Origin of the sequence: Bacillus sp. R45, from assembly GCF_021729365.1 — a bacterium.
Taxonomy (GTDB): Bacteria; Bacillota; Bacilli; order Bacillales; family Bacillaceae; genus Bacillus; species Bacillus velezensis.
Map to the genome: position 1 here is coordinate 3,754,938 of NZ_CP091421.1, position 57,391 is coordinate 3,812,328.

Below are 57,391 nucleotides of genomic sequence, written 5' to 3' on the forward strand. Positions count from 1 at the left end.
TTTGTTATAGGCGATTACTTTAAATCCGTATGTTTTCCGGTTTGCGTCTCCGCCGGCATTTTTATAAACGGGGCCCGGGTTGATCGGCAATTCCGCGCCTTTTTTGTCTTTCAGGTGAAGCGCATATTTTCCGGCGCTGATTTCCGCCTTTGTCGGCCAGATGTTTTGATCTTTTGTGGACCAGGATGTTTTATTTCCGAGGTCAAGCGTTTCAAAGCCTTTGCCGTTAAAGACTTGCATTTTATACCCGGCTGCGCCTGATACGGCTTTCCAGGAAAGATCAAACCATCCTGTTGCGTTGTTGTTATTAAAGCCTTTCGTGCTTGGCCTTTGAACTCTTCCAATATTCGGAATGACGGGCTTGGCGGCCGCAGACATGGCGCCTTCCCCCTGGTCAAACACCGCACTGACCGCGACCCAGTAATTTTTGCTTGCCGGATAGCTGCCGCCGGAGTTTTTATAGACCGGGGAAGGGTCAAGCGCTAATTCACTTCCGCCTTTTCCGTCTGTATGCAGCTTATATTTACCGGAATCAATTTCCGCTTTTGTCGGCCAGATGTTTTTTCCTTTTGTGCTCCAAGAGGTTGCATTGCCGACAGAAATGGCTTGATATTCTTTCCCGTTATAAAGCCACACTTTATAGCTTTTGGCGCCTTCAGCTTTTTTCCAGCTGATATTGAAAAATCCTGTCGAATCTCCGTTATGATACGCTTTGACTGACGGCGTGTCCGCCTTCGGAATCGTGTATGTCACTTCGATATAAGGTTTTTTATTAGAGTTTGCTGATGACATCAGCTTCTTCCAATATTCTTTTCCGTTGCCGTTTGCGTGAAGCTTAAAGCCGTAATTGGCGCCGCCGCTGTTCCACGACTTGACTGCGGATGTGACATCGAAGCTTGCCCATTGGCCTTTATAGACCTCGGCTTTGCCGATGTTTTTGGAGCCCGGCTTGTTTTTCCACGTGATCTTGGCATTGTCGTAATTGCTGTTTACGGTGTCGAGCCAAAGCCCCGTCGCCTTTGATCCGTAATAGGAGTGGGCTGTGTATGCTTTAAGCGTCGCTTTTGTCACCGTCATGTTTTTGATCGGCTTTAGATTATCAAACTTCATAAATGCGTAGTTCGTTCCGGTTGTGCCGTCATAATAACCTGTTTTCAGCACGTACGCTTTCAATCCGGCGTCCCATTTCTGCGACGCGGCAGAGTAGTTTGTCGTCGGGTACGCACTCATGACAAAGGTATCGGATGACACGGATACTGATGTGGAAGGATCAATAGATACCGGATAAACCCGCTTGGGATCTTTCAGCCATTTTTCATCGGCCGTTACATGCAGCAAGTAGCCTTCGCTGTTTTTTTCAAGCTTGAAGCTGACATCTTCTGACCTGCTGACCTCACCTGACTTCTCGTCGAGATCTGAGTCGGTCATAAAAGGCTTCGGCACTGTGTAGACGACATTGTCTTTGTCATCAGAAAACGCGATCGAGCCGTCTTCCTGTTCTTTAGCCTGAAGGTCGGTTTTGATTTGAAAGGTGAAGGAATTGTAGCCTTCATATTTGTGAAGCACAAGGTCTTCTTTTATGTTTTCGTTAAATGTGTAGGTTTGTAAATCAATAGCAGGAAACACTTGCTGATACGTAAGCTCGTTGCTGTCTTCCTTCACTTTTGCTGAGGCATCTGTCGGAGTGATTGCAGCCTGATCGGGGCCTTTTGCGCCGGTTAATGAGTATGTGAGCTTATGATCATCATGTTCAAATGTAGCGTATAATCCGTTTTTCATTTGCTTCAGAAAATCGGAGTTCAGCACTGTATTTTCCGTCCCGACATCCTTTGAGCCGGTTTTCAATTCAGGGGAAACGTCTTCCCAGTCCGCATTGGCGGTTTCTTTCGTGTGAATGGGGTCTGTGTAGATTTCCTGTTTGTATACACCTTCGCCCTCATAATAAAGTTTTGAATTCTCAGTTCTTTCAGACGTGATCTCACCGTCTTGATTGATATCTTTTTGATCAAACGGCATCTGCTCGGATGCTTTTTCCGCCGGAAGATCTTTTTCCGGGTCTGCTGCCGGAATGGCGGCGGTTTTCGCTTGATCTTGTTTTTCACGCGTTTCTGCCGCAAATACATCGGCAGGCGCAATGGAAATCATAAGCGTTGCCGCAAGAGTGCCGGCCAGCCATTTTTTCCACTTGTTCTTTTTTCCTATTTTCATAGGTTCTCCTCCTTCTTTTGTAATATAGGCTTAACAATAGTAATATTATTGAAATTGTTTATCAATATTTTCCTAGGTATTTAAGGTTATTTTAAGGATTATAGGAATTTTGAACCTTTTATTCATATAAAAAAACCGCCGGCTGCCGGCGGTTTTTCGTATTATGGATAGCGGAGATTTGTATTTTGCGCTCCCGCGTAGGATTGGGCGAAGTTTTTGGCGTCCTGGGCTGAAAGCGTGCCGTAGCTGTAATTTGATCTCGGATTCCAGCCGGTGCGCGGTGATTTCGGGGCTTTGAGCGACGGGAATGAACCGATGTCGGTGAATTGGGCCGTCCCGTAGTCGTCTATCATTCCGCCTTTTTCATTTCCGTTACCGAAATAGTTGGCTTCTGAGAAGACAGTCGCGTTTGTATGAATGGTGAATCCTAAATTAAAATTGGTCACATAGTTGTTTTTCGCGTGAAAATAGCCGTATCTCATCAGGCCCGGTGAACGCACATAGACGTTATTAAAATAGTTGTTGGTGATCGTCATATGCGGATAGCCGATATAATTGCGTCCTTCGTTATCATCATTCGGATAACCGAGAATCAGGCCGTACAGATGGTCTGTGAATTTAGAGTTAGACAGCGTCACAAAATCCGCTTTGGCGCCGACATACAGAAGCTTTCCCAAATCGCTGTGGCTGTTCGGATTGTAGCTGTGGCCTTCAAACCACACGTGGTCAATCCAGTAATTCTGTCCGTTCGCTATGTACATCGGAATATCGTTGTTGCCTGTAATGGCGGCATTATGGCTGATAATGAGATTTTTGAAAATCACATTGTTTGAGCCGGAGCCGGTTGTCAGATAGATGTTGGTCAGCCTGTGGCTGGTATAAGAGCCGACGATGGTTTTATTGGCGCCGACTGTCACAACGGCTTTACCCGGGGAAGAAATATCACTTGTGATGACGATGGTTTTGCGGTCCGTTCCGCCCGCATTGTTTTTCAGATCATTGAGATTGCTGACGTAGACGACGGGGCCGCCCTGGCCTCCCGATACGGCGGATTTTGCTTTTCCGTTATGATCCTTCGCATTGCCAGCGAATCCGGTAAGTCCCTGCATCACATCCGGATAAGCCGCTGCCGCTTCTGCCTGCTTGGATGCGGAACATACGATGGCCAGACAAAGCGCAAAGCCGAGTGCAGCCAAGAAAGCGAGATGACGCGTCTTCTTTTTCATGCCCTTCACTCCTTTAATCTCTTAAATTGTAAACACATGAAGTATTATACAATTACTATCCTCTTTTTCCATGATCTGTTTGTCTGCTTTTTCGTTATGGCTGAAAAGCCCCAAAATAAAAAAAGCAGCCGGTACGGCCGCCTATATACGGGTGCTGTCTGCCTGAGTTTCCGCCGGCACGGCTTTTTGCTTTCGAATCAAGGACAGCGCCATCCCCGCAAAAATCATCACAATCCCCAAAGATTGATAAAGGTCGGGGCGAAATCCCGTAAATACGGTGTCAAGCACAATCGCCACCGCCGGATCAAGAAATACGATGATTGAAATAAACCGGGTGGATAAAAACCGCAAGCTGTCAAAAAAGAGCAAATACACAATTCCCGTATGAATGATACCGGTTGACACAATCATGATCCAGTTCACATGCGACAAATCAGAAAAAGCGCCGAAACGGACGAACGGGAGAAGAATGATAACGCCCAACCCGGTCTGCAAACAGGTGACCGCATATGGGCTGAGACTGTTGATACCTTTCCCGGCCAGTGTCGTAAAGGCGTAAAAAAGGGCGGCCAGCACGGCCCAAATAATACCCGATCCCATCAGCTGAGAAAATGACGTATTTCCGTTGATGCCGGAAATCAGGGCGGTGCCCAGAAAACAAATCACGATGGAAGTGACGGACACAATATGCAGTTTCTCCCGGTATATAAGGCTCCCTAGAAGAAGGACGAGAACCGGAGCCAGATGATAAACGGAAATCGCTATCGTCACTGATGTTTCCTCAAATGATTTAAATAAAAACACCCAGTTCAGCACGAGAAAAAATCCGCAGGCCAATGTCTGCAACACCTCGCGCCGGTTCCATTGTTCGGTGCGGTGCCGTCCGGAACCAAACCAGCAAACGCCCAGAAACAAAGAGGCGCACAGACATCTCACAAAGACCAGTTCAATTGAAGGCACATTCGTATGTTCCGAGAAAAAGCCGATTGATCCGAAAATGACCATGGAAATGACCATTTTGATGACGGCATTTGATGTTTGTTCAGCTTGCATTGATTCGCTTCCCCCATATCATTGACTGTTTATTCAGACAAATACTAACAGCCATTTTACTTGATTCAGAGGAAGATTTCATCCTATTTTTCGAAAGACGGCGGTCTTTTCTCATTAAAAAAAGCCCCGCATCAGCAGGGTCTTCTGTTTAATGAACGATCAGTACAGGACAAGGAGACAATTGTGAGACCTTATGGCTCACGCTTCCGAGCATCATTTCTTTAAATCCGCTGATTCCGCGGCTTCCGACGACAATCAGATTGAAATGCTGTTCTTTCGCTATGTTTAAAATTTGATGCGCAGGTTCGCCTTGGACGTACAGGCTTTCCGCATTTACCCCGCTTTCAGCCGCTTTCTGCTTGGCATCTTCCAGAATGGCCGCTCCTTTTTGCTCGACTTCATGTTTGATGTCTTCAATGAAGTTTTCCGGAACATAGACAATCCCTGTTAAGGCTGATGTGGATACAACGGCTTCACGTCCCGCATAGAGAATGGTGAGTTCAGCCTGCTGTTCTTTCGCCAGATGGATCGCTGCGTCCAAAGCTTTGCTGCTCATGTCTGAACCGTCTACTGCTGCAAGAATTTTTTTAAACATATGAATCCCGCCTTTCTGCTTTTATTGTCCTCCTCTCTTTGCTGAATGTCAATTTTGCCGGCTTTCTCCGGAACATTGCGCTTACAGACTTTCTCCGTTTGTGGCGATGACGTCTTTATACCAATAAAAACTTTTCTTTTTCTTTCTTTCAAACGTGCCTTTTCCGTCATTGCCGCGGTCGACATAGATATAGCCGTAGCGTTTTTTCATTTCTGCCGTTGAGGCGCTGACGAGGTCAATCGGCCCCCACGACGTGTAGCCGATCAGGTCGACGCCGTCTTCAATCGCCTCTCTTGCCTCTATTAAATGATCACGCAGATAAATTGATTCGATAATCATCCTGAATGATTCCGTCCTCCTCAGGCTGATCAACCGCGCCGAGCCCGTTTTCGACGATGAAGAGCGGTTTCTGATAACGGTCGTACAGCGTGTTTAAAGTGATGCGCAAGCCCTTCGGATCAATCTGCCAGCCCCATTCGGAAGATTTCAGGTACGGGTTTTTCACGCCGCCGAGGAGATTTCCCTTAGATTGCGCCAGATCCTCAGGCGCCGTGCTGGCCGTCATCGACATGTAGTAGCTGAAGCCGATGTAATCCACCGTATGTTCTTTCAGGAGCGCCTCGTCCCCTTCCTTCATCTCGATCTTAATTCCGTTTTCTTTAAAGAAGCGCTTCATGTGTGTCAACGCTTACATTGTGATTATTACTTAGTTTTAGCGATTCATTTTGTGTTCTGTATGGTGATAATTGCATAACTTAAAACAGAAACTAGATCAGTGTTTTCACTAATCAAGCATCTAACGGTAATGTGCTTTTTCAATAGAGTTTTTTCTGTTCTGATATACTTTTAAAAATTACTTGTTCACAGCAAAAATATACCGAATTGCTCTTTAAAAGCTACCTTTATCCTTTCTTCATCTTTAATACAAATGATCATATTATTGTTTACTTTCTTCAATTGTGTAACATTGTTCAGTTTCGAATGAAAAACGATGGATTTATCATAAGTCAGACTTACATCGCATTCCATCTTATACACATCTACAAATAGCACCAGTTTAAACCCTTTAGTATCTTTTACAGAATATATTAATTCTCCGGCATCTGGATTATCCGCTATACTTACCGGTTCATTCAAAAACAGCTCTAATAACTAAAGTTCATCATATTTTATAAACAAATCAAGTCAAGGTGTCCCGGCAAAAATAGATTCCAATTCCTTTGCTCTGATGTCTCCTGAAATTTAAAACTCATCTCGAGTAATTTTATTCCAAAAGTAATTTAATATATCTTTTTCACTATGGTTTTGTAAGTTTTACTTATTTTATGAAGGAAGAAAAAACCTCATAACAATATGATACTCTATAGAGCATTAATTACTTTCAAGTAGTTTTTATATTTCAACCTTCTTTAAAATAAAAGAAGATTCTGAGTCCTCCTCACTTCACTCCCCAAACAGCCTCCCCATCACCGCTCAGCACACTAAACGTTACAACTTCTTTCTCTCTCGCTGAGTCCCATTCTTTCAGGAAGACACCGTCATAATGTGTGCCGTTCAGGTTGATTCGGGCTTTGCTGCTGTCCGTTATTGTCCAGATTCCGGTCATTTCCCCGGAAATGGTGCCGTCGTTGTTAAGCCGGATGGTTTTTGGGGTTTTGATCGTAGCTGTAATGTCTTTTCCGTGCTGGATGAGTTTGTAGGCTCCGGATGCGGCGGCTGCCGATATGTGTGTATCCGGTTCTCCCGCGTAGCGGTACGGCGCTGCAACGGGCCATCCGTCTTTGTTCATGTACAGCCGATGCACTCTGACTTCGTGCTCTTCGCCTCTGTTCGGGAAACGGGTGTGGAAAATGAGGTATGATCGTTTCGTTTTCCCGTCGTAAAACACGGAGTTGTGTCCCGGTGAAACGTAGCCCGTGCCTTTTTCAGATTGTGAGGCGAAGCTGTAGCCGCCCATGAGTTTGACCCCGTACGGTTCAATTGCTTTGTCATCGAAGAAACTGCCGTCTTTTCCTTTGGCGTCAAGCATGTTATGGCCTGCGGCGTCATAGTACGGACCGTCCGGATTTTTAGAGCGCGCCACACGCATATTGTAGCCGCCGGCTGTGTCAAGTCCGCCGAATGACAGATACAGATAGTAATATTTCGTTTCCGGATTGTAGCTGATGTACGGGCCTTCGATTCTGCTGTGATTTCCGCCGAGCAGTTTTTTTCCGTAGCCTTGGTTCGGGAGCGGGAAACCGGTTTTCGGATTCATTTCCAGTATAAAAATCCCCCCGGAGTAAGAGCCGTACACCATCCAGAGCTTGCCTTTATGGTCAAAAAACGTTTGCGGATCTACGACGTTCGGGTGAACGTTTGCATGATACGTCGTGCCGTCTTCGCTTTTTCCTTCCATGCCTGATTTCAAAAAGATGCCTTTGTTTTTGTAGGGTCCTTCGATTTTGTCACTCACGGCGACACCGAGAGCGGATCGCGGCGAGTCTCCTTTACAGGCGTTATAGTACATGTAATATTTCCCGTCAGCCAGCTGAGCCACATCCGGCGCCCACAGCGTATCAGACTGGGCCCAGTCGAATGTCTCTTTTAATTCGGAGTAGACGTTCGGGATCAGGGGATTATTGGGATTGACGCTTGAAGACAGTTGCTGCCACTGCATCAGGTTTTTCGACTTGGCGGAAGCCAAATGCGAGCCGAATACATAGTATGTATCGCCTGTTTTGATGACGGACGGATCATGCACGCTGACCTCTGAAAAAACGGGATGCTGGGCTTTTGCCTGCGGCAGAGTGAACCCGATAACTGCTGCTGAGACCAGGCACACACGAAAGAAACTGGTTTTCATTTTCTGAAATCTCCTCGCTCTCTTCTTTTCTTAAAACGCTTTCAAGACAACGCTCCATTTTATGACGCGGATGGCGGAAATATGTGATCAACAGCGCCGGCTTCCCGATGTACCGCTTTAATACAATAGCAATCTGATTTGTGAAAGACTGGAAAAAAAGTTTTGACTTCTGATTCGCAAACACTTAATATAAAAAACAGTTACTAGTTATCAGAATATTTAAGAATTGAGTGAAGCATATATGACCTTACACAAAGACCGCCGCATCGGGCGATTGTCCGTCCTTCTTCTGCTTCATGAGACTGAAGAAAACCAGCAGATCAGCCGGCTGGAACGGGACGGCTGGAAAGTCTGTCTCGGCAGGGTGGGTTCAATGGATGCGCATAAGGTGGTAGCCGCAATTGAAACCGCTTCCAAAAAGAGCGGCGTCATTCAATCTGAGGGTTATCGCGAATCACATGCGCTGTATCATGCCACAATGGAAGCTTTGCACGGAGTGACGCGGGGCGAAATGCTGCTTGGCTCGCTGCTTCGTACCGTGGGCCTGAAGTTTGCCGTCTTGCGGGGAAATCCGTATGAAAGCGAGGCGGAAGGCGATTGGATCGCCGTTTCCCTTTACGGCACGATCGGAGCTCCGATTAAGGGGCTTGAGCACGAAACATTCGGAGTCGGAATTAATCACATATGAATCAGCCCATAGATTTCAGATGATAGGGGGCTATGCGTGAAATATCATTTTCATGGCATAGCTCCTTTTTGTATGGGCGCTTTACCAAAGTAAAGAAAAAGGGGTTGAAATGATGGTAACGTTAGACGGTTCCTCACTGACAACCGCAGATGCCCAGCGTGTGCTGTTTGATTTTGAAGAGGTTCAAGCATCTGCCGAAAGCATGGAACGTGTGAAAAAAAGCAGAGCGGCGGTTGAACGGATCGTTCAAGAAGAGAAGACCATTTACGGGATTACGACGGGGTTCGGCAAGTTCAGCGATGTGCTGATTCAAAAAGAAGACGCCGCGGATCTGCAGCTGAATCTGATTCTTTCTCACGCGTGCGGCGTCGGTGATCCGTTTCCGGAATCTGTATCGCGGGCCATGCTGCTTTTGCGCGCCAATGCCCTGCTGAAAGGCTTTTCCGGCGTGCGGACTGAGCTGATTGATCAACTGCTCGCGTTTCTCAATCATCGCATTCACCCGGTCATCCCGCAGCAAGGGTCACTGGGGGCGAGCGGAGATTTGGCGCCGCTTTCTCATCTCGCACTGGCGCTTATCGGGCAAGGCGAAGTCTTTTACGAAGGGGCCCGGATGCCGGCAGCTCATGCTTTGGAAAAGACAAACCTTCAGCCGGCCGTCCTGACCTCTAAGGAAGGGCTCGCGCTGATCAACGGAACGCAGGCCATGACCGCGATGGGACTGATCGCTTACCTCGAGGCCGAAAAGCTGGCCTATCAGTCGGAACGGATCGCGAGCTTAACGATCGAAGGCCTTCAGGGCATTATCGATGCATTCGACGAGGACATTCATGCCGCCCGCGGATATCAGGAACAGATGGATGTCGCAGAGCGAATCCGCTATTACTTGTCAGACAGCAAGCTGACGACCGTCCAAGGGGAGCTGCGTGTCCAGGACGCCTATTCGATCCGCTGTATCCCTCAAGTCCACGGCGCATCATGGCAGACATTAGCGTATGTAAAAGAAAAATTAGAAATTGAGATGAATGCCGCGACAGATAACCCGCTCATTTTCGAAGACGGCGCCAAAATCATCTCAGGCGGAAACTTTCACGGACAGCCGATCGCCTTTGCCATGGATTTTCTCAAAGTGGCGGCGGCCGAGCTTGCGAATATTTCTGAACGCCGTATTGAACGGCTTGTGAATCCGCAGCTGAATGACCTGCCGCCCTTTCTGAGCCCTCAGCCCGGCTTACAATCCGGAGCGATGATCATGCAATATGCGGCGGCCTCCCTCGTGTCAGAAAATAAAACCCTGGCCCATCCCGCCAGTGTCGATTCCATTCCTTCATCGGCAAACCAGGAGGATCACGTCAGCATGGGAACCATCGCCTCAAGGCACGCCTACCAGATCATCGCGAATACGAGACGGGTGCTTGCCGTTGAAGCCATTTGCGCGCTGCAGGCCGTGGAATACCGGGGTGCGGAACATTGCGCCTCGTACACAAAACAGCTCTATCTCGAAATGAGAAACATCGTGCCGTCCATACAAGAAGACCGCGTGTTTTCTTATGACATCGAACATCTGAGTGACTGGCTGAAGAAGGAGTCTTTTCTGCCGAATGAGCATCACCAAAAACTGATGACCAATGAAGGGGGACTTACAAGATGACTGATGTAAAGAAATCAATCCGCGCCGGCCGCGGCACCGAACTTGAATGCTTAGGATGGGAGCAGGAAGCCGTGCTCCGCATGCTCCGAAACAACCTTGACCCGGAGGTTGCCGAAAAGCCGGAGGATCTGATCGTATACGGCGGCATAGGCAAGGCCGCGCGAAACTGGGATGCTTTTCACGCGATTGAGCGCTCCCTCAAAACATTAAAAGATGATGAAACACTGCTGATTCAATCCGGAAAACCGGTCGGACTGTTCCGCACGCACAGCCGCGCGCCCCGCGTCCTGCTGGCTAATTCGGTCCTCGTGCCGAAATGGGCGGATTGGGAGCATTTCCATGACCTCGAGAAAAAAGGACTGATGATGTACGGGCAAATGACCGCCGGCAGCTGGATTTATATCGGTTCACAAGGTATTTTGCAAGGCACCTATGAAACCTTTGCGGAGCTTGCGAGACAGCATTTCGGCGGCAGTCTGAAAGGAACCCTTACGCTGACGGCCGGACTTGGCGGAATGGGAGGCGCCCAGCCGCTGTCCGTCACGATGAATGATGGCGTCGTCATCGCCGTTGAAGCGGATGAAACACGGATTGATAAACGGATAGAAACAAACTATTGCGACCGGAAAACCGCATCAATTGACGAAGCGCTGCGCTGGGCCGAAACAGCCAGACAAGCCGGAGAACCTTTATCGATCGGCCTTCTCGGCAATGCGGCAGAGGTGCATCATGAGCTTTTGAACCGCGGCGTCCATATTGACATCGTGACCGATCAGACTTCCGCTCACGACCCGCTGATCGGCTATATTCCGGCAGGATACTCACTTGAGGAGACCGACCGCCTGCGCCGGAATCAGCCTGATTTATACGTAAGGCTTTCCAAGCAGAGTATGAAAAAGCATGTGGAAGCCATGCTCGCCTTCAAGAAAAAAGGGGCTATCGTCTTTGATTACGGCAACAACATCCGCCAGGCTGCCAAAGATGAGGGTCTCGCCGATGCTTTTGATTTTCCGGGATTCGTTCCCGCCTACATCCGGCCTTTATTTTGTGAAGGAAAAGGGCCGTTCCGCTGGGCTGCGCTGTCCGGTGACCCTGAAGATATATACCGCACGGACGCTTTATTAAAAGAGCTGTTTCCAGAAAATCAAGCCCTCCACCGCTGGATTGACATGGCGCAGAAAAAAGTCACGTTCCAAGGCCTGCCGTCCCGTATTTGCTGGCTCGGCTACGGTGAACGGGAAAAGATGGGGCTCGCCATCAATGAATTGGTCAGAAACGGCGAGCTGAAAGCCCCGATCGTCATCGGAAGAGACCATTTAGACTGCGGATCTGTCGCCTCTCCGAATCGGGAAACAGAAGCGATGAAAGACGGAAGCGACGCGGTCGGCGATTGGGCGGTGCTGAACGCGCTGATCAACACGGCCTCAGGCGCAAGCTGGGTTTCTTTTCACCACGGCGGGGGCGTCGGCATGGGGTATTCCCTTCACGCGGGAATGGTCGCGGTCGCTGACGGCAGCATCCTTGCGGAACAACGGCTTTCCCGCGTTCTGACAAGCGATCCGGGTATGGGCATCATCCGCCATGCGGACGCAGGTTATGAAAAAGCGGTTCAAGTCGCCGAGGAACAAGACATTATGATACCGATGAAAAAGGAGCGGTAACATGCCGAAACAAATAGATACCATACTCACCAACATCGGCCAGCTGCTGACGATGGAATCCGGCGGCCCCCGATCCGGCGGAAGCATGCAGGATCTTCATGTCACGGAAAATGCCGTCATCGGCGTTCACGACGGGCGCATTGTTTTTGCCGGACATCAAGGAGCGGAGAAAGGATACGAGGCAAGAGACATTATCGACTGCGGGGGACGGCTCGTCACCCCCGGCCTCGTCGATCCCCATACCCATCTTGTATTCGGAGGGTCCCGCGAAAAAGAACTGAATTTAAAAATTCAGGGCATGTCTTATTTGGATATTCTGGCGCACGGCGGCGGTATTTTGTCAACGGTCAAAGACACGAAAGCCGCCTCCGAAGAAGAACTGATTGAAAAAGGGCTTTTTCACCTCGGACGCATGCTGTCATACGGCATCACGACCGCGGAAGTAAAAAGCGGGTACGGACTCGACAAAGACACGGAGCTGAAACAGCTGATCGCGGCGAAAAAACTGGGTGAGCGCCAGCCGGTCGACCTTGTCACGACCTTTATGGGAGCACACGCCATTCCGCCTGAGTACCGGAACAGCCCTGACGAATTTCTGAATCGCATGCTGCAGCTTTTGCCTGACATAAAAGAAAAAGGCCTTGCGCAATTTGCCGATATTTTCACAGAAACAGGCGTCTTTACCGTCAGCCAGTCACGGGACTACCTGAAAAAGGCGGCTGAAGCTGGTTTCGGCCTGAAAATCCATGCTGATGAGATTGACCCGCTCGGCGGCGCGGAATTGGCGGCAGAGCTGCATGCTGTTTCTGCCGATCATTTGGTGGGGGCATCTGATGCAGGCATCGAAAAGCTTGCGGAGTCCGGAACGATCGCCGTCCTGCTGCCGGGCACGACTTTCTATCTCGGAAAACACACTTATGCGAGAGCCCGGGAGATGATTGATGCGGGCGTACGGGTCAGTTTGGCGACTGACTTCAACCCGGGCAGCTCACCGACGGAAAATCTCCAGCTCATTATGTCGATTGCCGCGCTTCATTTAAAAATGACCGCAGAAGAAATCTGGCACGCTGTCACCGTTAACGCTGCGTATGCGATCGGAAAAGGCGAAGAGGCCGGACAAATCAAAGCCGGACGGGCGGCTGACATTGTCATTTGGGAAGCGCCGAATTACATGTATATCCCGTATCATTACGGCGTCAATCATGTCCGCCGTGTCATCAAGAACGGAAAGACGGTCGTTTCAAGGGAGGGAGCCGCTCTTGGATAAGTATCCGTTTCTGCAAAAAGCCGGCTCCCTCTTCAACGACCGCCATGTGACAAGGATCGGCGATGTGACGGAAGCATGGGCGGGACAAACGATCAAAGGGCCGGCTTTGATCGGCGTTCCGCTTTCTAAGTCGTCAATCAGCCATTCCGGCGCCTGCTTTGCCCCCGGTGCGATCCGCCGGGCGCTCGGCGGCATTTCCGCATATTCCGCGGAGCTGCGGGAGCATGTCATTGACCATCTGTACGATATCGGCGATATTCAGATTCACGTCACGGATGTCGTCAAATCTCATGAACACATTTATCGGACCATTTATGACATTCTGACGGACCAGCCTGACTGGGTGCCCGTCATTCTCGGCGGCGACAACTCCATCAGTTATTCCACCATTAAAGCCATTGCGGAAACGAAAGGAACAACGGCCGTCTTTCAATTCGACGCCCACCACGACGTCCGCAACACAGAAGACGGAGGGCCGACAAACGGCACGCCATTCCGCCGTCTGTTAGATGAAAATATCATAAGCGGACAAAACCTGATTCAGCTTGGAATCAGGGAGTTCAGCAACAGCTTGGCATATGAACAATATGTAAAAGAGCGTCAGGCAGACGTGCATACAATGGAGATGATCCGGGAGAAAGGGCTTCTCCGAACGATACAAGACACTTTGCCGGCCGTTCAAAAAAGAGCCGACGCCATTTTTATTTCGGTTGATATGGATGTGCTGGATCAAGCTCATGCGCCCGGCTGTCCTGCGATCGGCCCCGGAGGCCTGTATACCGAGGAACTGCTTCAGGCGGTCCGGTTTTTAGCCCAGGAGGCTGACATCTCGGGTATTGAGATCGTTGAGGTTGATCCGACACTTGATTTTCGCGATATGACAAGCCGGGCAGCCGCACACGTCATTTTACATGCATTGAAGGGATTTAAATTGTCACGTTAAAGTCAAATCCGGCACGCGTGATCTCGGCTGCCGGAAGATTCTCATGCCACGCAAAAAGGGGGAGATCACGATGGATGTTGATCAAGGCGGCAATCAACTAAAGCGCACGATGAAAAGCAGGCACTTATTTATGATTTCATTGGGAGGGGTCATCGGCACGGGGCTGTTTTTGAGCACAGGGTATACATTGAGCCAGGCCGGGCCGGGCGGGACGATCGCCGCTTACCTGATCGGCGGCTTGATGATGTATCTTGTCATGCAGTGTCTCGGAGAATTGTCAGTAGCCATGCCTGTGACCGGTTCATTTCAAACGTATGCGACAACGTTTATCGGGCCGTCCACGGGTTTTATGGTCGGTATCATGTATTGGGTGAATTGGGTGGTGACGGTAGGATCGGAGTTTACAGCTTCCGGTATCCTCATGCAGCGCTGGTTTCCCCACAGCAGCGTCTGGATGTGGAGCGCGATTTTCGCGGCTCTCCTTTTTGCCGCCAATGCATTCTCCGTTAAATTGTTTGCAGAAACAGAGTTTTGGTTTTCCAGCGTCAAAATCGTCACCATCCTTTTATTTATCATCTTAGGCGGCGCCGCGATGTTCGGTTTGATTTCATTGCACGGTTCGGGTGAAGCTCCGATGCTGTCGAATTTCACCTCACACGGCGGACTGTTTCCGAACGGCTTTCTTGCGGTTTTCATCGCAATGATTTCCGTAAGCTTCGCCTTTTCAGGGACGGAGCTGATCGGAATTACAGCGGGTGAAACCGCCAATCCGGCAAAAGATATTCCGCGTTCGATCCGAAATGTCGCCTGGAGAACGGTCATCTTTTTTATCGGCGCCATTTTTGTGCTGTCCGGACTGATCTCCTGGAAGGAAGCCGGTGTGATTGAAAGTCCGTTTGTCGCGGTCTTTTCCCAGATCGGTATCCCATACGCCGCAGATATCATGAACTTCGTGATTTTAACGGCTTTGCTTTCGGTCGCCAACTCCGGACTGTATGCTTCCACCCGGATGCTGTGGTCTCTTGCGAATGAAAACATGATCAGCGCCCGGTTCAAAAAAGTCACGCCGAAAGGCATTCCGCTGAATGCTCTGCTCGCCAGCATGGCCGTTTCCTGCATATCCTTGATCTCAAGCATCGCCGCCCCGGGCACGGTCTACGTGGTGCTCGTGGCAATAGCCGGATTTGCCGGCGTCGTGGTGTGGATGAGCATCGCCCTTTCTCAGCTGTTATTTCGAATACATTATGTGAAAAACGGCGGACGCGTCGCGGATCTGACCTTCCGCACGCCGTTATACCCTCTCGTTCCGATCGCCGCTGTGATCTTATGTTTCGCTTCATGCGTAGGCCTTGCATTTGATCCCAATCAAAGAATCGCCCTCTTCTGCGGAATTCCTTGTATGATCCTGTGCTATCTCATTCGTTTTTTGAGAAAGAAACAGCCGAAACAATCCGTCCGTGACATTCATTTGGATAAAACCATGCCATAAAAAAAGGCACATACTGATGAGGTATGTGCCTTTTTTGTCTTATTCCGTAATCAGCGTATGAATCAGTTTCGGCGCTTCCGCTTTTTCTGAGATGCGGATGTTGTCATAGACTTTGGCGGTCACGTCGTCAACGTTTTCGCGGTTGGCGTAAAGGGTGACGAGCGGCTCGCCTTTTTCGACGTTGTCACCGACTTTTTTGCGGAGCATAATACCGACGGCAAGGTCGATTTCGTCCTCTTTTGTCGCACGTCCCGCGCCTAACAGCATCGCTGCGACGCCGATTTCGTCAGCGACGATTTCTGAAACGACACCCGCTTCTTTTGCCGGAACGTCAATTTTGTACGCCGCCTGCGGAAGTTTGGACGGATCGTCAACGACAGAAGCGTCTCCTCCCTGATTGCTCAGGAACTCTTTGAACTTTTCAAGCGCTTTGCCGTTTTTCATGACTTCCTGAAGCTTCGTTCTCGCTTCTTCCAATGTCTCAGCTTTTTTCGCCAATACGACCATTTGGCTGCCGAGCGTGAGGACGAGTTCGTTTAAGTCTTCAGGGCCTTCCCCTCTTAACGTATCAATGGCTTCTTGCACTTCCAGAGCATTCCCGATCGCAAAACCGAGCGGCTGCGACATGTCAGAAATCACGGCCATCGTCTGGCGGCCGACGTTGTTTCCGATGCGGACCATTGCTTTGGCGAGGTTCACGGCGTCTTCATCCGTTTTCATAAACGCGCCGGCTCCCGTTTTGACGTCAAGCACGATGGCATCTGCTCCGGCGGCGATTTTTTTACTCATAATTGAGCTTGCGATCAGCGGGATGGAATTCACCGTACCCGTTACATCACGCAGCGCATACAGCTTTTTATCGGCAGGGGTCAAGTTCCCGCTTTGTCCGATGACGGCTACCTTGTCGCGGTTCACAAGCTTGATGAATTCATCTTTTGACAATTCCACGTGGAAGCCTTCGATCGCTTCCAGCTTATCAATGGTTCCCCCCGTATGCCCAAGGCCGCGGCCGGACATTTTAGCGACGGGAACGCCGAGCGCCGCGACGAGCGGAGCGAGTACGAGAGTTGTCGTGTCGCCGACCCCGCCCGTAGAGTGCTTGTCGACCTTAATGCCTTCAATGGCGGAGAGATCAATCGTTTCCCCTGAATTGACCATCGCCATTGTCAGATCGGCGCGCTCCTGATCCGTCATATCCTGAAAGTAAATCGCCATAGCCAGCGCGCTTGCCTGGTAATCAGGGATGCTTCCGTCCGTGTATCCTTTTACGAAAAATTGAATTTCTTCTGTTGTCAGTTCTTTTCCATTTTGTTTTTTTACAATAAGATCTACCATTCTCATGATCTATCACCTGTCCTTCATTTATGTTCAGTGAATCAATCCGACGATCGCCGCTGTCAGGAAGCTGACGAGCGTTGCGCCGTACAGCAGCTTCAGCCCGAACCGCGCGACGACGTTTCCTTGTTTTTCATGCAGCCCTTTCACCGCACCGGTAATGATCCCGATAGAGGAGAAATTCGCGAATGAGACAAGGAATACAGATACCACTGCCTGTGTATGCGCGCTGAAATGGAAATCGCCGGATGAGAGCGTCTGCATCGCCACAAATTCATTCGATACCATTTTCGTCGCCATAATGCTTCCGGCGCTCACCGCTTCATTCCACGGAATACCGGTTAAAAACGCAAACGGCGCGAATACATATCCGAGCAGCGCCTGGAATGTAATGCCGAAGACCGCGTTAAAAACGCCGTTGACCAGGGCAATGAGTGCGACAAATCCGATCAGCATCGCCGCTACGACGACGGCGACTCTGAATCCATCCATTATATACTCACCGAGCACTTCAAAAAAGGATTGCTTTTCTTCTTCAGGAACGACGATCAAATCCTCTTCTTTGCTGACGGTGTACGGGTTGATGATAGAAGCGATGATAAATCCGCCGAATAAGTTCAGCACAAGCGCCGTCACGACGTATTCAGGCTTCAGCATCATCATGTAAGAACCGACGATCGACATTGAGACCGTCGACATTGCGGACGCGCAAAGCGTGTATAAGCGCTGTTCAGTAAGATAGCCGAGCTGTTTTTTCAAACTGATAAAGACTTCTGATTGCCCTAAAATCGCGGATGCGACAGCGTTGTAAGATTCGATTTTCCCCATTCCGTTCACCTTGCTTAACGCAAGACCGATATACTTCGTGATGAAGGGAAGGACCTTCCAATGCTGCAGAATTCCGATTAAAGCGGATATAAAGACGATCGGCAGAAGCACGCTCATGAAGAACGTCGTCTGTTTCGCATTCACAAGCCCGCCGAATACAAAGTTAATCCCTTCTGATGCATATTCCAGCAAGTAGTTAAATCCTTTTGCAAAACCGCCGACAAGAAAATTCCCGATACCGGTGTTGAGGAGAATATAACCGAGAATCAGCTGCAGCACGAGCATGACGGCGATCGGCCGGATTCTGATTCTTTTTTTGCCGTTGCTGGCAAGCCAGGCAAGACCTAAAAACACAATGATTCCGATAATTCCGATGAGATACTTCATATGTGTTCTCCTTTTATTTGTATTCGCTTACAATTTTTTATGCATCAACAAAGAAAGAGGATGGCGGAAGCTTTTTGGCTTCCGCAATGCTGATTAATAGTCGCTGCTGCCGCTGTCTCCGCCGCTCACGATAGAGACGCCCGCACTTGCGCCGATCCGGCTCGCGCCCGCAGCGATCATGCTGTCAACATCAGCTTTTGTTCTGATGCCGCCTGATGCTTTGACCCCGATGTCCGGTCCGACTGTTTTTCTCATGAGAGCGATATCTTCAGCCGTTGCCCCGCCTGTAGAAAAACCGGTAGACGTTTTGACGAAATCGGCGCCTGCGGATACCGCCAAGCGGCATGCACGCTCTTTTTCTTCATCTGTCAAAAGGCATGTTTCGATGATCACTTTGACGAGCGCTTTTTTATCAGCTGCTTCAACTACCGCGCGGATATCAGCTTCAACCGCTTCATCATCGCCGTCTTTTAATGCGCCGATATTGATGACCATGTCAACCTCAGTGGCTCCTTTTGAGATGGCATCCTTCGTTTCAAATGCTTTTGTTTCCGATGTCGTTGCGCCGAGAGGAAATCCGATAACGGTGCAAACGTCAACTCCCGTGCCTTTCAGTTCCTCCGCTGCGAGTTTGACCCAAGTCGGGTTCACACAAACGGAAGCGAATTTATATTCTTTTGCTTCTTTTATCAGTTGTAAAATATCCGCTTTTTGTGTATGCGGTTTCAAAGCAGTATGGTCTATTTGACTTGCAATTGACATTGTATGCACTTCCTTTTTCCTAGGATACGTTTAGAATAACCGAATTTTGAACATATGTAAATTGGTAATTGAAATTATGTTCATGAATTGTCACAATTCTTGAATGAGTTTTTTGGCCGTATGCTGATCGGTAATCAAAACGTTGGCGTACTTTCCTTTCAGGGCACCGTGAATGGCTTTGCATTTTCTGCTGCCGCCCGCCACCAGAATCGAACGCTCTTTCATTTTCAAGTCGCTGAGCTCAACTCCGATCGTCCTGCCGTTAATGCTGCTGCTGCAAATCCTGCCTTCCTCGTCAAAAAAGCGCGAACAAATATCGCCGACTCCGCGTGCTTTCAGCAATTGTTTCTCTTCTTCCCGGAAATAGCCGAGTCTGAAAAGCAGCGCCTCATCCCGGACGGTTCCGACCGTAAACAGGGCGATATTGGCTTGTCTGCCCATTTCAATGATCCGCTTAATATGTCTGTCCCGCTCGACCATCTGTTTCACATCGGCGCTGTCAAATATAACCGGCAGCGGCAAATACCTCGGCATGGTCTGAAATGCTTCGGCGAACAGCTGAATCGTTTCTGATGAATACGTATTGACATTGGAATGACTGATGCCGCCTTTCAGCTGCACGACTTCAACGCTCTTTACCTGCTTCGGCTCCATGCGGCTTGCGATCTGGTACATCGTCGTCCCCCAGCTTACGCCGAGTATATCGCCGTCCTTTACGGTTTTATGCATATAGTCTGCGCCATAGCGGCTTAAGTAATGTGTAATGGCCTGGTAATCGTCGCTTGGAGAAAAGACGACGTGCGCCTCAAGCAGCCCGTATTTTTCTTCCAGCTTCGCGCCGAGTTCGTCCAGATCCTCAAACGGGTCCATGACGCGAATTTGCACATACCCTTTTTCCTTTGCGTACTGAAGCAGCCTTGAAACGGTGGGGCGTGACAGATTAAGCCGTTCGGCGATCTGCTGCTGGCTGTAATCTGATTGATAATATAGTTTTGCCGCTTCTATGCTGAGCTGCTGTTTTTCACGATCCATGTCGCGCCTCCCCTCTCCGCTTATCATATCACCAAAACACGCCGTAAAAAAGCACCCTCTGATGGGGTGCCTATTTTTTCAGCACAAGCTCCTGAATCGCATGCGCCACGCCGTGTTCGTTATTTGATTTCGTTTCATAATCAGCAATCTCCCTTACTTCCGGGATGGCATTGGCCATTGCCACGCCGCAGCCGGCCCACTGAATCATGGACATGTCGTTGCCGTTATCGCCGATTGCCATGACGTCTTTCTGTTCAATGCCGAGTTTTTCGGCCAGCAGCTTGACCGCGTTTCCTTTACTGACTTTCGGGTGAAGAATCTCATGGAAGAATGGCGCGCTTTTGACCATTGTGTATGTTTCCCTGAATGATTCCGGAATAGAAGCGATCGCTTTCTCCAGCTTGTCCGGATCGTCAATGAACATGACTTTCGGAATCAGAATATCCTTCGGCACTTCATCGATCGTGCGGAAATGAAGCGGCACTTTCGTAATGTATGATTCGTATACCGTGTATTCACTGATATCCCGGTTCGGCGTGTACAGATTGGCTGTGTCAAAGTAATGCATCGGAGTATCCAGCTGTAAGCTCAGCTCGTAAAGCGACTCCAAATCTTCAAAGCCTAATGACTGCTCGGCCACGACACCGTTTGTATACGTATTTTGGACGAGTGCGCCGTTATAGGCAATCACAAAGTCTCCTTCTTCCTGTAAGTTCAGCTCTTCCAAATACCGACGCACGCCGCCGATCGGCCGGCCCGTGCACAGGACGATATTGACCCCTTCCGCTTTGGCGGCATCAAGCGCCCCGCGGACTTCAGCCGTCACTTCATGATGATCGTTTAATAGTGTTCCGTCCATATCTATTGCGATTAACTTGTACATCCTGCATCTCCTTTGTATCCTTTTCTGCTTATGCTTTCATCATATCGTTTTTTCGTTTCAATGAAAAATCAAACGGACAAGTTTCTCCGCCTTCTCTTCCTATACCGGGCCTGCCTCCGGATGCGGGGCCGTCTTTTCCCCTTGTCAGCTTGTTCGCCGCTGTCATCTGTTTTCTGCTTCAAGAGCATCAGCCCCGCCGCAAAGAAAGGGACGGCCGCTATGTCCAGAAGGGCAAGCTTTATTCCCATCGCTGCGGGAAAGTATGCCCATAATGAACGGCTGTTCCGCCTGATCATGATATAAGAAACGATTTCCAGCAGGATAAACAGAGCGTTCACCCACAAGTAAATGAGCATCGCCGCAAACAGAAACAGCAGGAGCGTATTCCGCAGCGTGCCGGAAAACAGAAGAGCGCGCATCATATCAAAAAATGAAAAAGACTGCATGCTGCCGTTGACGACATTGGGATTATAAATGGTAAAACGCCCGAACTGCTCTACAAGCATAAAAAATAACCATAACAGTGAAAACCATTGAATGATATGTACGATGACACCCGTCAAAACGAGTCTGTCGGCAGCCTTATTTCTCATGTGCATCCTCCCCGCCGGTTTTTATTCTTGTCATTGTTTTTGTTTCTCCGTATATCTTCCAAATGAGCGTATCGTTTTTTCCTCTTTTCAACGTGCTTTTGACGGGGTGCGGATGTCCGAGGTATTCAATCTCGATCGTTCCGTCCGTGTTTTGTGAGACCACCTTGTAAACATCTGAGGGCATGGGAACCTCGCCGCGGCCTTTAATGACCTGCTTTGTCAGCACGCTGTCTTTCGTAAACGTGACGGTTTCAGATCTGACCCCGTCCATCGGGCCCGGTTTCAGCCCCGCATCCCATGTCCCGTAATAAAAAGGAGGTTCGTCTGCTTTCTTTTGCGAGCAGCCTGTTATCATGACGCATCCGAAAACAAGAACCGTCATGATGAAAATCCGTATGTTCCGCAACATGATCACCTTCTTTTGAAGCTTTTTTTACGCCTGTAAGTTAGGCGGATGCCGTGGCACTGTGCAATTGACTACATAGTGTATAAAGACTTCACTAGATAAGGAGAATGATGAATGAACCCATATCAGTACTACACCCCATCTGCCTATTTCCCTCAGCAGCAGGAATACGAAGTGAGCCCCGTTGAGTATGAGCCGTATCAGCAGCAGGAAAGCTATTATTATGCGCCCCCTCAGTCTGAAGAGCGGCAGCCGACGGCTTTAGAACGGAGAGTCGCCCAGCTTGAAAGACAAAACGCCCAGCAAACGAGAGAGCTCACCCGCCTCTCACAAGAAGACCAGCGCCAAAACCGGGAAATCACGCGTATGAATGAGCAGATCAGACGGCTGAGCCAGTCCATTGAAATCCATACCCGCCGCTTAAACCGTTTGAATCAGCGCCTGCGCGCAGTCGAAAACAGACTCAATATTCCTTTTCACGCTACAGAAGGCGGCTTCTGAGAAAAAGGGCCGGAATACAAAGCTCGACAGGCCATCCCGAGCCTTGTATTCCGCTCTGTACATACAGGTAAATATTTGAATCCTTTTCTTGCATGAATGCCTCTCCTATTCTTTCACATGATAAATGTGTAAAATCAATCACTTCAGGAGGTCTTCATGATGTATCAAAACCAATACAGCGGAAATCAGCTGCAGCAATGCCGTCAAACAGCACAGCAGCTTATTCAGCAGACACAGCAAAGCAGTCAGCAGTACAAGCAAATGCTCCAGCAGGAACAGCAAAACATTCAAATGCTTCAGCAGATGCTTAACCATGAACAGCATGCCGTTCATACCATTCAGCAAGCGCTGCAGGGGCATGAACTGGCCATTCAGAAATGCCAGCAAATCGTGAATGTGTGCAATCAGATTCAGCAGGAAGTAAGCGGACACATGCCTGCACCGATGGCAAACGCTAATGTTTCTTCATTCCCGCAAACACAGCATCACACACCGTTTCAGCAGCATTCATACCAGCAATAGGCCGGTCATGCAAATGACAAAGCGCGAGATACCGGCTTTGTCATTTGTTTTTATCTCTGTTTTGTCAGATCAATGCGTTGAGCGGGTTTTCCGCCGAATTTTTCCTCCGCCTCATGCCTTACCGCTTCAAACGCTCTTGCTTCGACGTTTTGTTTAAACACATCAAGCTGTATTAAATAAGCCGCCCGCACTTTCAGCCCGTGGATGATGGAGATGACCCATAAAGGCAGCACGATATACACGCCCGGCGTGCTCGGCAGCACAAAAGCAATTGCTAAAATAATAAAATAGATAAGTCCGTATTTCAGCCATTTTTTGTTCTTGGCCCGGTAGCCGATATAGAAAAAGGCCAAGAAAGCGGTCAGCCCAAACGGCGCGAAAGTCAGCAGCAGCCACCAGCTGTGCAGCACTTCCCACCAAGTCCCTCTTTTCGTAATCAACATTCATTCCTCCTCCTTTACTACTATAACATGGATAATCAAGGAAGGTTTTCTATAAAAAACATAGACGGAATGACGTCTTCCTGCTATATTAATAATGATAATCATTATCACTTAAATAGGGGGATCATTATGAAGAAACAATCATGGCTGATCGGCCTGGCACTTCTGCTTGTTTTCGCATTAAGCGCTTGCAGCGGCGCGAAGGAAAACAACGGATCGGCATCAGGCAAAGGAAAGACAGACATGCGTACATATGAATCAACAAAAGGAAATATTGACATACCCGCACATCCGAAACGGATCGTCACTGACTTTTATGCGGGTGAGCTGCTGTCCGTTGACGCAAATGTCGTCGGGGCGGGCTCATGGGCTTTCAAAAATCCGTTTATCAAAAAACAGCTGAAAAACACCACGGACATCGGCAATCCCGTCAATGTGGAGAAAGTGATGCAGCTGAAGCCTGATTTAATCGTGCTGATGAAGGATGACCAATACGAGAAACTATCGAAAATCGCACCGACGATTGTCATTCCTTTTAACACCGCAAAGAATACGAAAGATACGGTCAGCCTATTCGGCGACATTGCCGGGGCGAAGGATAAAGCCAAAAGCTTTATGGCAGACTTCAACAAAAAGGCTGAAGCCGATCAAAAGCGCCTCAAAAACGTGATCGGCAAAGACGAGACAGTCGGCCTTTATGAAACGACGGATAAAGGCGAAATCTGGATTTTTAATGACAATTCCGGCCGCGGCGGCCAAGCCGTTTATAACGCGCTCGGATTGAAAGCGCCGGCCAAAATCGAAAAAGACATCATGAAAACGGGCGCCATGAAACAGGTTTCCCAAGAGGTCATCCCTCAATATGCGGCTGATTATATGTTCATTACCGATTACAACCCGAATGGAGAAAGCAAAACATTTGAGCGTCTGAAAGAGTCATCCGTTTGGAAAAATCTCGATGCCGTAAAGAACAACCGTGTCTTTATCAACGATTTCAACACCTTCTATCCGTATGACCCGATTGCCGTCAGCAAACAGATGGATATCATCACCGACATGCTGATCAAACGGGCTGAAGAAAATAAAAAATAAAAAAAGCGGCACAGTCATGACACTGTGCCGTTTTTCATGTTCACTTTAATTTTGACTGTACGGATCCCGGCATATCTTCAAATCTGACTTCTTCCCAGGTCTCGACATACTTTCCTTTCGCCTTCACCTTCAAATACGCGTTCTTCCGAAGGTCTTTCCCGGCGAAAAAGGTCACTTCTTCTTTTTTCCCGGATGCGTTATATCCGTCTAATGTATACTCAGTACCGTCCGGGCTAAGATGTTTGCCATCTCGATCAATCTGTACATAAACATCTTGCTGGTGAATAAACGGATTAAATCTGTCTGTAACATCATTATGAAAAAAGAGAAGTCCGTATATGACGGCAGCGGCCGCCAAAACGGCCAGGATTGCCAATGCTTTTTTCATCTGTGCACTCCCCTTACTTGTTCATTTTTTTCAAATAGCTTGTCCGCACCGCGAGGAAGAACAGAAGCTGAAAGATGAAAAACCCTCCGATGGTCAGACTGAGCGGCCCCGCTACATCGGAATAGCCTTCCACCGCTAATGTTCTCAAAGCAAACAGCGTATGCATGACGGCAATGACGAAAGGAAAGAAAAAGAGAATCGCCAATTGTATCGTCACGCTTTGTGCCATTTCACGCTCGCTCAGACCGATTTTGGCCAATGAGCGGTAGCGCTCCCGGTCCTCATCTAAATCGGTGAACAGCCTGAAATATAAGAAACTCGCTGCCGCGACAAAGAAAACGATCGCGATAAACAGGCCGATGAATAAACTCAGGCTCGGCAGCTGCACCGTATCATAGTACGTCCCGGCTTTTGCCATAAAATCAGAATGCACATCGATATAGTTGCCGTAAATCTCATTTTTCAAGGATTGGCTGATCCCAAGACTGTCTTTCCAATGATCATAGCTGTAGCCGTATAATGACGCTTTCTCACCGAGTGATTTCAGCTGATCAAAGGTTTGATCGTTCACCGCGATGATGGCATTCAATGAAATCAGCGGTTTTTTGACTTCTTTTACCGTCAGTTTTTGGTCAGACGGCTTGCCTTTTTGGTTCAGCAGCTTCAGCTGATCCGGCGCGTCGTTTTTGAAATTGCGGTCATACGTGCCCGGGAAATAGACAGCCTCATTATGTTTCAGGCCGTTCAGCTTAACATGGAAGTATGTTGACACATCCGATTCGCTGATCATGTAAACAGGCGGAACAGTATCTCCTTCCTGATAGCGGACATAGGAAACATTTATTTTGTCTTTCTTATACGTAAAGCCGTGTGTTTTCAGTTCATGGTCAATATCTTTCAAATGAGTCTGTTCTTTCGGGTTATTGCTGAAAGATAAATACTCCATCTCATAGGCGGACTCTTCCGCCCCGACGGTCGATTTGTACATCGCGAGCACGCCCGTCGCCGTAAAGGCAACCGCGGAAATAATACTGACGATAAAGAACAGGCGGGCGTTGTCTTTTAAACGATAGACAAGGTCAGAAACCCAAATAACATTTTTCCCGCGCAGATAAAAGGTTTTCCACTTCTTCAGCGCGCGCAGAATCCAGATGCTGCTTTGGCTGAAAAAGAAATACGTGCCGATGACGGTAAGCAGTAAAATGATGAACGGCTCGGTCCCGTGGACATTGCCTTTCAGAACCATGCCGTACCCGCCGCACAGGCAGGCGATGCCGAATAAGGACAGAAGCACGGACGGCTTCGGCTCCGGCTTGATCTTGTCAGTGCCCTTTATTAATTTGATCACCGTATTTGATCTGACAAAAAGGATCGTGAACTGCGATAAAAGGAAAAATAAGAGCAGAAATCCGCCGGCCGTAATGCCGAGCGCTTTCCAAGGCATGTACAGAGGCAGCGCGTCCATTTCTAAAATATAAGCGCCGACCGTAAAGAACGTTTTCGAAAAAATGAAGCCTCCGATAATCCCCGCTGCGATCGACATGACGCCGATGATCATGTTTTCCGCCGTAATGAGCTTTCTCAGCTGCACCGGCGTAATACCCTGCATCAGCAGAATACCGAATTCTTTATTTCTCGATTTCAAAAATGCGTTAACCGAATACAGAACAAATAAGAAAGAAAAAACAAAGATCATCCATTCCGCGGCGGTTAAGCCTTTTTTGGCGATGTTATTCAGGTAGCCTTCCTTTAGTGCCGGATGAAACAGGAACATCGCAAAGGTAAAGAAAATCAAAACGGAAAAGGCGCTGCTCAAGAAGAATGCAAGATAGGCCCTTTTGTTTCTCGTGACGTTTTTATAAGCGAACTGAAGAAAGGTCATTTGCGTTTCCCCCCAGCATAGACAGCACATCAAGAATCTGCTCATAAAAGACTTGGCGGTTTTCCCCGCGGTAAATCTCATTAAACAGTTCGCCGTCTTTTATAAAGATGACGCGGCGGCAGTAGCTTGCCGCAACCGGATCGTGGGTCACCATCAAAGCCGTGACATGATCATCCTGATTCAGGCTCTGCATCGTTTCCATGACGTCTTTTGACGCTTTGGAATCAAGGTTTCCCGTCGGTTCATCGGCCAGAATAAGTGACGGCTTATGAATGACCGCTCTTGCGATGGCGGCCCGCTGGCGCTGTCCGCCGGATACTTCAAACGTCCGTTTATTGAGCAGGTCCTCGATTCCGAGCTTTTTCGCGATGCCGTGCAGTTTTTCTTCCATGACAGACGGCGCTTCTTTTTCAAGCGTTAACGGCAGCATGATATTTTCACCGATTGTCAGCGTGTCCAGAAGGTTGAAATCCTGAAACACAAATCCGAGCTGCTTGCGGCGGAAATGAGCGAGCTTTGTCCGCTTCAGCCGGTGCGGGTTTTCTCCGTGAATCAGGATATCGCCTGAATCCGGCCGGTCGATCGTTGAAATGATATTCAAAAGTGTTGTTTTTCCGGAGCCGGACGGTCCCATCACCGCCGTGAACCCGCCTTCTTCTATTGAAAATGAAATTTGTTTTAAAGCTTGATAGGATACTTGTCCTTTATAGGTTTTATTTATATGTTTGACTTCAAGCATATTCGCCATGAGAATCCTCCTTATGGTTTTATTCTTGTTGATCTGGGCTGCTTTCATGTAGTGCCGGGGCATTCAGCATAAAAAATCCCCTTGACGTAAATCCATGTTATCAAGGGGAAACAGAATGAGCTATGTTGTTTTCTTAACGCAGTCTTACATTTTTGTAAGAAATGAAAATCGGACCGATGTCCCTTCACCGGGGGACGAGCTGATGTCCACCGTATGATTGAGCTTGCCCGTAATTTCTTTGACGAGATGGAGGCCGATTCCCGTAGATTCTTGGAAACGCCGCCCGTTTTCGCCGGTGTAATAAGGGTCAAACACCCGCTTGATATCTTGCGAGGGAATGCCGACACCGTAATCTTTGACTTCAAGCATCGTCCTGTCTTCATCGCGGAAGACATTCAGCTCCAGTCTGTCACTCTTGCCCGCTGAATATTTGACCGCATTTGTGACGACTTGGCCGATCGCAAATTTGAGCCATTTGGCATCGGTGTAAATCTGATGATCATCGCGAATATCCATTTTCGGATAGACGCGGTATTGAATAAAAAATCGTTTATAGCTTTGAATGACCGATTGGAGAAGCTCTGATAAGGAAACCGCTTCGACTTTAAAATCCCGCTCAAACAGGTCAAGCCTTGATGAATAAAGGAGCGTCTCCAGCCCGAATTCAATCTGCCGGACCTCTTTTTTGATTTGTTCAAAAACGGGCTCATCCTCTTCCTGAATGATTAAATTAATGACCGACAGCGGCGTTTTTACTTGGTGCACCCATTGATTCATATACGTCACCCGCGCGTCGAGCTTGGCTTCGGTCTCGTAGAGCTTCTGGTGCTGCAGCCGGGTCAGCTCCATCTGCTTTTCATACAGCTCTGAACAGAACACTGAAGAACCGAGATACGGGATGTCCGTCCCTTCCTGCTCCGAGCTGAGCCAATGATACACACCGCGGTCTTTGTACCAGCGATAGGCAAGATACCCCGCCAAAATAAGAAGCTGCACGCCCAATATGTAAAACAGGTGGGAAAAAGAATGAAGACCCGCAAACCAGTAATAAAAGAAGACAAACAGCCCTTGAAGGAGAAAAAGCAGAATCAGCACGGCATGAGACCGGAGAAACAGCTTCATGACAGCGCCCTCAGCTGGTAGCCTTCGCCCCGCACCGATTCAATGGAAACAGGCGCGTTCAGCTCCCGCAGTTTTTTTCTGAGCCGCGTGATATACACGTTAAGCGTATTATCATCGACGAAAATGTCGGTGTCCCACGTTTTTTCCATGAGCCGGTCTCTTCCCGTCACCTTTTCTCCCCGCTCCAGCAGCACTTCCAAAAGCTTGCTTTCTTTTTTAGAAAGCTCGCTTTTTTCGTCCTGAAAGCGCAGTTCAAACCGTTCCACAAAGAGCTGCACACCGGCATATTCAACCACTTTCTCTCCCTGCTTGGCGGCGTACTCTCCGTATGCCCTGCGGATCTGGCTTTTGATTTTCGCCAGCACAATATCATAAGAAAACGGTTTTTCGATATAATCATCTCCGCCGTTTTCAATCGCCATCACCTGATCCATTTCCCCGCTTCTGGCTGAGATGAAAATGATCGGGCTTGTAGAATGCTGGCGGATCTGGCGGCACCAATAATAGCCGTCATAAGACGGCAGGTTGATATCAAGCAGCACCACATCAGGCTTTTCGCGCAAAAAGACATCAAGAACAGCCGTGAAATCTGCGGCGGCCACGGTTTGATATCCGTATTTTTCAAGGTAATTCTGCAATAGTCCGCGAATGTCTTCACTATCTTCCACAATCATGATTTTATTCAAACTGAACCACTCCCGTTTCTTACACTGCTGCCATCATCATAATCGTTTCGGGCGTACGGACGCAACACCGCACAAAAAAAACCGCCATCTTGGCGGTTTCCGTTTTCTTCAGCCGACCTGCTGTTTTACGGCTTTACCGGCTGATCCGAACTCTCTCATTTTGCTTCGCACCGTCTCTTCCACGGCTTCAATGCCGGGTGTCAAATAGCCGCGCGGTTCGTACAGATCGCCGTTTTCCTGAAACATGCGGCGTGTTTCGTCTGTCCAGGCTACCATACATTCCGTGTTGATATTGATTTTCGCGTGGCCGAGCGTGATGGCTTTTTTGATCTGATCCTGAGGAATCCCGGATGCTCCGTGGAGAACGAGGGGAATATCAGTCATGCGGGAGATAGCCGCCATTTCTTTAAATCCGAGATTCGGCTCGCCCTGATATTTGCCGTGGACGGAGCCGAGGGCGGCGGCCAGCGCGTCGATATTGGTTTCTTTCACGATCCGCTCACATTCCATGATATCGGCATAACAGACCCCGCCGACAAGTCCGTCTTCCATGCCGCCGACCGTGCCGACTTCGGCTTCTACTGAGACGCCGTGCTTTGCGGCATAATCGGTGACTTCTTTTGTCATCGCGATATTCTCGTCAATCGGCTGATGGGAGCCGTCAATCATCACTGAGCTGAATCCGGCGTCAATGGCCTGTCTGCAGCGTTCCGCACTGCTTCCGTGATCAAGATGGAGCACGACGGGAACGGTAATCGCCATTTCTTCCATTAACGCGCCGACCATGGCGGAAATCGTTTTAAATCCGCCTAAATAGCCGACCAGACGATCGGAAGCCGCGGCGATGACCGGCGATTGCTCCTTTTGCGCCGCTTGCAGAATCGCCTTCGTCCATTGGAGGCCGTTGATATTAAATTGGCCGACTGCATAATGCTCCCGTTTCGCTTCTGCAAGAAGATGTTTCATGGTGACAAAAGCCATGTTCACGCCTCCTTCATGAAGTATTTTGATACGACGGCTTCCGTTGTTTCCTTTGCCGTTTTGATCGTTTCCTCCGCAGTCAGCTTATAATATTCAGGTCTGAACAGCTCTACGGAGACAACATCATTGAATCCGATTTCTTTTAACGCTGACAGATGGGCGTCTAAGTCAATCGCACCCTGCCCAGGCCAGACGCGGTCTTCATCCGTTAAAAAGCCGATCGGAAAGTCTTCTGTATCGTCGATATGATAGATGAAAATTTTCTTTCCGTCCGCCTGCTTCAAGCTCTCAATATTGGAGCCCATCGCGTGGAAATGGAAGCTGTCAAACACCAGTCCGACATTATCGCGGCCGACAGCGTTCACGATGTCATACGCCTGTTCAAATGTATTGACCGTGCATTGCGGGTGGCCGACAAATTCAAGGGCAATGTTTACGCCGTACGGCTCCGCGATGTCCGAAAGCTCAGTCAGCACCTCTATGCTGCTCTTTTTGATTTCTTCTTTCAAGATTTTCCGCTCTGTCACAAGCGGCACGGCCACCACATATTTCACGCCGAGCGTCCTGCAGGTTTCCATCATTTTTTTGAATTCCGAAATGATCTCCCTATAACCCTTCTCATCACGATTGTTGAAGAAAACCAGGGCGTTCAGGGCAAGCGGTTTAATGTGATGGGTTTGAAAATATTCCGCCAGATCGGCCAGTGAATGGTCTTTTAAGTATTCCGGCAGCTTATCCATTGTGCGGATTTCGATATAATCATAGCCGTGCTTTTCGCACAGTTCTAAATCCTGTTTCAGGTTTGAATTCTCCAGCGTAGTCGCTTCATTAAAGCAAAGTTTCATGTCAGCCTCTCCCTTCCGCGTTTTCGATATGAAGGGAGTCCGGCTGAAGGGCTTTTTTGCCCCGCTCCGCCGAACTCCATACTCAGCTTATGCCATACCCAGTTCTTCCTTTAATTTCTTAAGCGTGGTCCGGCTTGATTCATCCGCTCTTTCGCCGACCCAAGCAAACACGGCGTTCGTCGCAATTCCGTCGAATTTCATCTCTCTCATCTTTCTGAAAATCGTCTCAAAATCGACCTCGCCTTGCCCGATGTCCAGATGCTGGTGAACCGTTACTTTCGCATCAGGCGGATTGACGATGTAACGCAGGCCGTGCGCCGCTTTATGATTAAAAGTATCTGCAAATAAAACATGTGTGAGGCGGTCGCCGGCTTCATCAAACATGGTTTCGATATCGCCTTTGCCGTCATCATAGAAGAACGTATGCGCAGTCGAGTAGACAAGATTGATCCAATCCTTATCGAGCGCGCGGATCATATCCATCGCACCTTTGTGCGTTTCGATAAAATCGTATGGATGGGCTTGAAGATTGAGTTTAACGCCTTCTTTTTCAAAGACGGGCAGCAGCTCATCCATGGATTTGATGAATTTTTCTTCACTTGTCAACGGATCATACTTTGAACCGCTGAATTCACTGTTCATCAAATCCACTTCAAGTTCAACCGCAATTTCGATCGCCCGTTTCCAGTTGCGTACGGCGGCCTGGCGGCGGTCTTCATCAGGACCCGCCCAGTGGTAAAGCGGAAGAAGGGAGGACAGCTTCACACCTGTATCCTTTAAAAGGCGCTTCAATTGTTTGATTTTTGCTGAATCGACTTTCGGATATTTATAGAAAGGACAAAAATCCTCGCGCGGGGACAGTTCGATATATTCGTATCCGAGTTCCGCCGTTTTATAGACCATTTCCTCTAATGTTAAATCATCGCGGTACATGGATGGATCTAAGGCCAGTTTCATTTTTTCACTCCCGATCTATTATTTGTTCACAGTCGTAAATGATTGATAGAATGCCGGTTTCTCTTGAAGCGCCACTGGCTCTTTCTGTCCGGATTCCTGAGCTTTTACGCACGCGTCTGTTGTCACCGCGGCAATATAACCGTCCCATGCCGTCGGACCGCTGACTTCGCCTTTCTTCCGGATCGAATCAATGAAGTCCTGAATTTCCACATCATACGCAGCCGCAAATCGGCGCTGCCAGTCCATCAGAATATCGGTGCTGAATTTTCCTTCTTTTCTCAAGCTGATGCTTGACGGTTCCGGAAGCTTAATGACGCCGTCTTCCCCGACGATCTCACATTGAATGTCATAGCCGTATTTACAGTTCACATAGATTTCTGCATTGATGACGATGCCGCCTTTTGTTTCGATGATGACCATCTGCGGATCTTTCAGATGCGGCAGCGCATTTTTTGATTTCTTCGGATAGATGACTTGTACGGATTCATAGTCGTCATTGACAAGCCAGTGGAGGACATCAATTTCATGAACGAGCGTATCGACGACGGCCATGTCCGTTGAATAATTCGATGCGACTGTCGGGTTGCGGTGCGCACAGTGAATCATCAGCGGCTCGCCGACCGCACGGTTGTCGATCGCTTCTTTCAGCTGAACGTAACCGCTGTCATATCTGCGCATGAAACCTACCTGCACCAATCGTTTTCCCGTCTTCATTTCTTCCTCGACAATGCGCATACAGCCTTCTGCCGTTGTCGCAAGCGGCTTTTCACAAAACACGTGCTTGCCGTGCTGAATCGCTTTCAACACGCTGGATTCGTGAGCCGGGCCCCAGCTTGTCACTAAGACGGCATCCACATTTTCAGCAGCGAGAAGGCTGTCGTCATCAGGATAAACCGAGGCGTTCAAATTGAAATGCTGAACGGTCTGCTGCGCGGCCTCCTGATTCACATCTGTGACAGCGGTAATTTCCGCGCCCGACAGCTTATTTGTGATGCGGTTGATGTGCTCTTTTCCGATAGCACCGGTTCCGATAACACCTATACGTAAATTCATTGATCGCCACTCCTTCTGATAATCAAATAATGGTTCTCGTCTTTCTTTTCTCTCTGCCGTCCTGAGGAGCACCGTACAGTTCCTCCTGTATCTGTTCAAGCGACTTGCCGGACGTATTCGGTGCGAAGACAAGCCCGATGATCATACTGGCCGTCACACATATGAGCAGAATACCGGCCATAAAACCGATGCCGAATTGTGACATGATGACCGGCACAAATAAACTCCAAATGCCGATTGAAATACGGACGAGAAAGAACATGAGCCCTTGTGCTGACGCTCTGTGTTCTGTCGGGAACAGCTCGCTTGCCCACAGCTGGTAGTTCGCCTGCTGGCCGGCTCCGTTATTGATGCCGATCGCTAAAACAAACAAAAGCAGCATCGGGAGTCCCTGAAACGGCAGCAAAAACAGCGACCAGCCGACAACAGCCATAAAGGCGCAGATTCCGAACACCGTTTTCCGATATTGATCTGCAAAAGGCATGAAGATACAGGCGACGCCGAGCCCGGTGAAGATAAACAGGGCCATCTGCAGAATGTTGGCCGTATTTGCGGATACGCCGCCGACCTGCTGGTAGATGTACGGCATGAAGAATCCCATGACGCCCGCGGCGAGATTCCATACGAGAAACACACCCATTAAAAACAAAATGTTCTTGAAAAATTTCGGCTGAAGCAAGTCAAAATAAGATGTTTTTTTCACGGCGGCAGGCCGCTCTTCACTGTTTTTCCAGGCATCCGACTCAGGTAAACGCTTTCTTATCACATATGTGATCAGGGCGATCACCAATAGATGCGCAAAGACAATTTTATTTCCTAAAAGCCCGAGGTCACCGACCAAAACGGATAACAGCAGAACCACAACGGCTCCGGCGGCCCACGCCACCTGCGCCACTCCGCAATGCCTCGCCCGGTTTTTTTCGGGGGCGTTTTCCGCGATAATGGTCCATGAAGCCGTAATATCCGCGCCTACAGAAATCCCGATAATCATGTATCCGCATAACAGCATGGGAAAGTTGAATCCAAACAAAACCAAACAAATTCCTAAAGCGTAGACGAGCATACTGTTTGTGTATACAGCTTTTCGGCCGACCTTATCAGCCAAATACCCGCCGAGCAGCGCTCCGATGGCCGCTGATATCGCGTTTGCGCTGAAGGCGCCGAGCAATCCGATCTGACTGTCGGACAGCTTCAAGTAGCTGACCCACATAGATAAACCCGCTGATCCTGCCACGATGGAACCTGCATCAATGTAATTTGCTAATGCTGCGGCGATGGTCCGTTTGCTGAAAGCTGATTCCGCCTTGGCACTATTCATATAAGTCCCCCTCTAATTTGCAGGATCAAGCAGTTCACTGTCGATGTACTTTCTCGCAATCAGCGCGTACTCAAGCGGATTGGCGACTGCCGGGTCTTGTTCGGCTTCAATGACGATCCAGCCTGAATAATCATGACGGACGAGCGTTTGGTACACTTCGGTAAAATCGATGCATCCGTCTCCGGGCACCGTAAAAATGCCCTGTAAAAACGACTGCCTGAATGACTTGCCTTCCTGTCTGCACCGCTCCATAATGTCAAACCGCGCGTCCTTGAAATGAACGTGTCTGATCCGATCCATATGCTTGTTGAGAATCGTCATATAGTCTCCGTCTGAGATATAGGCATGGCCGGTATCATAAAGTAAATGGACATACCGCGGGTCCGTTCCATCCATCAGCCGGTCAACTTCTTCCGCCGTCTGGACGCCTGTGCCGAGATGATGATGAAACGTGAGCTCCAGCCCGTATTCGTCAGCGATTTTCCCGAGACGGTTCAAGCCTTGGCACAGTGTATCCCATTCTTCATTTGAGAAGTGCGGTTTTTTCTTAAATACATCAATATCCAAGCCCTGGACACTGTACGTCTGTTCAGAAACGATGGCGGCATCCGCTCCGACTTTCTGCAAATAATCACAGTGTTCTGTAAATTGTTCAGCCGTTTTTTCAATACCGTCTTGAATGATAAAGCTGCTGAACCATTTCCCCGCAATCCGCAAGTTCCGGAGAGCAAGCTCCTTATTGAGGACGGAGGGTTCAGGGAAAAACCCTCCCACTTCCGTACCTTGAAAACCGGCGACAACAATATCGCTTAACAAATGCTGCAGCGTATTCCCGGCTCCGATCTCCGGCATATCGTCATTGCGCCACCCAATGGGAGCGATGCCCCACAAAATATTTTGTTTGCCCATCGTGATGCCTCCCCTCTAGTACTGCTTCGCAGACTTCAGCTTCATCTCTTTCGCTTCGTATGCCCGCTGAACGCTTTCCTGCTCAGACACTTCCGCCACGCCGACATGCCACCAGCTGTCATAGCCGTCCGTCATCGTTTTCGGCAGAACCTTCATTTCAATTAAAGTGGATACCTCTTGCGTTTTCGCATCTTCAAGCGCCGCTTTCAGTTCTTCAACCGTATTGGCTCTGTATGTTTTAGCGCCGTAGCCCTCTGCCACCTTCGCGTAATCAACGTTTAAAATCTGATTGTCCTCTGTGCGGAACTCGCAGAAATAACTGCCGCTCCCGTGATCCATCTGCAGGTTGTTGATACAGCCGAACCCGGAGTTGTCAAAGAGCAGGACATTGATTTTTTTGTTATATTGAAGCGCGGTAATCAGCTCTGAGTGCAGCATCAGAAAGCTTCCGTCGCCGACGAGTGAATAGACTTCTTTGTCGGGATGAGCCAGCTTGAGGCCGAGCGTGCCCGATACTTCATATCCCATGCAGGAATAGCCGTACTCCAGATGGTACGTATTCGGGACGTTGGAATGCCACAGCCGCTGCAGATCGCCCGGAAGAGATCCCGCCGAACTGATGACGACGCTGTCTTCAGGAATCGTGTCGTTGATGGTCAACAGCGCCGTTGTTTGCGGCAGCTCAGTCTCGAGCGCGTCGGCATACTCGTTTAACACGTCCTGTGAGAAATGGTTTTTAATTTCCGGCTTGAACGCGTCACGTGTAAAAGTGACCTTGCCGAGCCGGTCCCGTTCAGCCAGCCATTCATCTTTCCAGCCTTTAATCGCCGTGCCGAATGCACTTTTATATCCGTCTAATAAGCCGTGCAGCCTGCCGAGCGTCACTTTCGCATCGGCTACGACCTGAAACGCGTCAAGTTTGTATGCCTGCATGCGGCTGACATTGATATTCAAAAATTTTGCTTTGTCAAAATCAAACGCCGTTTTCGAGGATGTCGCAAAGTCCGTGTACCGTGTGCCGACACCGATGATCAGATCAGCCTGGCGGGCGGCTTTGTTTGCGGCAAGTGTGCCCGTGATGCCCATGCCGCCCAGATTGTTGGCAAAATCGGCTTCAACCGTTGACTTGCCGGCCTGCGTTTCGACAAGCGGAATGCCGTATGTTTCAGAAAGCGCGATTAATTCCTCACGCGCGCCGGAGTACTTCGCGCCGCCGCCCACTAAAATGACGGGACGGCTGCTCTCCTTAATTCTCTCCGCGGCGCCTTTCAGCTCACGCTCGCTCGGCTGCATCCGATCAATGTAATGAACACGTTTTTCAAAGAAGCTTTCATCAAAATCAAATGCTTCTCCCTCTACATCCTGAGAAATGCAGATGGTCGCCGGGCCCGCTTTTGCCGGATCTGTCATCACTTCAAATGCCCGGATTAAGCTGCTCATCAGCTGCTCGGGGCGGGTGATGCGGTCCCAATAGCGGGACACGGGCTTTAACGCATCGTTTGTCGTGACGGCGGCGCTGTATTCCTGCTCCACCTGCTGAAGCACCGGGTCAGGCTGCCTCGTCGCAAAGGTATCGGCCGGAAGCAGCAGCACCGGGATATGATTGGCCAGCGCCGTACCCGCGGCAGCCGTCAAGTTAGCGGCACCCGGACCGACCGATGTCGATACCGCGTAAATTTTTCTTCTCAGCATCTGCTTGCTGTATGCCATCGCGGCATGCGCCATGCCTTGTTCGTTTTTGCCTTGATAGACTTTCAGGTGCCCGGCGTCCTGCTCAAGCGCCTGCCCGATCCCCAACACATTTCCATGGCCGAAAATCGTGAAGATGCCCTCAACGAACGGCTCTTCTTTTCCGTCAACATGAATGTACTGCCGGTTCAAGAATTGAATCAGCGCTTGTGCTGTCGTTAAGCGAATTGTCTTACCCACAAACGATCCCACCTTTTATACGTTCTATTTACCGTTAAGACTGTGTTGCGCTTCAATCAGTTCGATGATTTCACCGGCAGCCGGCATTGCTTCTGAGGAGCTGTGTTTGCTGACGACGATGGAAGCGGAAGCGCTCCCGTATTTTAACGACGTTTCAATATCCCGGCCGCTGACCAGTCCGTAGATGAAAGCTGACGCATAGGAATCACCCGCTCCGAAGGTCTTCAGCACCTTTGTTTTATAGGCGTGCGCCCGGAAAACTTCTCCCGATCTGCTGTATGCGTATGATCCGTCAACGCCGTGCTTAATGACGACAAGGTCGGCGGAGTGCGCAAACAAATGGCGGACGGTTTCATCGTTATTTCCGCCGCTGCGGTTTTCCATTACGTCAAATTCGTCACGCGTACCGATGACGATATCGGATTGTTCCGCCGCCAGCGTGTAGTACACGGCTGTTTCTTCTGCCGATTGCCATGTATACGGACGGTAGTCGAGCTCAAACACGACTTTTACGTCATGTTTTTTTGCGATTTGCACCGCTTTTAAGACGGCTTCGCGCGACGGGCTTTTCGCAAGCGCCGTACCTGATACGAGCAGCATTTTAGCGTTTGCGATGTAGCCTTCATTGACTTCGGACGGTTCTAGATACAAATCCGCCACGTCATCCCGGTACATCAGAATGCTGCACTCTTCAGGACTGAGAATTTCCGTAAAAGCGAGCCCGGCTTTGCGTCCTTCTCTGTCAACGGTCATTTGTGACGTATCGACGCCCTTTTCCTGCATATAAGAAACGATAAATCTGCCGTGCTGGTCATCCGGGATTTTGCCGATAAAACCGGCTTTTAATCCGAGCTTAGCGCTGCCGATCGCAATATTTGCCGGGGAGCCGCCGACATATTTAGAAAACGTCATCGTTTCTTCCATCGGCCGGTTGTATTCCGCCGCGTTCAAATCAATACACGCGCGTCCGATCGCGACAATATCAAACTCTTTTTCTTCATTAAACGTATATTTCATCGTTATCTGCCACTCCTCACTTGTCAGCGTTCCAGAATCCATTCATGGGCCGGATCATTATGAAACTTCCATTTTCGTGTCGGTCCCGCCATTACATTCAGGTAGTAAGAGGTATACCCGTCCGGAACACCAACCGGGTGATAGCCCGCCGGCACGATGACAACGTTTTCATTTTCTGCGGTCATCGTCTCGTCAATCGAGCGGTCGTCCGTGTACACACGCTGGAAGACAAATCCCTGCGGCGGGTCCGTTTCATGGTAATAGGTTTCTTCTAAAAATGATTCAGCCGGCAGATTGTCTTGGTCATGTTTATGAGGCGGGTAGCTCGACCAGTTGCCGCTGTCCGTGTAAACTTCAACAACGAGAAGGCTGTTTGCCGATGGATCTGAATCGGGGAGAATGTTATGAACGGTTCGTTTGTTTGCCAGCTTGCCGCGATGTTCCACACCGTTGTCTTCCGCTTTAATCAGCTTTGTGGGAAGCTGGTGTTCGGACGGAGAGTAGCACAGCGCGACCCTCGCCCCGCTGACGGCTGTGATTCCAAAAGAGCGGTCATTGGACACATAAACGCTGTCCGTCGGTTTTCTATCAAATACGCTTTCACGGGTGCCGATGCTTTCAAATGTCTGATCATAATCAGTGACGGTAACTTTTCCAGTTACCGCAACGATGCAGCACTCCGTCTTTTTCAAATCTTCTGTATAGGTTGAGCCGGGAGCGAGATCAACGACTTTAAATCCGACGTATTTGAGGTCTGAATTGGCTGAAGTGACGTCATGTATGATGGTCACGCCTTGAGAAATTTCATCGGCCTGCGGTTTGCGCAGCAAATGACTCATGTTTATTCCTCCTTAATGGATGGTAAAAGAAAACCCGGACGGAATCACAAAGCCGTCCGGGCCGGCTGTCTGATCAATTGAAGTCAGGAGACGGGTATCGTGCCGTCACGACTTTTTTACGTGTATAGAAGTCGACGCTGTCTTTTCCGTTTGCGTGCAATGTGCCGAAGAAAGAAGACTTCCAGCCCGAGAACGGGAAGAATGCCATCGGCGCCGGGACGCCAAGGTTGATCCCGAGCATTCCCGCGTCAATATTCTCACGGAAGTAGCGGATCGCGTTCGCATTTGACGTGAACAGGCAGGCGCCGTTCGCAAATTCAGACTGGTTGGCGATGTCAACCGCTTCTTTTAAATTTTTCACACGCATGACCGACAGAACAGGCGCAAAGATTTCATCTTTCCAGATCGTCATATCCGTCGTCACGTTGTCAAAAATCGTCGGTCCGACGAAATAGCCGTCTTCCGTTACATGTTCACGGCCGTCACAAAGCAGTTTCGCTCCTTCTTCGATGCCTTTTTCAATATAGCTGTGCGTACGGTTTTTGTTGTCCTCGCGGATGACCGGGCCCAAGAACACGCCGTCATCCAGTCCGTTTCCGATCTTGATGTCTGCGGCCTTTTCCTGTAATTTCGCCATAAACTCATCGGCGATTCCCTCTTCAACCGTCACGACCGCGCATGCCATGCAGCGCTCTCCTGCCGAACCGAATGCCGCGCCGATAATGTTTGTGACCGTATCTTCAAGGTGGGCGTCATTTAACACGATCGTATGGTTTTTTGCGCCCGTTAACGCCTGCACGCGTTTCAAATGTTCGCTGCCTTTTTTGAAAACATACTCGCCGACAGGTTTTGAACCGACGAATGAGATGGCTTTAATCTCCGGATGCTCAAGAATGCCGTTTACGACATCATGCGCGCCGTGCACGACATTGAAGACGCCCTTCGGCAGACCGGCCTGTTCAAACAGCTCTGCCAGTTTTTCCGTTAACAGCGGCGTGCGCTCAGACGGCTTCAGAATAAAAGTGTTTCCTAATGAAATCGCCATCGGGAACATCCAGCAGGGAACCATCATCGGGAAGTTGAACGGTGCGATACCGCCGACCACCCCGATCGGATAGCGGTAGTTCGCCGCCTCTACATCTGTGGCGATAGAGGCAAGTGAATCGCCCATCATGAGTGACGGCGCGCCTGCTGCGAATTCGACGTTTTCAATTCCGCGTCCCACTTCACCGAGTGCTTCTGTCGTGTTTTTACCGTTTTCCAAAGTGATCAGACGGGCAAGCTCTTCTTTGTTCTGCTGGAGAAGCTGCTGATAGTTAAATAGAATTCTCGCACGGCGCGGCACTGCCGTCTTCGACCATGTTTTAAACGCTTCTGACGCTGAGCGGACGGCGTATTCCACATCCTCCCGCGTAGAAATCGGAACCTGGCACATCACTTCTTTTGTAGCCGGATTGACAACGTCTTCATATTGATCTGTCTTACTTTCAACCCATTCACCATTGATGTAGTTTTTCAGTTTTCTGATCTCTGCCATTCTCATTGCCTCCTTAAATAGTAAACATCCCTGGGTAATAACGGATGAATATATTCATCTTTTACATATAAAAGACATGAATTAAACGCTTACAAATGCTAAAATGATGGTGGCTCCCAATCTTTTCATGTAAAAGTTGGTCATGTGCCGGATAAAGCAAACGGTTACATCTTTTACTTTTGATTTTACAGGTTATATTTTGGTCATTTCTTGGTTACATTGTAAGCCCAACACACCTTCAAGTCAATCTAAAAAATCAAAATTTTTTCATTATTTTTATCATACTTTTTTTAAGCGGGAAAACAGGAACTTGGAGAACCGTGTCGAATTGTACGGTGGGAACCCTCTTTTTTATCATTTGTTAAGTAACTATTGATTAACTCTTGGTGTTTATTATATATTTTAATTACTTTAAGAATTCTAGAAGGAGTTTTTTTATGAAACTGATGCGGATTCAGGAGATGGAAGAATACATTCTCAAACACGGAGCCACTTCGCTGGATGAGCTGTGCGAGGTATTCAACGTCTCTAAAAACACGGTCAGACGCGATATTAATAAGCTTGCGGAAAAAGGGGTGATCAAAAAGGTGTACGGCGGCGTGACGTCAGCAGAAAAATCTGTGCTCGTCCCTTTTGAGAACCGCACCATTCAACATCAGGATGAAAAAATCAAAATCGCCCGCTATGCGTCGCGGTTTATCGAGGATCACGATCTTGTATTTATTGATTCCGGCACGACGACCAAATCGATGCTGGAGACGCTTGATCCCGACAAGAATGTAACGGTGTTGACGAACAGCCTTGATATTATTAACGCCGCTTCATCCATGAAAAATATCGACCTGATCATCATCGGCAATAACTACAAACGGAAGACAAGGTCGTTTGTCGGCATTGATGATCCGAGCACACTCAATAAATACAACATTAACAAGGCGTTCATGTCCGCTACCGGGACAACGATCACCCACGGCCTGACGAATTCCGACTTACTGGAATACGAGGTGAAAAAGAAAATTTCCGAAAAGGCGAACGAAGTGTATCTGCTCGCGGATCATTCCAAATTCGGCAAATCCACGCTTTTGACATACGCGCCTTTCGACCGGCTTCACAGCATCGTCACTTCTCAGCAGCTCGATGAGGAATATACGAAGTATTGCCAAGAGCACCAAATCGACATTCACTTGGCATAGCGTTATAGTTAATAGAGAACGCTGCCGTATTTTCCCGGCAGGCGCTATGATATCCAATTTTTTCAGGGGGCGAAAACATGAGCAAAGTAACAATCGGCAAAACTGACCTAAAGGTATTTCCGATCGGTTTGGGAACAAATGCGGTCGGCGGACACAATCTCTATCCGAATCTGAATGAAGAAACGGGAAAAGAATTGGTCCGGGAAGCGATTAAAAGCGGCGTTACCATGTTAGATACCGCCTATATTTACGGTGTGGGCCGTTCTGAAGAATTGATCGGCGAGGTGCTGAAAGAATATAACCGCGAGGATGTCTTCATCGCCACAAAAGCCGCTCACAGAAAAGAAGGCAATGACTTTGTTTTCGACAACTCACCGGCCTTTTTGAAACAATCGGTCGAAGACAGTCTGAAACGCCTGCAGACGGATTACATCGATTTATTCTACATCCATTTCCCGGATGAGCATACACCGAAGGACGAAGCCGTTCAAGCATTGAATGAGCTGAAAAAAGAAGGAAAAATCCGTTCCATCGGCGTATCCAATTTCTCTTTGGAGCAGCTGAAAGAAGCCAATAAAGACGGCTTAGTCGACGTGATTCAAGGAGAATACAACCTGCTGAACCGTGAGGCGGAAAAGACTTTCTTCCCTTATACGACAGAACACGGCATCTCATTCATTCCGTACTTCCCGCTCGTATCCGGACTGCTGGCCGGCAAATACGACGAGAACACAACCTTCCCGGAAGGCGACCTGCGCAATGATCAGGCGCATTTCCAAGGGGAGCAGTTTAAAGAAAACATCAAAAAAGTCAACCAGCTCAAACCGATTGCTGAAAAGCACAATGCCGATACGGCGCATATCGTGCTTGCCTGGTACTTGGCGAGACCTGAAATCGATATCCTGATTCCGGGCGCCAAACGCGCGGATCAATTAAAAGACAACATGAAAGCAGCCTCCATTACGCTATCTCCTGAAGAAATCGCGTTTATTGACAAGCTGTTTTCCTAAGAAAAATAACACGCCTTTTTGAAAGGGCGTGTTTTTTTATGTTTATATTTTTCTCTTCGGGGAATGAAATAGTTATCTAAATAAACTATTATGCGTTCCAAAAGATGAGGAGGATCATCTGTGAAGAAAAACACCAAAAAATACCTGATTTACTTTTTCGGAGCATTGGGCGGGCTGCTTTACGGCTATGATACCGGTGTGATTTCAGGGGCTTTGTTATTTATTAACAATGATATTCCTTTAAACACGCTGACCGAGGGATTGGTCGTCAGCATGCTGCTGCTCGGTGCGATTTTCGGGTCCGCCTTAAGCGGGACATGCTCTGACCGATGGGGCCGGAGAAAAGTGGTTTTCGTCCTTTCACTCATTTTTATTATCGGCGCGCTTGCCTGTGCGGCTTCGCAAACCGTCACCATGCTGATTATCTCCCGTGTCATACTCGGGTTAGCCGTCGGAGGCTCAACGGCGCTGGTTCCCGTTTATCTATCTGAGATGGCGCCGACAAAAATACGCGGAACGCTCGGCACATTGAATAACTTAATGATTGTAACCGGAATTTTACTCGCATATATTGTGAATTACATATTCACCCCGTTTGAAGCTTGGCGCTGGATGGTCGGTCTCGCGGCAGTACCGGCGGCGCTTTTATTAATCGGAATCGCGTTTATGCCGGAATCTCCGAGATGGCTCGTCAAACGCGGCCGTGAGCAGGAAGCCAGACAAGTCATGGAAATGACTCACGACAAAGAGGATATCGCCGTTGAATTGGCGGAAATGAAACAAGGAGAAGCCGAGAAAAAAGAATCTACGCTCGGCTTGCTGAAAGCAAAATGGATCCGTCCTATGCTGCTGATCGGGATCGGCCTCGCCATCTTCCAGCAGGCGGTCGGTATCAACACGGTGATTTACTATGCGCCGACCATCTTTACAAAGGCCGGACTCGGCACTTCGGCGTCCGTTCTCGGCACGATGGGCATCGGTGTCTTAAACGTCATCATGTGTATCACCGCCATGATCTTAATTGACCGGATCGGCCGGAAAAAACTGCTGATGTGGGGAAGTGTCGGCATTACCTTGAGCCTGGCGTCACTATCAGCCATTCTCCTTCTGGCCGGCCTGTCAGCTTCAACAGCTTGGCTGACCGTGCTGTTTCTCGGAATCTATATCGTCTTTTATCAGGCGACATGGGGTCCCGTCGTATGGGTTCTGATGCCGGAGCTGTTCCCGTCAAACGCACGCGGAGCCGCAACCGGATTTACGACATTGATTCTGTCGGCAACCAACCTGATCGTTTCGCTGGTATTTCCGCTTATGCTGAGCGCAATGGGCATCGGCTGGGTGTTCGGAATATTCTCAGTCATCTGCCTTACATCCTTCTTCTTTGCCGCTTACATCGTTCCTGAAACGAAGGGCAAAAGTTTAGAAGAAATCGAAACGCACTTGAAAAAACGGTTCTCCTTAAAGAAGCGCAGCAAACAAAATCAAATTCTTAAACAGCGCACACTGTAATCAAAAAAGGAATCGCCCCGCTGGGCGATTCCTTTTTGGCGTCATACCATGACTTTGCAGATATCATTCGTAAACTCGACCGGATCATGGAGCGGCAGCCCTTCAATCAGAAGCGCCTGATTGTACAGCAGGTTTGTGTATAAAGCAAGCTTTTCCCGATCTTGTCCGTGCGCGTTCTTTAACGTCTCAAACACTTCGTGATTCGGGTTGATTTCCAGCACTTTTTCCGCTTTGACCTGCTGGCTGTCAGGCATGGCGTTTAACACTTTCTCCATTTCGATCGTCACTTCGCCGTCTGTCGCAAAGCAGACCGGATGAGATTTTAAGCGTTTTGAGGCTCTGACATTCTTGACTTTATCCGCAAGAATCTCTTTCATGCTTTCGAACAGGTCTTTATATTCGTTTTCTTCGGCTTCAGTCTGCTTATCATCTTCGTCACTGTCGATGCCTAAGTCGGCGCTTGAGACGGATTTGAACTCTTTTTCCTCGTAGCTTGTCAGCATTTTGATCGCGAATTCATCAATATCTTCCGTGAAATATAAAATTTCGTAGCCTTTGTCCGCCACCATTTCAGTTTGCGGCAGCTTTTCAATCCGCTCATATGAATCGCCGGACGCGTAATAGATATATTTTTGATCCTCAGGCATTCTGGACACATATTCGTCCAGAGTGACGAGCTTTTTCTCCTTAGATGAATAGAAGAGAAGCAGATCTTTTAAGACGTCTTTATTCGCGCCGAAATCATTATAGACGCCGAATTTCAGCTGTCTGCCGAAAGATTCATAGAAAGATTCGTATTTTTCCCTTTTGTTCTTCAGCAGGCTCTTCAGCTCGGCTTTGATTTTTTTATTGATGTTTTTCGCAATCAGCTTCAGCTGGCGGTCGTGCTGCAGCATCTCTCTGGAAATGTTCAGCGACAGATCCTCAGAATCCACCATGCCTTTTACAAAGCTGAAATGATCCGGAAGCAGGTCGGCGCATTTGTTCATGATCAGCACGCCGTTGGAATACAGCTCCAATCCTTTTTCGAATTCCTTCGTATAATAGTCAAACGGCATGTTTTCCGGAATAAACAAAATCGAATTGTAGCGTACCGCTCCATCGACGCTGATATGCACGTGGGTCAGCGGTTTATCAAAACCGTAATGCTTCTCGGCGTAAAAAGCCTCGTAATCCTCATCCGTCAGCTCGCTTTTGTTTTTTCTCCAGATCGGCACCATGCTGTTGACCGTCTGTTCTTCCTGAACTTCTTCAAATTCGTTCTCGCTGCCCTCTTTCGGCTTGTTGACCGTCTCTTCCATTTTGATCGGGTAGCGGATAAAATCAGAGTACTTTTTCACGATCGCTTTGATGCGGTAGTTTTCTAAAAACTCATCATAGCTTTCATCTTCTGTGTTTTCTTTTATTTTCAGGGTGATTTCCGTACCGACGGTTTCCTTGTCACACGGCGCGATCGTGTAGCCGGCGGCCCCTTCCGACTCCCATACATACGCCTCGTCACTGCCGAGCGCCTTACTTTTCACCGTGACTTTATCAGCCACCATAAACGCCGCATAAAACCCGACGCCGAACTGGCCGATAATGTCATGGCCGTCTTTCGAGTCATTTTCTTGCTTGAAAGCGAGTGAACCGCTTTTCGCAATCGTGCCGAGATTCTGTTCAAGCTCGTCTTTTGTCATCCCGATACCGGTATCTGTGACGGTGAGCGTTCTCGCTTCTTTGTCCGCCGTCACTTTTATATAGTAATTGTCTTGATCAAACGTTAATGAATCATCGGTTAACGCCTTGTAATAGATTTTGTCAATCGCATCGCTCGCGTTGGAAATTAACTCGCGGAGAAAAATTTCCTTCTGCGTGTAAATGGAGTTAATCATCATGTCCAGCAATCGCTTGGATTCTGCTTTAAACTTTTTTTTCCGCACTTCAGATCTCTCCTTTAATTATGCTTTGATGTTATGTAAAATCTTTTCAGCATCTATTTATCATATACAGTGACAATTGTCAACTAGGATTAGCAGATGCATATATTGTAAATTTAACATGTTAATGGATTCATTTCACCCATTTTATCAATAAAAAAGAGAGAATGTTGATCATCCTCTCCTCTCTGCTTCTTTCCGGCGGCCGAATTCCTTCTTCATCCATATGTATGACGGGTAGAAAAACAAACTAAATAAGATAAGAGATCCCAAGTTTCGCAAAGACTCATGCAGAACATTTCTTACAGTGAGAGGAAACGTGATGTCCTGAAACAGAATAGAGATAACGGTGTAAATCACAAATCCCATAGGAACAATGGCATAACAATAAAACGCTATCTCCTTCTTATGCTGTATCTTCAAAATATGTAAACCTCCCAATGATGTATATACATAATATTAACATATTTAATAGGTATTTAGAAACAAACCTCCGTATGTTTATCCCCCTATTCAGCGGGAACAGGTATAGAAAAAGGAGGAATCGCAATATGGGAAGATTAACAGACAAAACCGCAATCATCACAGGGGCCGCGACAGGCATCGGACAAGCGACGGCACGGGTTTTCGCCGATGAAGGCGCCCGCGTGATCTGCGGTGACATCAATGAAAGCGAACTGAATGAAACCGTCAGCGCCATCAGAAAAAACGGCGGAGAAGCAGAAGCCTTTCACCTTGATGTATCAGATGAAGAAAACGTAAAGTCTTTTGCAGACGGCATTCAGCAAAAGTACGGAACAATTGATATTCTGTTTAACAATGCCGGTGTTGACCAAGAGGGCGGCAAAGTCCATGAATACCCGGTCGACCTGTTTGACCGGATCATCGCCGTCGATCTGCGCGGCACATTTCTGTGCAGCAAATACCTGATTCCGCTCATGCTCGAAAAAGGAGGCTCCATCATCAACACCTCCTCCATGTCCGGCCGGGCCGCAGACCTTGACCGTTCCGGCTATAACGCCGCAAAAGGCGGAATCACGAACCTGACGAGAGCGATGGCCATTGATTACGCCAGAAGCGGAATCCGCGTCAATTCCTTATCGCCGGGTACAATTGAAACGCCGCTCATTGATAAATTGGCAGGCACGAAAGAAGACGAAATGGGCGAGGCGTTCCGTGAAGCCAACAAATGGATCACGCCGCTCGGCCGGCTCGGAAAACCGGAAGAAATGGCGGCTGTCGCGCTCTTCCTCGCTTCAGACGACAGCTCTTACGTCACGGGAGAAGACATCACCGCAGACGGCGGCATCATGGCATACACTTGGCCGGGGAAAATGCTGATTGATAAGAAGTGGAAGGAAGAGACGGAGTGACGATAGATAATAAAAAAAGCCAGTGTAAAAAAAACACTGGCTGAACAAGCTGAGGGCGGGTTACTTAAACCAGCCCTTTTCCTTTGATCGGGTAATGGCTTCAATTCGATTTTTCACTTCTAGTTTATCCAGAATCATCGAAACGTAATTGCGGACTGTGCCGCTTTTGATGCTGAGGGCGTTTGCGATTTCTTTCGTGTTTTTTCCGTCTGCGACAAGCTCGAGCACCTCTTTTTCCCGTTCGGTCAGCGGGTTTTCTTCACTATAAATGTCCTCCATTAATTCAGGTGCATAGACGCGTCTCCCTTTCATGACGCTGCGGATGGCGCTGACGAGCTCATCGCTCGGGCTGTCCTTGAGCATGTACCCGCTGACGCCTGCTTTTAGCGCCCGCTGAAAATAGCCGGAGCGGGCAAAGGTCGTCAAAATGATGATTTTCACACCGCTGTCCTTGAGTTCTTCTGCCGCTTCAAGACCTGATTTCCCGGGCATTTCGATATCCATCAGACAGATGTCGGGCGCATGTTTTTCCACGAAATCGATGGCATCCTGGCCGCTTGTGCCTTTGCCGACAACCGTCATATCCTCTTCTAAATTCAACAGCGAACCGAGTGCGCCGAGCAGCATTTGCTGATCCTCGGCAATGAAGATGTTGATCATCTGCTACCATCCTTTTCTTTTGATTTTGAATCATTCGGGATTCTCATGGTCAGCTTTGTTCCGGCGGCTGTATCGATGGCTAAACTGCCGTTTGCGAATTCAAGACGTTCCCTCATTCCAAGCAGGCCGTGCCCCTTTGAAAAAAAGCGGTCTTCTCTGCATTGAAAGCTTCCGTCATCTTCTACCGTAATGACAACCTCTTTCCAAAGCTGCTGAATGGTGATGCGGCATACTTTGGCGCCGCTGTGTTTCACGACATTGGTGACGGCTTCTTTAATGCACATGCTGACGATGTTTTCGTTCAGCAAAGAGATATGTTTGGGCGCTTCTTTTTCTTCATACACAAATTCAATTCCTGCCGCTTCAAGAATTTGTCGAACATTGCCGAGCTCATCCTTCAATCGGATGCCTTTCATCGATGAGACGATTTGTCTGACCTCATTTAAGGAAGTGCGGGCCGTCTGCTGCACGCTTTTCAGCTCAGCGCGGGCCTGTTCAGGGTCCTTATATATCAGCTTTCGGGCAAGGTCGCTTTTCAGTCCGATTAAGGAGAGCTTTTGTCCAAGTGTATCGTGAAGGTCCCGGGCGATGCGCTGCCTTTCTTCCAGCTTCACAAGATCGGCAATTCGCTCATTTGCATATTCTAATTTCTCCTCAAGGCGCTCCCGTGCCTTTCTGCTTCGAATGCTGAGCGGAAGCAGGATGGCACTGATCAGTGTAATGACGATAAACGGAATTTGTGTCAAAAACCATTCTTTTTTCAGAACAAGGCTGAAGTTGACGGCAACCGCCGCACTGATGATATGAATGTAATATAAGATGTAAAATGGAACTTTGTCTCGGATATGGCCGATGAAGTAGGCGATAAAGAAGGCGAAATAAATATAACTGAACAGCATGGCTGAGCCGGTCGAAATGCCGATCAGAAGAAGCGCCCATAAGTAAAGCGGCCAGCCTTTTGCAACAAATGCAAAGCGGTATGCGCCAAAGAAAACGAGCGTGAAAATGATGCCGGCCACGATGACGAAGGTAGAAGAGCTTTTAAAAATAAAATAAAAAGGCAGGATGAAAAAAATCGTCCATATATAAGGAGAAATCCCGTTCAGTTTTTGAAATTTAAAATACTTCTTCATCTTTGTTCCACCTTCTGCTGCTTGTGTCTACCATCACTTTATCAAAACACCGCCTTCATTGCACCCTCACGCATGAAGAGAAGGCTCTTTCTGATAAGAGAAAGAGCCGTGCGCCGTATCAGGCATTTTTCTTTAAAGGTTCTTTCGGCACCGGATGGGGCGCCGATGTTTTCCGCGCCTCCCGGAAGGTGACAAACTGCTTTTCGTCCTCATCCCACAGACGGAATTTCATGGATTCAAGACTTGTTTTAAGCGTAATGGTCGGTACGTTTTTTAAAGGCTCGTGTCCCTCATGAGCGGCTTCCAGCTTGTAGTTCGGCACCTTCGGACTTAAGTGGTGGACATGATGATAGCCGATATTGCCCGTCAGCCATTGCAAAAGCTTCGGCAGCTTGTAAAAGGAGCTTCCTTCTACCGCGGCCTGCACATAATCCCAATGCTCATCGGCTTCAAAATAAGAATCCTCAAACGTGTGCTGAACATAAAAGAGCCAGACGCCGATTGACCCCGAAATAAGGAAAATCGGACCCTGAACAAGCAAAAAGTTTTCCCAGCCGAGAAGCAAGCACGTCGCAGCAGCCAATAAGACAATCGCCGCGTTCGTGAAATAGGTGTTCCAGCGCTCCTTGCGGCGGGCGCCTTTTACATTGAAACGGTTTTTAATCAGAAATACGTAAATCGGGCCGAGAATAAACATAATAAACGGATTGCGATAAAGTCTGTAGCGTATTTTTGTCCAGGCTGACGCTTCGTTATATTCCTTGACGGTCATCATCCAAATATCGCCGGTGCCCCGTTTATCTAAGTTGCTGCTTGTCGCATGATGAATGGAGTGGCTTCGCTGCCATTGAAGGAACGGAAACAGTGTCAGCACACCTGAAATAAACCCGAACAGCCGGTTCAGCTTCTTTTGTTTGAAAAAGGATTGGTGGCAGCAGTCGTGGAAAATAATAAAGATTCTTGTCAAAAATCCCGCTGCTATAACAGTACAGGCGAGGGTCAGAAGATAGGAGACATTGAGGCTGAAGTAAGCAAGAAACCAAAGGGCAAAAAACGGCACAAACGTGTTGAAAAGCTGAATGATACTATGCTTTGTATCGGCGCCGGAAAATGCGGCAACCTGCTTTTTTAAAGACGCTTGTTTTTGAGTTGCGGCGTGATTGATCATGAATGTCATGTCCCTTCTTTTTCATTATGACCTCAAGTATAACGGGGCGCCCGACGCGGTTGTAGTAGCAGCCATCATGCCCCGAATATGACATTTGTCATGTTTGGCGGCAGAATGCTGATCAGGCGTCATATGGAAGGTTTCTTTCATATCTGCACTTCTCAAAGAAAACAGCAAAAAAGAACCCGGCCTGTTTTCGGCCGAGTTCTTTTTCATCATCCTCACAGCAAAATCACCCGATACTTCTTCACATCCAAAAACTGCAGAAACTCCCGGGCCAGCATATCCGGCGCGTGGTCTTTTCCTTCATGAAGACGATATTGAATCAGACCGACGAGCATGGACGCGACATAGTATGCATAGAGCTTTTTGCCCGCCTGAATGTGCAGAGGCTGATGAAGATAAAACGATTGCAGCGCTCTGAACATTTCCGGGATGACGTCAGGCACTCCTGAACCCTCTCTCAGAAAATGAACGAGCGGAAGGCCGCCGGACAGCGCCGAAAAGAGCCGGACGAGCGCGGCTTCCGCTTCTTCCACGGAGCAGTCGGCAGGGTCTCCTTTCACCGTCAATAATCCGATCAGATCCCGGCATGATTGATGGATGATCGTTTTCAGCAATGCTTCTTTGTTGGCGTAATGGTCATAAAAAGTGGCACGGCGGAGGTTGCTTTGACGGGCAATATCGGAAATCGTGATCGCCGCGTACTCTTTTTTTTCCGCCATTAAGCCGATCATGGCTTCTTGCAAGGCCTGCCTCGTCCTTGTCACCCGGCGGTCGGCGGGCTTTTTTTCTTCTTGTTCCGGCACCCGGCGGCCGAACAGCCAGTAAAACCGTTTTTGAGAAATCAAATCCCACACCTGTCCGCTGATTTCTTCCGGGGATGCCCCGGGCTCCTCATTCAGCCAGTACAACACAATGGCATATGTGTATAACGCGCGGTAATGAATGTACATATCCTGTTCAGTCGGTGAGAAATCCGCATTGACCGGTGACAGCAGCACATCATGCCGGAACACATCTTTTAAAAAAGCATGAACGTGAAAATACGGCATTTTATGACGATCCATCATCGTTTGAAAAAACACCCGGTGCCGGTCAACAAAAGACAGTGTCGGATGCACTTTTTGCCATCCGCCCTGTAAATGAAGCACATCTTTATTCTTCAGCGAATCATACAGCGCTTCGCTCAGCCCGTCTTTCATTTCTTCCTCTATATCCTCTAAAATCGCATATTTATCTTCGTAATAAAGGTACAGTGTCCCCCGGCTCACGTGCGCCCGTTCGGCGATGTCCTTCATGGTCACACGGCGGATATCCCGCTCTCCAAGCATGGCCAAAAGCGCTTGTTTAATGTCATTTGTCATAGAATCCGGCATAAGAGACACTCCTTTCATTAGACAGATCACGGCAATTTGTACGGTAACGTATAGATGCGTTTACGCTGTCTTTGCCGCAAAAACACATCACATTATAATAGGCCCTGAAGAAATAAAAAAGCAACCAGAGGAGGAAAACCGATGGATCAGCATATAAAAGCAGACATCAAACGCGTCTTTGCGCTTCAGAAAAAAAATCAAAAAACGCTGCGTGCTTCAACAGCCGGGCAGCGCAGAGAAAAGCTTCAGCGCTTTTTAGATGCCGTCACCGCACATGAAGAAGAAATCATCGAGGCGATCAGACGGGACGTCCGCAAGCCTTATCATGAGGTGAAAAGAGCGGAAACGCAGGGAACGATCAAGGCGATTAAAGATAATATGAACAATCTCGACACCTGGATGGCGCCGAAACGCGTCGGCTCATCCGTCAGCCCCGACGCTGACGGCGTATTAATGTACGAGCCAAAAGGCCTTACCTTAATTCTCGGCCCATGGAATTATCCGTTTATGCTGACGATGGCTCCGCTTGCGGCTGCCATTGCGGCGGGAAACAGCGCGATTGTGAAGCTGTCCGATTTTACGATGGAGACGAGCCATATCGCCGCGACAGTTATTCGCGAGGCATTTCACGAAGAAGAAGTCGCCATTTTTGAAGGTGAGGTCGATGTCGCGACAGAACTGCTCGACCAGCCGTTTGACCACATTTTCTTCACCGGAAGCACGAATGTCGGTAAAATCGTCATGACGGCAGCGGCGAAGCATTTGTCGTCCGTCACGCTTGAGCTTGGCGGAAAGAGCCCGACGATCATCGACAGCGGCTATGATTTGATGGACGCGGCGAAAAAAATCGCCGTCGGCAAATTTGTCAATGCGGGGCAAACATGTATCGCCCCTGACTATCTCCTTATGAAGGAAGATGTACAGGACACCTTTACAGATCTTCTGCAGACCATTGTCAATGCAGGTTTTATGGAGGATGATCATACGGTTGACCGCAACAAATTCACGCAGATTGTCAATGACCGCAACTTTAACCGTGTCAAAGCCCTGTATGATGATGCCATTGAAAAAGGGGCAAAAACGGCGTTCGGCGGCGTATTCGATGCTCATGACCGCACGATTTCTCCGACCGTGCTGACAAACGTCACGCCTGATATGAAGATCATGCAGGAAGAAATCTTCGCACCGATTCTGCCGATTATGAATTACGAAGATATCAGTGAAGCCGTTGATTACATCACTGAACGGGACAAGCCGCTTGCCTTGTATGTATTCAGCCATAATCAGGAGCTGATCGATTATGTTCTGCAGCATACGACGTCCGGCAATGCTTCTGTCAATGATGTCGTCGTTCATTTCACTGACGTCAACCTTCCGTTCGGCGGTGTCAATACGAGCGGGATCGGTTCATATCACGGTGTGTACGGCTTTAAAGAATTCTCTCATGAAAAAGGCGTATTCATTCAAGCTTCTAAATAAAAAAAGAATCCGCGTGCGCGGATTCTTTTTTATTATTTTTTTGCCCCGAATGCGAGCAGTTTCGTATAAGTGCCGACGTAGAGCGTGCCGTCTTCAGCCAGAACCGGGGAGGAAATGACATTGCTGTCTGTTTGATAGCGCCATTTTTCATTCCCGTCAGCGTCAACCGCATAGACGTTTTTATCGTCAGAACCGAAGTACACATTGCCGTCCGCATCAATCAGCGGCGCCGTTCTCACAGGCCCGTCCGTATAGAAAGACCAGTTCATATTACCGGTTTTGCTGATGGAAAACAGCTCGCCGCTTCCCGAACCGATATACACATTGCCGTTATGGTCGATTGCTAATGAAGAGCTGGAGAAACCGTTTAACGGGAACGTCCACTTTACAGCACCCGTTGATGTATAGGCGTATAAGTTGCCGTCCTGGTTTCCGGCGTAAACGGTGCCGTCTCTATCAATAACCGGATAACCTTTAAACCCGTTGGACGTCGTTTTTGACCATTTCACTTGGCCCGTTCCGGAATTGATCGCGTAAAAGATATTATTGTACGTTGCCGTATACAGAGTGCCGTTTGATGCTAACACGGGAGCGGAGCCGACCACGCCGTTTGTTTTAAATTTCCACTTCTGCGTCCATGTCGAAGGCGACGTCGGTTTAATCGCATAGATATAGTTATCCAGCGTCGACACATACAGCGTGCCGTCAGAGCCGATAGCCGCATCGGAACTCGGCGCCCCGCTCAGCGGAACCGATGTTAAAATGTTTCCGGTTTCTTTGTCGATGAAATACAGTTTTTTATCGTGAGAAGGAAGATAAATGACACCGTTTGTTCCGAGCACCGGAGTCAGCGTATAGGTCGTCCCGAGGTTTTCCGTCACCCATTTCACAGTACCGTCCGAATGATACGCCGTCAGCTTCCCGTCTTTTGATTGAATAAATACGGTGCCGTCCCCGTCAACCGCGGCTCCCGCACCGTTTTGAGGGGTGGCCGGAACATTCTTTTCCCATTTTAACGCGCCATCGGCAGTGCTTGTAAACCGGCTTTCCCTTGACCAGTTGAACATCGTCGGAGACATCGCCTGCGCGTCATACCGTCCCGCCAAGAAGCCGGATGCCGCATGATTTTGTTTAAATACCGTTTCCGCGGCTTGAGCAGCCGCCGGATGCAGCCATTTTGCCCCCGGCAGATCAGAAACCGCCCCCACAGATAAAGCCGCAGCAACCGCAGCGCCGGCCGCCAATGTTTTCATTCGCAATGAAGCTGTCTTTTTTTTCAATGTCAGTTCCTCCCGTTTCTATTAAAAACTGCTATACCGCTTTCATCATACCATAATCATCCTATGAAATATTTGTATTTTCGGTAGATTTATAGAACAAATGTCACATAGCCTGCTGATGCTTCGGGGATGATCGAAACGCGGCAATATACCACACCACATTGACGATGAAAGCCGCGCCTGACCAAACGAAAAGACCGTAATAAAGAGACAGCTCCTGCCCTAAGGAAATTGCGGTCAATAACGCCACCAACAAGACAGCCGCGCAAATGATAAGCCCGATCCCGCAAAAAACAGCCATGATGATTTTCATGACACGAACACCGAGAATATACATAATGAGCGGGACCGCATATATAACAAGGATCTGACCGACGGCGGCCCACATGCCCGCGGAATTAAAACGATTCGCGTTCGGCCCCGTTTCTGCAAGCGGAGAAAGCGAGACGAGGACCGGCAATAAACAAAACATCAGAGCGGAAAGCAAGGTCATCGCAACCGCACCTTTTTTCTTTTGATTCATGTGAATATCCTCCTGACAATAACCCGGCTTTTTTACCGGTAATCTGATAATATGTTATATTTTAGCACGATATTTACTTAATTTGAGAATGTTTTGTCAAAAACGAATTTACAAATCCAGAAAAATAGATATAATAAACGTTATGGAACCGATATTGATTCATAAAGCGTTATCTAACAAAACACGAAGTGATATTATGACGTGGCTTAAACACCCGGAAGACCATTTTGATGAAAGACCTTATCTTGATCAGGGACTCAGTTTCCGCACCGGAATTTGCGTCGGTGATATTCAGGCAAAGTCAGGGCTTGCGCAATCCGTCATCTCCAGCTACCTGCTGACGATGCAAAAAGCCGGCCTGCTGGAATCCGAACGAATCGGAAAGTGGACCTATTACAGAAGAAATGAAAAACAAATTAAAGCCTTTGCTGACTATGTCCAGCACCAGCTATAACCATGAAAGGAGGGCTTTTTTTGTTCTAACATATCTACTTTTCTATATATGTAGTTAAATAAAAGGAGGCATACATAACAATGAAAAAAAGCAGCTCCATCTTCATTCTATTTTTGGCACTAGGGGTTTTCGGGATTATCACGACCGAGATGGGCATTATCGGCGTTCTTCCGCAAGTGGCGGACAGATTTCATATTTCTGCTTCAAAAGCGGGATGGCTTGTCAGTATTTTCGCGTTCATCGTCGCTGTGTCGGGACCGTTTTTGACCTTGCTTGCTTCAGGTATAAACCGGAAATACATTCTGCTTTTAGCGGTGCTGATGTTTGCCGTTTCAAATGCGGTCTACGCGTATACGGCGCATTTCAATGTCATGTTGGCGTTTCGGATCATTCCGGCTTTATGCCACCCGGTGTTCTTTTCTGTAGCGCTTGCGGCCGCGGCCCGGCTTGTCCCCGCCGGCCAATCCGGAAAAGCCGTAACGAAAGTCTTTTCAGGCATCACCGCCGGCTTTGCGTTCGGCGTGCCTTTCACGTCTTATCTGGCGGATCGTCTCTCTCTTGAAGCCGCCTTCTTATTCGGCGCTATCATCAGTCTCATCGCGTTCACGGGCATTCTTCTCTTTTTGCCATCCATGCCGGTCACAGAAAAAATGTCTTTCAGTAGCCAGCTCGGCATTCTTCGCAAACCGGCTTTGTGGCTCAATATCGCTGCCGTCACCTGTCTCTTTGCGGCCATGTTTTCTGTCTACAGCTATTTTGCGGAGTACCTCGGGCGGGTGTCCCATATGATCGGCACATGGGTCAGCTTCATGCTGATGAGTTTCGGGGTGATTATGATAGCCGGGAATTTCGTCTTCGGTGCTTTGTTATATAAAAATATGAAAAAGACCGTCATCCTGTTTCCGCTTCTTTATACAGCCGCCTACTTGCTCATATACGGGTTTGGGACGTCTTTCGCGCCGATGGCCGTCCTCGTCTTCGTATGGGGCGCCGTTCATTCCGGCGGTCTCATTGTCAGCCAGACATGGCTTACTGCGGAAGCAAAGGAGGCGCCTGAATTCGGCAACAGCCTGTTTGTCTCTTTTTCCAACCTCGGCATCACCATCGGAACGGCGGCGGGCGGCTGGTTTATTTCACATTTGGGAATCCATCAGCTGATGTGGTGCGGCATCATGTTTGCCCTTCTGGCTTTCGGGCTGATCATGGGACGCTTGGCATGGGGAAAGAGGCTGCTCGCAGAAGCTTAAGCTCCATTGCAAAATCCGGAATGTTTACGTATAATATTCCAGATTAAAGCAAGGGAGAGAAAAGGATACATGGAAAGACCGGCAGGATTTTGGATTCGGTTTCTGGCTTACGTCATTGATCAAATCATCATAGGAATTCCGATTTTTATCATACAATTTATGGTCTCTTTTTTATTTGCGGCAGGCGTTGCGGCGGCTGACCCCTTCATGACCGAAAATCAGTTTAACATCTCTTTTCTGGTGTTCGGCGTCATCCCGATTCTTGTGAGCTCTTTTGTAATCAGCATCTTATATTTCAGCCTGCTCACAGCCTCAAAGATGCAGGGGACCCTGGGAAAAGCATTGCTCGGCCTTAAGGTCGTCAATGAAGATGGCGGACGCATTTCCATCGGCCAGGCCTTCGGACGCGCTTTCGCCTATATCATATCCAAGCTCATTCTTTA

At 48.6% G+C, this 57,391-nt stretch carries 54 protein-coding genes and 1 pseudogene (2 of these 55 only partly in view); 17 read left to right on the forward strand and 38 right to left on the reverse strand.

Annotated features, from left to right (window positions below; all coding sequences use genetic code 11):
* From L3V45_RS18645 to L3V45_RS18675, 7 genes and pseudogenes are all read right to left on the reverse strand, one after another.
* Positions 1–2,208: the beginning of a DNRLRE domain-containing protein gene (locus L3V45_RS18645; protein ID WP_236837196.1), read on the reverse strand. It extends 4,824 nt beyond the left edge of the window; only the first 2,208 of its 7,032 coding nucleotides appear in the window; the start codon lies at positions 2,206–2,208; its stop codon lies off the left edge, out of view.
* Positions 2,209–2,369: 161 nt separating this feature from the next.
* Positions 2,370–3,434, reverse strand: coding sequence for a polysaccharide lyase family 1 protein (locus tag L3V45_RS18650; RefSeq protein WP_014306116.1), 1,065 nt, complete (start codon positions 3,432–3,434; stop codon positions 2,370–2,372).
* A gap of 141 nt (positions 3,435–3,575) precedes the next feature.
* A complete protein-coding gene (locus tag L3V45_RS18655) occupies positions 3,576–4,487 on the reverse strand; it encodes a DMT family transporter (protein WP_236837197.1) in 912 nt (303 codons plus the stop codon).
* A 148-nt stretch (positions 4,488–4,635) separates the two neighbouring features.
* The gene (locus tag L3V45_RS18660; RefSeq protein ID WP_017418568.1) at positions 4,636–5,082 is read right to left on the reverse strand and encodes a universal stress protein; all 447 of its coding nucleotides are present in this window, start codon (positions 5,080–5,082) and stop codon (positions 4,636–4,638) included.
* Positions 5,083–5,163: 81 nt separating this feature from the next.
* Positions 5,164–5,761: pseudogene (locus L3V45_RS18665) on the reverse strand (family 1 glycosylhydrolase); the annotation flags it as partial.
* A 182-nt stretch (positions 5,762–5,943) separates the two neighbouring features.
* Entirely contained in the window at positions 5,944–6,219 is a 276-nt protein-coding gene (locus L3V45_RS18670) for a hypothetical protein (protein ID WP_234949517.1), read from the reverse strand.
* Positions 6,220–6,520: 301 nt separating this feature from the next.
* Positions 6,521–7,927, reverse strand: a complete 1,407-nt coding sequence (locus L3V45_RS18675; protein ID WP_143255694.1) for an arabinan endo-1,5-alpha-L-arabinosidase AbnB — start codon at positions 7,925–7,927, stop codon at positions 6,521–6,523.
* Positions 7,928–8,168: 241 nt separating this feature from the next.
* Here L3V45_RS18675 and hutP point away from each other — a divergent pair, with 241 nt between their 5' ends.
* The 6 genes from hutP (at position 8,169) to L3V45_RS18705 (ending at position 15,626) form a co-directional block, all read left to right on the forward strand.
* A complete protein-coding gene (hutP, locus tag L3V45_RS18680) occupies positions 8,169–8,615 on the forward strand; it encodes a histidine utilization transcription antiterminator HutP (RefSeq protein ID WP_004393292.1) in 447 nt (148 codons plus the stop codon).
* 112 nt (positions 8,616–8,727) lie between these two features.
* Positions 8,728–10,266, forward strand: a complete 1,539-nt coding sequence (gene hutH / locus L3V45_RS18685) for a histidine ammonia-lyase (RefSeq protein ID WP_004393290.1) — start codon at positions 8,728–8,730, stop codon at positions 10,264–10,266.
* On the forward strand, positions 10,263–11,927 hold the full coding sequence (gene hutU / locus L3V45_RS18690) for a urocanate hydratase (protein ID WP_236837198.1): 1,665 nt from the start codon (positions 10,263–10,265) through the stop codon (positions 11,925–11,927). Before hutH ends, hutU begins: the two co-directional genes overlap by 4 nt.
* Position 11,928: 1 nt before the next feature.
* Positions 11,929–13,194, forward strand: coding sequence for an imidazolonepropionase (gene hutI, locus L3V45_RS18695; RefSeq protein WP_236837199.1), 1,266 nt, complete (start codon positions 11,929–11,931; stop codon positions 13,192–13,194).
* Positions 13,187–14,137 (forward strand): formimidoylglutamase, encoded by a 951-nt coding sequence (hutG, locus tag L3V45_RS18700; protein ID WP_025853680.1) that lies wholly within the window; start codon positions 13,187–13,189, stop codon positions 14,135–14,137. Before hutI ends, hutG begins: the two co-directional genes overlap by 8 nt.
* Positions 14,138–14,207: 70 nt before the next feature.
* Entirely contained in the window at positions 14,208–15,626 is a 1,419-nt protein-coding gene (locus L3V45_RS18705; protein ID WP_234949518.1) for an amino acid permease, read from the forward strand.
* A gap of 39 nt (positions 15,627–15,665) precedes the next feature.
* Here the strand turns inward: L3V45_RS18705 and L3V45_RS18710 are convergent, their stop codons facing one another.
* The 7 genes from L3V45_RS18710 to L3V45_RS18740 all read right to left on the reverse strand — a co-directional run bounded on the left by L3V45_RS18710 (position 15,666) and on the right by L3V45_RS18740 (position 21,855).
* A complete protein-coding gene (locus L3V45_RS18710) occupies positions 15,666–16,967 on the reverse strand; it encodes a pyrimidine-nucleoside phosphorylase (RefSeq protein WP_007614811.1) in 1,302 nt (433 codons plus the stop codon).
* A gap of 27 nt (positions 16,968–16,994) precedes the next feature.
* Positions 16,995–18,176: a NupC/NupG family nucleoside CNT transporter gene (locus tag L3V45_RS18715; protein ID WP_004393280.1), complete on the reverse strand. Its 1,182-nt coding sequence runs from the start codon at positions 18,174–18,176 to the stop codon at positions 16,995–16,997.
* A gap of 93 nt (positions 18,177–18,269) precedes the next feature.
* A complete protein-coding gene (gene deoC, locus L3V45_RS18720) occupies positions 18,270–18,938 on the reverse strand; it encodes a deoxyribose-phosphate aldolase (RefSeq protein ID WP_004393277.1) in 669 nt (222 codons plus the stop codon).
* A 90-nt stretch (positions 18,939–19,028) separates the two neighbouring features.
* Positions 19,029–19,970, reverse strand: a complete 942-nt coding sequence (locus L3V45_RS18725) for a DNA-binding transcriptional repressor DeoR (protein WP_004393275.1) — start codon at positions 19,968–19,970, stop codon at positions 19,029–19,031.
* A gap of 70 nt (positions 19,971–20,040) precedes the next feature.
* Complete coding sequence (yidA, locus tag L3V45_RS18730; RefSeq protein WP_004393274.1) at positions 20,041–20,853, reverse strand: sugar-phosphatase; 813 nt, start codon at positions 20,851–20,853, stop codon at positions 20,041–20,043.
* Between the two features lie 68 nt (positions 20,854–20,921).
* Positions 20,922–21,446, reverse strand: coding sequence for a hypothetical protein (locus L3V45_RS18735; RefSeq protein ID WP_015387487.1), 525 nt, complete (start codon positions 21,444–21,446; stop codon positions 20,922–20,924).
* On the reverse strand, positions 21,436–21,855 hold the full coding sequence (locus tag L3V45_RS18740; RefSeq protein ID WP_004393269.1) for a lipocalin family protein: 420 nt from the start codon (positions 21,853–21,855) through the stop codon (positions 21,436–21,438). Before L3V45_RS18740 ends, L3V45_RS18735 begins: the two co-directional genes overlap by 11 nt.
* Before the next feature lie 111 nt (positions 21,856–21,966).
* On the opposite strand from L3V45_RS18740, the gene L3V45_RS18745 reads away from it, so the two are divergent.
* The gene (locus tag L3V45_RS18745; RefSeq protein ID WP_004393267.1) at positions 21,967–22,353 is read left to right on the forward strand and encodes a hypothetical protein; all 387 of its coding nucleotides are present in this window, start codon (positions 21,967–21,969) and stop codon (positions 22,351–22,353) included.
* A 159-nt stretch (positions 22,354–22,512) separates the two neighbouring features.
* Positions 22,513–22,875 (forward strand): hypothetical protein, encoded by a 363-nt coding sequence (locus tag L3V45_RS18750; protein WP_234949519.1) that lies wholly within the window; start codon positions 22,513–22,515, stop codon positions 22,873–22,875.
* 50 nt (positions 22,876–22,925) lie between these two features.
* Here the strand turns inward: L3V45_RS18750 and L3V45_RS18755 are convergent, their stop codons facing one another.
* Positions 22,926–23,318: a hypothetical protein gene (locus L3V45_RS18755; RefSeq protein WP_004393261.1), complete on the reverse strand. Its 393-nt coding sequence runs from the start codon at positions 23,316–23,318 to the stop codon at positions 22,926–22,928.
* A 129-nt stretch (positions 23,319–23,447) separates the two neighbouring features.
* Here L3V45_RS18755 and L3V45_RS18760 point away from each other — a divergent pair, with 129 nt between their 5' ends.
* Complete coding sequence (locus L3V45_RS18760) at positions 23,448–24,410, forward strand: iron-hydroxamate ABC transporter substrate-binding protein (RefSeq protein ID WP_004393259.1); 963 nt, start codon at positions 23,448–23,450, stop codon at positions 24,408–24,410.
* 40 nt (positions 24,411–24,450) lie between these two features.
* Here the strand turns inward: L3V45_RS18760 and L3V45_RS18765 are convergent, their stop codons facing one another.
* The 15 genes from L3V45_RS18765 to iolA all read right to left on the reverse strand — a co-directional run bounded on the left by L3V45_RS18765 (position 24,451) and on the right by iolA (position 40,621).
* On the reverse strand, positions 24,451–24,798 hold the full coding sequence (locus L3V45_RS18765) for a YxeA family protein (RefSeq protein WP_236837200.1): 348 nt from the start codon (positions 24,796–24,798) through the stop codon (positions 24,451–24,453).
* A gap of 13 nt (positions 24,799–24,811) precedes the next feature.
* Entirely contained in the window at positions 24,812–26,680 is a 1,869-nt protein-coding gene (gene yxdM, locus L3V45_RS18770; protein WP_004393253.1) for an ABC transporter permease YxdM, read from the reverse strand.
* A complete protein-coding gene (yxdL, locus tag L3V45_RS18775; protein WP_004393250.1) occupies positions 26,655–27,428 on the reverse strand; it encodes an ABC transporter ATP-binding protein YxdL in 774 nt (257 codons plus the stop codon). Before yxdL ends, yxdM begins: the two co-directional genes overlap by 26 nt.
* Before the next feature lie 144 nt (positions 27,429–27,572).
* Entirely contained in the window at positions 27,573–28,550 is a 978-nt protein-coding gene (gene yxdK, locus L3V45_RS18780; protein WP_004393249.1) for a two-component system sensor histidine kinase YxdK, read from the reverse strand.
* The gene (gene yxdJ, locus L3V45_RS18785) at positions 28,547–29,236 is read right to left on the reverse strand and encodes a two-component system response regulator YxdJ (RefSeq protein ID WP_004393241.1); all 690 of its coding nucleotides are present in this window, start codon (positions 29,234–29,236) and stop codon (positions 28,547–28,549) included. Before yxdJ ends, yxdK begins: the two co-directional genes overlap by 4 nt.
* A 108-nt stretch (positions 29,237–29,344) precedes the next feature.
* A complete protein-coding gene (gene iolJ / locus L3V45_RS18790) occupies positions 29,345–30,217 on the reverse strand; it encodes a 6-phospho-5-dehydro-2-deoxy-D-gluconate aldolase (RefSeq protein ID WP_236837201.1) in 873 nt (290 codons plus the stop codon).
* A 2-nt stretch (positions 30,218–30,219) separates the two neighbouring features.
* A complete protein-coding gene (gene iolI, locus L3V45_RS18795; RefSeq protein ID WP_004393239.1) occupies positions 30,220–31,062 on the reverse strand; it encodes a 2-keto-myo-inositol isomerase in 843 nt (280 codons plus the stop codon).
* An 87-nt stretch (positions 31,063–31,149) separates the two neighbouring features.
* A complete protein-coding gene (locus tag L3V45_RS18800; RefSeq protein WP_015387482.1) occupies positions 31,150–32,019 on the reverse strand; it encodes a sugar phosphate isomerase/epimerase family protein in 870 nt (289 codons plus the stop codon).
* Positions 32,020–32,037: 18 nt separating this feature from the next.
* Complete coding sequence (locus L3V45_RS18805; RefSeq protein ID WP_004393236.1) at positions 32,038–33,072, reverse strand: bifunctional inositol 2-dehydrogenase/D-chiro-inositol 1-dehydrogenase; 1,035 nt, start codon at positions 33,070–33,072, stop codon at positions 32,038–32,040.
* 22 nt (positions 33,073–33,094) lie between these two features.
* A complete protein-coding gene (locus tag L3V45_RS18810; protein ID WP_014306129.1) occupies positions 33,095–34,390 on the reverse strand; it encodes an MFS transporter in 1,296 nt (431 codons plus the stop codon).
* A 12-nt stretch (positions 34,391–34,402) separates the two neighbouring features.
* Entirely contained in the window at positions 34,403–35,299 is an 897-nt protein-coding gene (gene iolE / locus L3V45_RS18815; protein WP_004393234.1) for a myo-inosose-2 dehydratase, read from the reverse strand.
* 15 nt (positions 35,300–35,314) lie between these two features.
* Positions 35,315–37,228, reverse strand: coding sequence for a 3D-(3,5/4)-trihydroxycyclohexane-1,2-dione acylhydrolase (decyclizing) (gene iolD, locus L3V45_RS18820; protein ID WP_015387478.1), 1,914 nt, complete (start codon positions 37,226–37,228; stop codon positions 35,315–35,317).
* 24 nt (positions 37,229–37,252) lie between these two features.
* On the reverse strand, positions 37,253–38,245 hold the full coding sequence (gene iolC / locus L3V45_RS18825) for a 5-dehydro-2-deoxygluconokinase (RefSeq protein WP_014306131.1): 993 nt from the start codon (positions 38,243–38,245) through the stop codon (positions 37,253–37,255).
* A gap of 23 nt (positions 38,246–38,268) precedes the next feature.
* Complete coding sequence (gene iolB, locus L3V45_RS18830; RefSeq protein WP_015387476.1) at positions 38,269–39,084, reverse strand: 5-deoxy-glucuronate isomerase; 816 nt, start codon at positions 39,082–39,084, stop codon at positions 38,269–38,271.
* Between the two features lie 73 nt (positions 39,085–39,157).
* Entirely contained in the window at positions 39,158–40,621 is a 1,464-nt protein-coding gene (gene iolA / locus L3V45_RS18835; protein ID WP_014306132.1) for a methylmalonate-semialdehyde dehydrogenase, read from the reverse strand.
* Between the two features lie 437 nt (positions 40,622–41,058).
* Here iolA and L3V45_RS18840 point away from each other — a divergent pair, with 437 nt between their 5' ends.
* The 3 genes from L3V45_RS18840 to L3V45_RS18850 all read left to right on the forward strand — a co-directional run bounded on the left by L3V45_RS18840 (position 41,059) and on the right by L3V45_RS18850 (position 44,333).
* Positions 41,059–41,814: a DeoR/GlpR family DNA-binding transcription regulator gene (locus L3V45_RS18840; RefSeq protein WP_004393223.1), complete on the forward strand. Its 756-nt coding sequence runs from the start codon at positions 41,059–41,061 to the stop codon at positions 41,812–41,814.
* A 77-nt stretch (positions 41,815–41,891) separates the two neighbouring features.
* Positions 41,892–42,824, forward strand: coding sequence for an aldo/keto reductase (locus L3V45_RS18845; protein ID WP_236837202.1), 933 nt, complete (start codon positions 41,892–41,894; stop codon positions 42,822–42,824).
* Positions 42,825–42,944: 120 nt separating this feature from the next.
* Complete coding sequence (locus L3V45_RS18850; protein ID WP_004393218.1) at positions 42,945–44,333, forward strand: sugar porter family MFS transporter; 1,389 nt, start codon at positions 42,945–42,947, stop codon at positions 44,331–44,333.
* Positions 44,334–44,374: 41 nt separating this feature from the next.
* Here the strand turns inward: L3V45_RS18850 and htpG are convergent, their stop codons facing one another.
* The gene (gene htpG, locus L3V45_RS18855; RefSeq protein WP_060657884.1) at positions 44,375–46,255 is read right to left on the reverse strand and encodes a molecular chaperone HtpG; all 1,881 of its coding nucleotides are present in this window, start codon (positions 46,253–46,255) and stop codon (positions 44,375–44,377) included.
* 171 nt (positions 46,256–46,426) lie between these two features.
* The gene (locus L3V45_RS18860) at positions 46,427–46,675 is read right to left on the reverse strand and encodes a hypothetical protein (RefSeq protein WP_014306134.1); all 249 of its coding nucleotides are present in this window, start codon (positions 46,673–46,675) and stop codon (positions 46,427–46,429) included.
* A gap of 128 nt (positions 46,676–46,803) precedes the next feature.
* On the opposite strand from L3V45_RS18860, the gene L3V45_RS18865 reads away from it, so the two are divergent.
* Positions 46,804–47,625: an SDR family oxidoreductase gene (locus tag L3V45_RS18865; protein ID WP_004393214.1), complete on the forward strand. Its 822-nt coding sequence runs from the start codon at positions 46,804–46,806 to the stop codon at positions 47,623–47,625.
* A 60-nt stretch (positions 47,626–47,685) separates the two neighbouring features.
* Here L3V45_RS18865 and L3V45_RS18870 read toward each other — a convergent pair whose 3' ends face one another.
* The 4 genes from L3V45_RS18870 to L3V45_RS18885 form a co-directional block, all read right to left on the reverse strand.
* A complete protein-coding gene (locus L3V45_RS18870) occupies positions 47,686–48,285 on the reverse strand; it encodes a response regulator transcription factor (RefSeq protein ID WP_007407848.1) in 600 nt (199 codons plus the stop codon).
* Positions 48,282–49,418, reverse strand: a complete 1,137-nt coding sequence (locus L3V45_RS18875; RefSeq protein WP_004393210.1) for a sensor histidine kinase — start codon at positions 49,416–49,418, stop codon at positions 48,282–48,284. The genes L3V45_RS18870 and L3V45_RS18875 overlap by 4 nt, the downstream gene beginning before the upstream one ends.
* A gap of 118 nt (positions 49,419–49,536) precedes the next feature.
* On the reverse strand, positions 49,537–50,586 hold the full coding sequence (locus tag L3V45_RS18880; RefSeq protein WP_004393209.1) for a Delta(5) desaturase DesA: 1,050 nt from the start codon (positions 50,584–50,586) through the stop codon (positions 49,537–49,539).
* A gap of 221 nt (positions 50,587–50,807) precedes the next feature.
* Positions 50,808–51,965 (reverse strand): TetR/AcrR family transcriptional regulator, encoded by a 1,158-nt coding sequence (locus L3V45_RS18885; protein WP_015387470.1) that lies wholly within the window; start codon positions 51,963–51,965, stop codon positions 50,808–50,810.
* A gap of 141 nt (positions 51,966–52,106) precedes the next feature.
* On the opposite strand from L3V45_RS18885, the gene L3V45_RS18890 reads away from it, so the two are divergent.
* Positions 52,107–53,444: an aldehyde dehydrogenase family protein gene (locus L3V45_RS18890; RefSeq protein ID WP_004393206.1), complete on the forward strand. Its 1,338-nt coding sequence runs from the start codon at positions 52,107–52,109 to the stop codon at positions 53,442–53,444.
* Between the two features lie 32 nt (positions 53,445–53,476).
* On the opposite strand, the gene L3V45_RS18895 is transcribed toward L3V45_RS18890, so the two are convergent.
* Together L3V45_RS18895 and L3V45_RS18900 are read right to left on the reverse strand one after the other, a co-directional pair.
* A complete protein-coding gene (locus L3V45_RS18895; RefSeq protein WP_109955233.1) occupies positions 53,477–54,697 on the reverse strand; it encodes an outer membrane protein assembly factor BamB family protein in 1,221 nt (406 codons plus the stop codon).
* Between the two features lie 130 nt (positions 54,698–54,827).
* Positions 54,828–55,247, reverse strand: a complete 420-nt coding sequence (locus tag L3V45_RS18900) for a DUF5391 family protein (protein WP_236837203.1) — start codon at positions 55,245–55,247, stop codon at positions 54,828–54,830.
* Positions 55,248–55,389: 142 nt separating this feature from the next.
* Here L3V45_RS18900 and L3V45_RS18905 point away from each other — a divergent pair, with 142 nt between their 5' ends.
* The 3 genes from L3V45_RS18905 to L3V45_RS18915 all read left to right on the forward strand — a co-directional run.
* Positions 55,390–55,701, forward strand: a complete 312-nt coding sequence (locus L3V45_RS18905; RefSeq protein ID WP_007407855.1) for an ArsR/SmtB family transcription factor — start codon at positions 55,390–55,392, stop codon at positions 55,699–55,701.
* Between the two features lie 80 nt (positions 55,702–55,781).
* Positions 55,782–56,948, forward strand: a complete 1,167-nt coding sequence (locus tag L3V45_RS18910) for an MFS transporter (RefSeq protein WP_025853690.1) — start codon at positions 55,782–55,784, stop codon at positions 56,946–56,948.
* A gap of 69 nt (positions 56,949–57,017) precedes the next feature.
* Positions 57,018–57,391, forward strand: partial view of an RDD family protein gene (locus tag L3V45_RS18915; RefSeq protein ID WP_004393190.1) — the 5' portion only. Its footprint extends 82 nt past the window's final position; 374 of the gene's 456 nt are visible here — the first part of the coding sequence; its start codon is at positions 57,018–57,020; its stop codon lies off the right edge, out of view.

Excerpts from the sequence above, each read along its gene's own strand:
- L3V45_RS18650 (WP_014306116.1), bottom strand. The coding sequence starts at position 3,434 with ATGAAAAAGAAGACGCGTCATCTCGCTTTCTTGGCTGCACTCGGCTTT.
- L3V45_RS18655 (WP_236837197.1), bottom strand. The coding sequence starts at position 4,487 with ATGCAAGCTGAACAAACATCAAATGCCGTCATCAAAATGGTCATTTCC.
- L3V45_RS18660 (WP_017418568.1), bottom strand. The coding sequence starts at position 5,082 with ATGTTTAAAAAAATTCTTGCAGCAGTAGACGGTTCAGACATGAGCAGC.
- L3V45_RS18675 (WP_143255694.1), bottom strand. The coding sequence starts at position 7,927 with ATGAAAACCAGTTTCTTTCGTGTGTGCCTGGTCTCAGCAGCAGTTATC.
- hutP (WP_004393292.1), top strand. The coding sequence starts at position 8,169 with ATGACCTTACACAAAGACCGCCGCATCGGGCGATTGTCCGTCCTTCTT.
- hutH (WP_004393290.1), top strand. The coding sequence starts at position 8,728 with ATGGTAACGTTAGACGGTTCCTCACTGACAACCGCAGATGCCCAGCGT.
- hutU (WP_236837198.1), top strand. The coding sequence starts at position 10,263 with ATGACTGATGTAAAGAAATCAATCCGCGCCGGCCGCGGCACCGAACTT.
- hutI (WP_236837199.1), top strand. The coding sequence starts at position 11,929 with ATGCCGAAACAAATAGATACCATACTCACCAACATCGGCCAGCTGCTG.
- L3V45_RS18705 (WP_234949518.1), top strand. The coding sequence starts at position 14,208 with ATGGATGTTGATCAAGGCGGCAATCAACTAAAGCGCACGATGAAAAGC.
- L3V45_RS18710 (WP_007614811.1), bottom strand. The coding sequence starts at position 16,967 with ATGAGAATGGTAGATCTTATTGTAAAAAAACAAAATGGAAAAGAACTG.
- L3V45_RS18715 (WP_004393280.1), bottom strand. The coding sequence starts at position 18,176 with ATGAAGTATCTCATCGGAATTATCGGAATCATTGTGTTTTTAGGTCTT.
- deoC (WP_004393277.1), bottom strand. The coding sequence starts at position 18,938 with ATGTCAATTGCAAGTCAAATAGACCATACTGCTTTGAAACCGCATACA.
- L3V45_RS18725 (WP_004393275.1), bottom strand. The coding sequence starts at position 19,970 with ATGGATCGTGAAAAACAGCAGCTCAGCATAGAAGCGGCAAAACTATAT.
- yidA (WP_004393274.1), bottom strand. The coding sequence starts at position 20,853 with ATGTACAAGTTAATCGCAATAGATATGGACGGAACACTATTAAACGAT.
- L3V45_RS18735 (WP_015387487.1), bottom strand. The coding sequence starts at position 21,446 with ATGAGAAATAAGGCTGCCGACAGACTCGTTTTGACGGGTGTCATCGTA.
- L3V45_RS18740 (WP_004393269.1), bottom strand. The coding sequence starts at position 21,855 with ATGTTGCGGAACATACGGATTTTCATCATGACGGTTCTTGTTTTCGGA.
- L3V45_RS18745 (WP_004393267.1), top strand. The coding sequence starts at position 21,967 with ATGAACCCATATCAGTACTACACCCCATCTGCCTATTTCCCTCAGCAG.
- L3V45_RS18750 (WP_234949519.1), top strand. The coding sequence starts at position 22,513 with ATGTATCAAAACCAATACAGCGGAAATCAGCTGCAGCAATGCCGTCAA.
- L3V45_RS18755 (WP_004393261.1), bottom strand. The coding sequence starts at position 23,318 with ATGTTGATTACGAAAAGAGGGACTTGGTGGGAAGTGCTGCACAGCTGG.
- L3V45_RS18760 (WP_004393259.1), top strand. The coding sequence starts at position 23,448 with ATGAAGAAACAATCATGGCTGATCGGCCTGGCACTTCTGCTTGTTTTC.
- L3V45_RS18765 (WP_236837200.1), bottom strand. The coding sequence starts at position 24,798 with ATGAAAAAAGCATTGGCAATCCTGGCCGTTTTGGCGGCCGCTGCCGTC.
- yxdM (WP_004393253.1), bottom strand. The coding sequence starts at position 26,680 with ATGACCTTTCTTCAGTTCGCTTATAAAAACGTCACGAGAAACAAAAGG.
- yxdL (WP_004393250.1), bottom strand. The coding sequence starts at position 27,428 with ATGGCGAATATGCTTGAAGTCAAACATATAAATAAAACCTATAAAGGA.
- yxdK (WP_004393249.1), bottom strand. The coding sequence starts at position 28,550 with ATGAAGCTGTTTCTCCGGTCTCATGCCGTGCTGATTCTGCTTTTTCTC.
- iolJ (WP_236837201.1), bottom strand. The coding sequence starts at position 30,217 with ATGGCTTTTGTCACCATGAAACATCTTCTTGCAGAAGCGAAACGGGAG.
- iolI (WP_004393239.1), bottom strand. The coding sequence starts at position 31,062 with ATGAAACTTTGCTTTAATGAAGCGACTACGCTGGAGAATTCAAACCTG.
- L3V45_RS18800 (WP_015387482.1), bottom strand. The coding sequence starts at position 32,019 with ATGAAACTGGCCTTAGATCCATCCATGTACCGCGATGATTTAACATTA.
- L3V45_RS18805 (WP_004393236.1), bottom strand. The coding sequence starts at position 33,072 with ATGAATTTACGTATAGGTGTTATCGGAACCGGTGCTATCGGAAAAGAG.
- L3V45_RS18810 (WP_014306129.1), bottom strand. The coding sequence starts at position 34,390 with ATGAATAGTGCCAAGGCGGAATCAGCTTTCAGCAAACGGACCATCGCC.
- iolE (WP_004393234.1), bottom strand. The coding sequence starts at position 35,299 with ATGGGCAAACAAAATATTTTGTGGGGCATCGCTCCCATTGGGTGGCGC.
- iolC (WP_014306131.1), bottom strand. The coding sequence starts at position 38,245 with ATGAAATATACGTTTAATGAAGAAAAAGAGTTTGATATTGTCGCGATC.
- iolB (WP_015387476.1), bottom strand. The coding sequence starts at position 39,084 with ATGAGTCATTTGCTGCGCAAACCGCAGGCCGATGAAATTTCTCAAGGC.
- iolA (WP_014306132.1), bottom strand. The coding sequence starts at position 40,621 with ATGGCAGAGATCAGAAAACTGAAAAACTACATCAATGGTGAATGGGTT.
- L3V45_RS18840 (WP_004393223.1), top strand. The coding sequence starts at position 41,059 with ATGAAACTGATGCGGATTCAGGAGATGGAAGAATACATTCTCAAACAC.
- L3V45_RS18845 (WP_236837202.1), top strand. The coding sequence starts at position 41,892 with ATGAGCAAAGTAACAATCGGCAAAACTGACCTAAAGGTATTTCCGATC.
- L3V45_RS18865 (WP_004393214.1), top strand. The coding sequence starts at position 46,804 with ATGGGAAGATTAACAGACAAAACCGCAATCATCACAGGGGCCGCGACA.
- L3V45_RS18870 (WP_007407848.1), bottom strand. The coding sequence starts at position 48,285 with ATGATCAACATCTTCATTGCCGAGGATCAGCAAATGCTGCTCGGCGCA.
- L3V45_RS18875 (WP_004393210.1), bottom strand. The coding sequence starts at position 49,418 with ATGAAGAAGTATTTTAAATTTCAAAAACTGAACGGGATTTCTCCTTAT.
- L3V45_RS18880 (WP_004393209.1), bottom strand. The coding sequence starts at position 50,586 with ATGATCAATCACGCCGCAACTCAAAAACAAGCGTCTTTAAAAAAGCAG.
- L3V45_RS18885 (WP_015387470.1), bottom strand. The coding sequence starts at position 51,965 with ATGCCGGATTCTATGACAAATGACATTAAACAAGCGCTTTTGGCCATG.
- L3V45_RS18890 (WP_004393206.1), top strand. The coding sequence starts at position 52,107 with ATGGATCAGCATATAAAAGCAGACATCAAACGCGTCTTTGCGCTTCAG.
- L3V45_RS18895 (WP_109955233.1), bottom strand. The coding sequence starts at position 54,697 with ATGAAAACATTGGCGGCCGGCGCTGCGGTTGCTGCGGCTTTATCTGTG.
- L3V45_RS18900 (WP_236837203.1), bottom strand. The coding sequence starts at position 55,247 with ATGAATCAAAAGAAAAAAGGTGCGGTTGCGATGACCTTGCTTTCCGCT.
- L3V45_RS18905 (WP_007407855.1), top strand. The coding sequence starts at position 55,390 with ATGGAACCGATATTGATTCATAAAGCGTTATCTAACAAAACACGAAGT.
- L3V45_RS18910 (WP_025853690.1), top strand. The coding sequence starts at position 55,782 with ATGAAAAAAAGCAGCTCCATCTTCATTCTATTTTTGGCACTAGGGGTT.